The following is a 51,335-nucleotide window of genomic DNA, read 5'->3' as shown; positions in this document are numbered from 1 at the left end:
CGGGGGCCCCCCCCCCCCCCCCCCCCCCCCCCCCCCCCCCCCCCCCCACCCCCGCCACACCGCCCACCGCCCCACCCCGCATCCCCACACGCAGCCGCACTCACCCTCGTACCAGGGAACCCACACCTCTCACGAACCCCACACCCCCCAGGAATCCCTCGCCCCCCACCACGCCCACGACCCCCTCGGCCTCCAGGACACGGGCGCGCTCCACGAGACCGGCACGCCCGCACCCCAGACGCCCTCGGCGCCCCCCGTCCCGCGGCACGGGCACCCGGGCACCACCGGCGCCCTCGGCCCCACCGGCCCCGGCACGACCACCGGGCCCACCCCCCTGCCCGTCCGGGGTCCCCGAGGCGACCGGCCCACCCCCGCCGAGGCCGTACCGGGTATCCGCCCCGAGGACCGGCAGAGCGCCATCGAGCACACCGCGACCCCGCCGCTGCCCCGCAACGGCGCGGTCCGCGGCCGGGTCGGCAGACCGCAGTTGCCCAAGCGCCGCGCCCAGGAACACCTGGCACCCCAGCTGCGCGACGCCAGGGCCCCGCGCGCGGACGACGAACACGTCGGCCACGACCCCGGTCTGATGGCCGCCTTCCAGCGCGGCATCGGCCTCGCCCAGGCCGCCGAGGCCCGCGACCTGCCCCGGGACGGCGCGGCCGGGGCGAACCCCGGGCCCGGACCCACCGCGACCGCCGACCGAGCAGGCCGTGCCGACCAGGGCGGCTGACCGCGCCGGGCGCACCGAGGGCACCGGGCCCGCCGGCGGCACGAACCGCGCCGGTCGTCCCGGACGTGCCCGCGCCGACCAGGGTGACCGACCGCACCACCCCCGCCCCGTCTGCGTCCCCCGCAGACCTCGAGAACTTCGAGAACCCCCGTACTTCAAGGAGTCGATCCACCATGGCGAGCGATGCGCCGACCGGCCAGGTATCCGATCTCGACTGGCTGATGAGCGGCCTCGTGCAGCGGGTGCCGCACACCCACAGCGCCGTCCTGCTGTCCTGCGACGGCCTGGTGAAGTCGGTCCACGGCCTCGACCCGGACAGCGCCGACCACATGGCGGCGCTCGCCTCGGGGCTCTATTCGCTGGGGCGCAGCGCGGGCGTCCGGTTCGGGGACGGCGGGGACGTCCGGCAGGTGGTCGTGGAGCTGGACTCCACGCTGCTCTTCGTCTCCACGGCAGGGTCGGGCACCTGTCTCGCGGTGCTCGCCGGGCGGGACGCGGACGCGGCGGTGCTCGGGTACGAGATGGCGATGCTCGTGAAGAGCGTGCGCCCCTATCTGGTCACAGCGCCGCGGCAGCCCGCTGTCGAGCCCGCGTCGATGAGGCACTGAGCGTGGGGGCCCCGCACGACGGGCCATGGCTCGACGACGCCGCGGGGCGGCTCATCCGCCCCTACACGGTCAGCGGCGGGCGCACCAGACCGACGGCGCAGCTCGACCTGCTGTCTCAGGTGCGGACGACCGGAACCGTCCCGTCCGGCTATCTGGGCCCCGAGCACGCCCTGGCGCTCGGCCTGTGCGAGGCCCCCACGTCGGTCGCGGAGATCGCCGCCCAGCTGAAGCTGCCGGCGGTGGTGACCAAGGTCATCCTGTCCGACCTCGTCGACTGCGGGGCGATCACCACGAGAGCCCCGGACTTCTACCACAACCCCACTGACCGGTCCCTGTTGGAGGCAGTGCTCGATGGACTACGACGACAGCTCTGACGCCTTCCCGACCGCGCTGAAGATCTTGGTCGCGGGCGGGTTCGGGGTCGGCAAGACGACCTTCGTGGGCGCGGTCAGCGAGATCGCGCCCTTGAGTACCGAGGAGTTGCTCACGACGGTCAGCGAGGGCACCGACGACCTGGCGGGCGTGGAGCACAAGACCACGACGACCGTCGCCATGGACTTCGGGCGGATCACCCTCGACCCGGCGCACGTGCTCTACCTGTTCGGCACCCCCGGCCAGGAGCGCTTCTGGTTCATGTGGGACGAGTTGTCCGAGGGGGCGCTCGGCGCGGTCGTCCTCGCCGACACCCGCCGCCTGGAGGACTGCTTCGCCGCCGTCGACTTCTTCGAGCAGCGCGGCATGGGCTTCATCGTCGCCATCAACGAGTTCGACGGCGCCCACCGCTACGAGCCCGAGGAGGTGCGCGCCGCCATCGACCTCGACCCGCAGGTCCCGGTCGTGCGCTGCGACGCCCGCATCTCAAGCTCCGGCATCCAGACGCTTCTCACCCTCGTACGCCACCTGCTCGCCCACGCGCCCGCCGCGCCCACCTTCGGAGCCCGCACGACATGACCCCTGGAGCACGCCGATGACATACGAAGCGACCGGTCGGCTGCTGCTGACCCCGGTCGACAAGGAGGCACCGGCGCGCGTGCGGCGGCTGCGGGAGCTGGGCCTCGGGGAGCGGCCCGAGCCCGGCCTCGACGCGTTCGCCGACCGGCTCGCGCGGATCATGGACGCGCCCTACGCCATGGTCACCTTCATCCACGAGGAACAGCAGTTCTTCGCCGGGCTGCACCTGCCCGACGCCACCGAGCCGCCCCCCGACGCGGCCGAGCCCCCGGCCGCGTCCTTCGAGCGCCGGACGGGCCGCGAGCGCGGCTACTGCCCGCACGTCGTGGTGCGCGGCCGGGCCCTCGTCCTCGAGGACGTGGGCGACTATCCGCGATTCGCGGGCAACCCCGTCGTCGACGAGATCGGCATCAGGTCCTACCTGGGCGCGCCGCTCGCCGACCGGACGGGCCTCGTCCTCGGCACCGTGTGCGTCGCGGACGTGCGACCGCGGCCGTGGGGCCGCGCCGGGCTCGACACGATCAAGGCGATGGCGGCCGAGCTCGCCGAACGCGTCCGGCGGCGCGAGGACGACGGGGACACGGCCGCCCCCCTGTGACCGCCCGGAGCCCGCGGCCGCGCCGCGGAGCGCGAGGCCCACGGAGCACGAGACCTTCGGCGCACGACTTCGCAGAGCACGTCAGAGCACGAGCTCCTCGCCGTCGGGGAACGTGACCCGCACCGCGTCGCCGCGCACGACGCAGCCGATCGCCTCCTTCAGGGCCCACGGCCGGACGTCGTCCCGGGTCAGGACGACCAGCGTGACGTGGACGCTCGCACCGCCCGGGTGGGCGCCCGCCAGCAGGTACGGCGTGGCCGAGTGGGGCCCGTAGGCGTTGGCCTCGACCTCCCGGACCGCGTCGGCGGCCTCCGGCTCGGCGCCCCACCCGTGCAGCCCGACGACCGCACTCGTCAGCCCCGCCTCCGTACGGGCGAGCGCCCACCCCGGTCCCCGCTCGACCTGCGGCGGTGTCCCGTCCGCCACCGCGTACCCGCCCTCGCGGACCGCCGCGCCCGCGGGCGCCCGCACCCGGTGCGCGCGGATCTCCCACGGGCCGTACAGGGCGCTGGTGGTGAGGATCGGGTACGTGTCCTCGGTGCCCGGGAAGCAGGCGTCGTGGCGGGACGAGGCGACGCGGCCCGCGCAGGCCAGCGGGTGGATGCGGCGGCGGCGTGAGGCGGTGCCGTCCGGGGCGAGCAGCGCGAGGTGTCCGTCCACGGCGCGCTCCCAGGCGCGCGGGGCGGTCTCGGGGGCCGTCGCCGTGGAGTAGCCGAACTTGGCGTAGTGCGGGTCGTCCGTCGCCGGTCCTTCGGTGTCCTCGACGGGGTTGTGGTCGCTGCCGTGGTTGACCAGGCGGACGATGCCGTCGTGGCGGGTGCCGTGCAGCAGCCAGCCGGGCCGGGGCAGCGCCGTGTACCGGTCGGACTCCTCGACGGGCAGCGGGAGTTCACGGTCGGTCCACACCGGGTGGTCGGCGGGCAGGAGCAGGCCGAGGAAGCCCTTGCTCGCCCAGTACGGCGACGCCGGTCCCGAGTAGGCCTGCGTGGACGGCAGATGGGTGCCGTACCAGCCGAGCGGGAGCAGGCCCCGCTCGTCCGGGACGCCGCGCTCCACGAAGTGCCGGGCCGTGCCGGAGGCGAGACGGCGGGTCAGTCCCGGCGCCAGCGGCGAGCAGTCCGCGAGGGCGCCCATCCACACGGGCGCGGTCGCGGCGAAGCGGTAGGTGAGGGAGCGGCCCTGGTGCACGGGGGCGCCGTCGGCGCCGAAGAAGTCCGGGTAGGTGGCGAGGAACTGGGCGAGCCGTTCGCGGTAGACCGCGCCGCGGCCGCCGTCGTGGCCGGGGCCCGCCATGCGCGCCCACAGCAGGGGGTACAGGTGCAGGGCCCAGCCGATGTAGTAGTCGAAGTTGCGGCCGTCGCCGTCGCTGTACCAGCCGTCGCCGCGGTACCAGTCCTCGATGCGGTCGAGGCCGCCGTCGATGTCGGCCTGCCGGTGCGGGGCGCCGACGGAGGCGAGGAACTGCTCGGCCACGACCTGGAAGAGGCGCCAGTTGTTGTCCCAGGTGCGGGCGCCGACGAAGCCCGAGAGCCAGTCGACGACGCGCTCCCGCACCTCGGTGTCGAGCCGGTCCCAGAGCCACGGCCGGGTCTCGTGCAGGCCGACGGCGATGGACGCGGCCTCCACCATCTGCTGGGAGCAGTCGGTGAGTTCGGGCCAGGCCTCGCCGCTGTCGCGGTCCGTGCCCGCCGTCAGGCCCAGCGCGTAGCGCTCCACGAGCGCGGGGTCCGCGTCACCGGCCGCTCCCGCGATCCGGAAGGCGGCGAGCAGGAAGGACCGCGCGAACCCTTCGAGCCCGTCCGACACCACCCCCGACCAACTCCCGCGCCCCGGCAGGCGGTACTGCGCGAACCTCGGCGTGGCATACGGCACCAGGGCCTGGAGCTGCCGGTCGGCGAGCGCCTCCCAGTGCGCGCGGGTCCAGCCGGTGAGCGGGGAGCGGACCCGGTCGGCGGGCGGGAGCGCGAGGTGGGGCGGAGTCATGGGCGGGATCCTCGGGTCGAAGTGCGATACGCCGTGGACAGTAAGCGTGTACTGCGGCGAGGCTGTACGCCAGAGGCTGTGGGGGAAGAAGTGCAAGGGGGTGACTGTAAGTGGCGTGCTGGCTTGGTAGTAAGCGGTTTCTGGGCGATGCCTTCTGCGGGGCGTCCACACACCCCGAGAAGGCTCCTCACGGCCGGGAAAGGCTCCTCACGATCGAGAAAGGCACCCCATGACCGACCTCCGTCTCGGCGTCCTCGGCTACGGCCTGCGCGGCTCCCTCGCCCGCACCGCCCACCGCCCCGGCGCGGGCTCCCGCGTCACCGCGCTCGCCGACCACGACCCCGCCGCCCGCACCGCCGCCGCCCTCGCCTTCCCCGGCGCCCGCATCGCCGCCGACCACCGCAAGGTCACCGAGGACCCCGACGTCGACGCCCTGATGATCCTCACCCCCGACCACACCCACACCGCACTGGCCTGCGAGGTGCTGCGCGCGGGCAAGCCGGTGTGTGTGGAGAAACCCCTCGCCATCGACGTCGAGGGCTGCGACGCGATCCTGCGCGCCGCGTACGAGAGCGGAACCCGCCTGTACGTCGGGCACAACATGCGCCACATGCCGGTGGTCCGGCTGATGCGGGACATCGTGGCGCGCGGCGAGATCGGTACCGTCAAGACGGTGTGGGTGCGCCACTTCGTGGGCTACGGCGGCGACTGGTACTTCAAGGACTGGCACGCCGAACGGCGCTATACCACCGGCCTGTTGCTCCAGAAGGCCGCCCACGACATCGACGTCCTGCACTGGCTCGCGGGCGGCTTCACCCAGCGGGTGCAGGCCCTCGGCGACCTCATGGTCTACGGCGACAACCCGCACCGCCGCGCCACGGGCGAGCCCAAGGCCGACGACTGGTACACCGAGGACGGCCACTGGCCGCCGGACACCCAGCGCGCCCTCAACCCCGTGATCGACGTCGAGGACGTGTCGCTGGTCAACATGCGCCTGGACAACGGGGTCCTCGCCGCCTACCAGCAGTGCCACTTCACGCCCGACTACTGGCGCAACTACACGGTCATCGGCGACGCGGGCCGCCTGGAGAACTTCGGCGACGGCCCCGGCGGCGTGGTGAAGGTGTGGAACAGCGGGCGCTCGGCGCACCGGGAGCGGGGCGACGCCGAGTATCCGGTGCCGGACGCCGAGGACGCAGCGGGGCACGGGGGCGCGGACCCGCTGCTCGTCGACGAGTTCGTGCGGTTCGCGCGGGACGGCGGCGGCACCGACACCTCGCCGGTGGCCGCGCGGATGGCCGTCGCGGCGGGAGTGCGGGCCACCGAGTCGCTGCGGGACGGCGGCGCGCCGCGCACGGTGCCCGAGCTCGACCCGGAGCTGGTCGCGTACTTCGATCGGGGGCAGTCGCGCTAGCCCGTCCGGGCCCGGGAACGCGGGGCCCGCCTGCGGTCTGAAGGAAAGCTGCGGCCGCGCTTAAGAAATCCTCGATGGACCCGCGCCGCGAGGTACGGAAGATTGCTGTGCGTCGGTGTGCGACCGGTGCGGGTCACCGGTACGGGATGTGCACGAGCTGTACGGGCCGCCGGCACCCCCCAGACGTACGACAGGAGCCGACGCGTGAAAGCGCTGGTCAAGGAGAAGGCAGAGCCGGGTCTCCGGCTGATGGACGTCCCCGAGCCCGAGGTGGGCCCCGGCGACGTCCTGATCAAGGTGTTGCGCACCGGGATCTGCGGCACCGATCTGCACATCCGGGCCTGGGACGGCTGGGCACAGCAGAGCATCAAGGCGCCGCTGGTCGTCGGCCACGAGTTCGTCGGCGAGGTCGTCACCGCCGGCAGGGACGTCGCCGACATCAAGACCGGGGACCTGGTCAGCGGCGAGGGCCACCTGGTGTGCGGCAAGTGCCGCAACTGCCTGGCCGGGCGCCGCCACCTGTGCCGTGCGACGGTCGGCCTCGGCGTCGGCCGCGACGGGGCGTTCGCGGAATACGTCGCGCTGCCCGCCTCCAACGTGTGGGTGCACCGGGTGCAGGTCGACCTCGACGTCGCCGCGATCTTCGACCCGTTCGGCAACGCCGTGCACACGGCGCTGTCCTTCCCGCTCGTCGGCGAGGACGTGCTGATCACCGGCGCGGGCCCGATCGGCCTGATGGCCGCCGCCGTCGCCCGGCACGCCGGCGCCCGCCACGTCGTCATCACCGACGTCAGCGAGGAGCGCCTGCAGCTCGCCCGCAAGACCGGCGTCAGCCTCGCCCTCAACGTCGCCGAGTCGACGATCGCCGACGGCCAGCGCGAACTCGGCCTGCGCGAGGGCTTCGACATCGGCCTGGAGATGTCCGGCAACCCGCGCGCGATGCGCGACATGGTCGCCAACATGACCCACGGCGGCAAGATCGCCATGCTCGGCCTGCCCGCCGAGGAGTTCGCCGTCGACTGGTCCCGCATCGTCACGTCGATGATCACCATCAAGGGCATCTACGGCCGCGAGATGTTCGAGACCTGGTACGCCATGTCGGTGCTGCTCGAAGGCGGCCTCGACCTCGCGCCCGTGATCACCGGACGCTACGGGTACCGGGACTTCCAGGAGGCCTTCGACGACGCGGCGAGCGGCCGCGGCGGCAAGGTCATCCTCGACTGGACCGCCTGAGCCCCCGGGCCACGGCCCGCGCGCGGCTCCGCCCGCACGCTCGTCTCCGCACCCTCCGTCTCCGCACCCCTCGTCCCGCACTCCCGAAGGACTCCTGATGTTCGACTCCGTACGCGACGCCCTCGCCGCCGACCTCGAAGAGATCCGCGCCGCCGGTCTGCACAAGCCCGAGCGCGTCATCGGCACGCCCCAGTCCGCGACGGTCTCCGTGACTGCGGGCGGGCGCCCCGGCGACGTACTGAACTTCTGCGCCAACAACTACCTCGGCCTCGCCGACCACCCCGAGGTCGTCGCCGCCGCCCACGAGGCGCTCGACCGGTGGGGCTACGGCATGGCGTCCGTGCGCTTCATCTGCGGCACCCAGGAGGTGCACAAGGAACTGGAGGCCCGCCTGTCCTCCTTCCTCGGCCAGGAGGACACGATCCTCTACTCCTCCTGCTTCGACGCCAACGGCGGCGTCTTCGAGACCCTCCTCGGCCCCGAGGACGCCGTCATCTCCGACGCCCTCAACCACGCCTCCATCATCGACGGCATCCGGCTCTCCAAGGCCCGCCGCTTCCGGTACGCCAACCGCGACATGGCCGACCTGGAGAAGCAGCTCAAGGAGGCCACCGAGGGCGGCGCCCGGCGCAAGCTCGTCGTCACCGACGGCGTCTTCTCCATGGACGGCTACGTCGCGCCGCTCGCCGACATCTGCGACCTCGCCGAGCGCTACGACGCCATGGTCATGGTCGACGACTCGCACGCCGTCGGCTTCGTCGGCCCCGGCGGTCGGGGCACGCCCGAGCTGCACGGCGTCATGGACCGCGTCGACATCATCACCGGCACGCTCGGCAAGGCGCTCGGCGGTGCCTCCGGCGGGTACGTCGCCGCGCGCGCCGAGATCGTCGCCCTGCTGCGCCAGCGCTCGCGTCCCTACCTCTTCTCCAACACCCTCGCCCCGGTGATCGCGGCCGCCTCCCTCAAGGTGCTCGACCTCCTGGAGTCGGCCGGGGACCTGCGGGAGCGGCTCGCCGCCAACACCGCGCTGTTCCGGTCCCGGATGACCGAGGCCGGCTTCGACATCCTGCCCGGCGATCACGCCATCGCCCCTGTCATGATCGGCGACGCCGCCGTCGCCGGACGCATGGCCGAGCTGCTCCTGGAGCGCGGCGTGTACGTCATCGGCTTCTCCTACCCCGTCGTGCCCCAGGGGCAGGCCCGCATCCGGGTGCAGCTGTCGGCGGCGCACTCCGCGGAGGACGTGAACCGGGCTGTGGACGCGTTCGTCGCTGCGCGGGCGGAGCTGGACGCGGCGTAGTCCTCGCGGGGTGGGTGTCCCGGTGCCGTGGGACGGGGGCACCCTCGAATCGGCGCTCCGCGCCTCGTCCTCAATCGCCGGACGGGCTGAAACTTCGCCGGGGCGGGCCGGAGAGGTACCGCGGGGCTGAGGGTGCCGGGCTGTTGCTCAGCCTGTCCGAGGTTGGGCGGGTGGGTGGGAGAAAGCCCGTCCGGCGATTGAGGACGAGGCGCGGAGCGCCAATCAGGGGGGAGAGGGGCGCAGCCCCATGTGAACGCGCCGGTGGGACAATGACCGCATGATCGAAGCGCGTCGGCTGCACATCCTCCGCGCGGTGGCCGACCACCGCACCGTCACCGCAGCGGCCGCCGCCCTCTACCTCACCCCGTCCGCCGTATCACAGCAGCTCACAGCCCTGGAGCAGGAGACGGGCCACCGCCTGGTCGAGCGCTCCGCGCGGGGCGTACGCCTGACGCCCGCGGGTGAGATCCTGCTGGCCCACACGAACGCCGTGCTGGCCCAGCTGGAGCGCGCCGAGGCCGAGCTGGCCGCGTACGACGCGGGCAGCGCGGGCACGGTGACGCTGGCGTCGTTCGCCACCGGCATCGGCCTGGTCGTGGCCCCCGCCCTGACCCGCCTCGCCGAGACCGCCCCCGGCATCCGCGTCCGCGTCCAGGACGCCGAGGGCGACGCCAGCCTGCCGATGGTCCTGGACCGGCAGGTGGACGTCGCGGTGGCCGTGGAGTACCGGGGCGCGCCCGGCGCGGACGACTCACGGCTGACGCGGGTGCCCCTGTACGCGGAGCCGTTCGACGCGGTCCTGCCCGTGGGCCACCGCGCGGCGGACAACGAACGGGTACCGCTCGCCGATCTTGCCAAGGACCCGTGGATCGGCCCGTTCCCGGGCAACCCCTGCCACGACGTGGTGGTTCTGGCCTGCGAACAGGCCGGTTTCCAGCCGGTCCTGGAGCACACGTCGGACGACTTCCGCGCCGTCGTCGCCCTGGCCTCGGCGGGCGCGGGCGTCGCCCTCGTACCGAGGTCCGCGCTGCGCGGGATGGACATGGCGGGAGCCGTGGTCCGGCCGGTGGACGGGATCACGCCGACGCGGCGGGTGTTCGCGGCCGTGCGCCGCGGCGCGGAGACGCATCCGCTGATCGCCCCGGTGCTCGGCGCCCTGGGCGACGCCGCGGCGTAGGCCCCGGCGCCCCCACCCGGCCCGGCGGCAGCCCACCGCCCCCGGAATTCCGCGTTCGGAACTTCGCCACGACGTATTGACCCTGTGGTCGGCGAGTCATTAGCGTGGCGGACACCGTGTCAGAAAGCGCTTTCTGAAACGTGCGGAGCGCATGGTGTGCGTGCCGTGTGCGAGGTGCGTGAGGTGTTTTCGCGAGGCGGTTCCGGCAGCAACTCGAGGTAGCCCTGACGACTTTCGCCGACGTTCCGGGGAGTCCACCGTGAGTCAGCGCGTCCTGTCCCGTACTGCCCCGAAAGAACCGGCGGGTGTCGCCGAGCGCGCCCGGCACGGCCCGCGCCGCCGCGCCCTGGACGCGGCCGAGAAGACCTGGCGGCCGCTGGCCCTGCTGCTGGTGTGCTTCGGCGCCTGGTGGGTGATCGCCGCCGCGGGCTGGGTCGAGTCGTACCTCCTGCCCACCCCCGGCGCCACCCTCGACGTGATCGTCGACAAGCCCGGCTATCTGTGGGAGCACGGCTGGGTCACCACGTACGAGACCCTGCTCGGCTTCCTCATCGCCGTCGGCGTGGGCATCCTCAGCGCCGTGGTGATGGTGTACTCGTCGACCGTCGAGAAGACCCTGTACCCGATCCTGCTCTTCGCCCAGGTCGTGCCGAAGATCGCCATCGCGCCGCTGTTCGTCGTCTGGCTCGGCTTCGGAATCGGCCCGAAGGTCCTGATCGCCGTCCTCATCGCGTTCTTCCCCGTGGTGATCTCGATGGTGACCGGGCTCAAGGCCGTGGACCCGGAGATGCTCCAGCTCTCCGCCACCATGGGCGCCCGGCCCTGGCAGACCTTCCTGAAGATCCGCTTCCCGGCCTCGCTGCCGCATCTGTTCTCCGGCCTGAAGGTCGCCGTCACGCTGGCCGTGACGGGCGCCGTCGTGGGCGAGTTCGTCGGCGCGAACGAAGGCCTCGGCTACGTCATCCTGCAGGCCAACGGCAACCTCGACACCCCGATGCTGTTCGCCGGGCTGCTCGTGATGTCGCTCATCGGCGTCGTCCTCTTCGTCCTCGTGGAGATCGCCGAGAAGCTGCTCCTGCCCTGGCACGCGTCCCGCCGCGACACCGCCGCCACCATCACGCTCTGACGCGAGAAGGGCCGACCCATGCACGCGACGCGCAGAAACCGAATCCGCACCGGCCTCCTCCCGCTGCTCCTGGTCTCCGTCACCGCGACGGCCTGCGGCGGGGACGACAAGACCACCGTCAGCGACTCCGGCGAGAAGCTGGACAAGGTGACGCTCACCCTCAACTGGTATCCGTACGGCGAGCACGCGCCGTTCTACTACGGCAAGCAGCGCAAGATCTTCGAGAAGCACGGCATCGACCTGGAGATACGCGCCGGCCAGGGCTCCCAGAAGACGGTGCAGGCCACCGGCACAGGGCGTACCGACTTCGGCTGGGCCGACACCCCGGCCGTCCTCGCGGGCGTCGACCAGGGCATCAAGGTCAAGAGCCTCGGCGTCTACCTCCAGACGACGCCCGCCTCCGTGCAGTTCTTCGCCGCCGACGGCGCCGACAAGATCGACGCGCCCGCGGACCTCAAGGGCAAGACCGTCGCGGGCACCGCGGGCGACGCGCTCACCAAGACCTTCCCGATCTTCCTGGAGAAGAACGGCATGGACCTCGACGACGTCCAGGTCCAGAACACCGACCCGGCGGGCAAGATCGCCGCGGTGATCTCGGGCCGCACGGACGCCCTCCTCGGCTACGCCAGCGACCAGGGCCCGATCATGCGGAACAAGGCCAAGAAGGACGTCTCCTACCTGCGCTTCTCCGAGCACGGCCTGAACTTCTACTCCAACGGCCTGATCGCGGGGACCAAGACCCTGCGGCGCGGCGGCGACCTCGCGGGGCGCATGACCGCGGCGGTCAGCGAGTCCTGGGCCGCCGCCCGGAAGTCCCCGCAGCCCGCGGTCGCCGCGATGGAGGGCGCGTCCGGGCAACTGCCGCCCCGCGAAGTCCTGTCGGAGCAGTTCAGGACCACGCTCACGCTGCTCCATACGGACGCCACCCGCGGCAAGGCACCCGGCGTCAACACCGAGGCCGACTGGAAGCAGACGATCCGTGTCTTCGCGGACGCGGGCATGGTCAAGAGCCCGAAGCCGGTCGCCGAGTACTGGGACGAGGCCAACGGGGTGAAGGGATGAGACGGCCGACGAGGTCCGGGGACAGCGGGGGCAGGGGATGACGACCGTGAACGACACGGCACTGAACAAGAACGACACGGCACGGAACGACTCCGACGCGGTGCCCGGCCGGAGCGCCACCGCGCCCGCCGTCCGCCTCGACGGCGTGTCCGTCCGCTTCCGCACGAAGAGGAAGGACGTCACCGCGCTCGCCGACGTCTCCCTCGACGTGGCACGCGGCGAGTTCGTCGCCATCGTCGGCCCGTCCGGGTGCGGCAAGTCCACGCTCCTCAAGCTGGTCGCCGGGCTGCTCGCGCCGTCGGCGGGCACGGCGCTGCTCGGCGGCGAGCCGGTGCGCGGACCGCGCCGCGACATCGGCTACGTCTTCCAGCGCGCCGCCCTCCTCGACTGGCGCTCGGCCCGCCGCAACATCCTGCTCCAGGCCGAGATGCGCGGGCTCCCCGCGCCCGCGGCCCGCGCCCGGGCCGACGAGCTGATCCGCATGACCGGCCTCGACGGCTTCGAGGACGCCTACCCGCACGAGCTGTCGGGCGGCATGCAGCAGCGCGTCGCCCTGTGCCGCGCCCTCCTGCACGAGCCACCCGTCCTCCTCATGGACGAGCCCTTCGGCGCCCTCGACGCCCTCACCCGCGAGCAGATGAACGTCGAACTCCACCGCATCTGGCGCGAGACCGGCACAACGGTGCTCCTGGTGACCCACTCCATCCCCGAAGCCGTCTATCTGGCCGACCGCGTCGTGGTGATGAGCCCGCGCCCGGGCACGGTGACCGAGGTCATCGAGGTCGGACTGCCCAGGGAGCGGGCGTACGCGGCCACGCTCGCGTCGACCGGGTTCCGCGAGGCGACGGGGCGGATCCGGGAACTCCTCGGGGCGGCGGGGGCACACGACTGAGGGGTCCCGTCCGGAGCCAGTCGCGCGCTGTCTCGTATATGGGATAGCATCCCGAATATGGGAACCGATGGAGGGGTGGTGGCCGACCCGGCCGCCCCCGGCACTGACGTGGACGCCCGGCTCGCCACCCGCCTGTCGGGGCTGCGGGCCGAACACGGCTGGTCCCTCGACGAGTTGGCGGAGCGCAGCGACGTCAGCAGGTCGACGCTCTCGCGGGCCGAGCGCGGCGAGATCAGCCCGACGGCCGCGATCCTGAACCGGCTCTGCGGCGCCTACGGCCGCACCATGTCGCAGCTCCTCAGTGAGGTCGAGGCCGAGCCCGCGCAGCTCGTGCGCGCGGCCGAGCAGGCCGTGTGGGCGGACGAGGCGTCCGGTTTCGTACGGCGGTCCGTCTCGCCGCCGCACGCGGGCCTGCGCGGCGAAGTCGTCGAGGGCACGCTCGCCCCCGGCGCCGACCTGACGTACGACCGGCCGCCCGTCCCAGGGCTCGAACAGCACCTCTGGGTCCTCGACGGCGACCTCGAAGTGACGGTGGGCGGCGCGCCGCACGCGCTCGCCACCGGTGACTGCCTGCGGTTCCGGGTGTGGGGCGGCACCCGCTTCCGGTGCGGGGGCCAAGGCCCCGTGCGCTACGCGCTCCTGGTGGTGGCACCGTGACGACGATCCCGGACCTGGGCGCCGAGCGCCTGACGGCAGACCGACTCGCCGCACTGGCCGGAGAACTGGGCGACCTCCTGATCGACGCGGTGGACGACGGTGCGTCCATCGGATTCCTCGCCGGGCTCGACGGCGAGACCGCCGCGGCCTGGTGGCGCGACCGGGCGGCGGACGTGGCCGCCGGGTCCGCCGCGACCTGGGCCGTCCGCGAAGCCGGCCGCGTCACCGGCACCGTGAGCCTCGCCTTCGCCGACAAGCCCAACGCCCGCCACCGCGCCGAGCTGGTCAAACTCCTGGTGCACCGCGAGGCCCGCGGCCGCGGCCTCGGCCGGGCCCTGCTCGCCCTCGCCGAACGGGAGGCCGCACGGGCGGGTGTGACGCTGCTGCTCCTGGACACCGAGACGGACAGCCCCGCCGAGACCCTGTACGTCACGGCGGGCTGGACCCGCGTCGGCGTCGTGCCGGACCACGCGGCGGATCCGGCGGGGGTGCCGCGCCCCAGCACCTTCTTCTACAAAAGCCTGGTCCAGGGCCCGGACCAGGCCCTGGACCAGGTGCGGAAGACGTAGCCGCTCGCCACCCCGGCGGCCCCGCACCCCGGGCGCCTCAGTACCGCAACGCCGCCAGATACCGATAGCTGTTCCACGCCGTCGCGAACGGATCCGCGGGGTTGTCGTGCTCGACCAGCCACTGCCGCACCCCGCCCCCGCGCGCGTGGTCGAACATCGCCGCGAAGTCCAGCGTCCCCGAGCCCACGTCGGCGAAGTCGCCGTTCGGGGCCATGTCCTTGACGTGCAGCGCCGGGAAGCGGCCGGGGTGGCGCACGAAGCAACTCCCGGGATCCGCGCCGCCCTTGACGGCCCAGTACACGTCCAGCTCGAAGCCGACCAGGTCCGGGTCGGTCTCCGTGAGGAGGATCTCGTACAGGTTCACGCCGTCGACCACGGCGTGGTCCGAGCCGTGGTTGTGAAAGAGCAGACGGCCCAGGCCCGCGTCCCGCGCCGCCCTTCCGATCCGGTTGAACCCCCGTGCCGCCTCCCGGAATCCGGCGGGCGAGTGCAGCGCCCCCGGGAGGCTCGGCACGACGGGCCAGGCGGCGCCGAGCGTGTGCAGGTCCGCGAGGGCCTGGCCGAGGCCGGGGCCGCGCAGGACGTCGTACGCGACGTGTTCGAGGACCGCGTCCAGGCGGGCGGCGTCCAGCATGCGCCGGATGGCGGCCGCCGAGTGCCCGTGCCGGCCGCTGACGCCGACCGTCGCGTAGCCCATCGCCGCGAGCCGCTCCAGCGTGCCCGGGAAGTCCTGCGCGAGGGCGGTGCGCATCGTGTAGAGGTGCATGCCGATGCCGCCGCGCGGGATGCGGCGGCACGGGCGGCCCGGCCCGCCCGCCGCCCACGCGGGCGCGCCGCTCGCGAGGCCCGCTGCGAGCCCCAGCGACGTACCGAGGAAGGCACGCCTGCCCCGGTGTCCGTCCCCGCCGCTTGCTCTGGTCGTCGAGTCGTCCATGGCGGCCTCCTCACTTCACCGTGATCCGGACGGAGCCGGTCGTCGTGTCGCCCTTGTCGTCCGTGACGGTCAGCCGTGCCGTGTACGAGCCCGCGCGCGGGTAGGCGTGTTCCGCGGTCGGGCCTTCCGGAGCGCCCGGCTTGGAGTTGTCCCCGAAGTCCCAGTGGTACGAGGCGACTTCGCGTCCGGCGGGCAGCTGCGGCTTGCCGATGAGGCGGACGGTGAGCGGTGGGGCGCCGCTGTCCGGGGCGGCCGTGACCGTCACGCGGGCGTGCGGGTTCTTCTCCACGCCGGGGCCGTTGAAGTGCAGCCAGTCCACGGTGAACAGGTCCGGCTTGTCCTCGGCCCACTGCGGGTTGGTGAACACGGCGTAGAGCTTCGTCGTGCCGTCGTGGCGGGCGAGCTGTGTGGTGGGGGAGATGAAGTTGCTGTAGCTGCCGGTGTTCGGCACCGTCACCTTGCCGAGGAGCCTGCCCGTCGGCGAGCCCGCCCGGAACTCGACGTCGCCGCCGAGCCCGCCGGAGGCCGCGCCCACCGTCACCGAGTCCACGCCCTTCAGATGCACCGGGTCGAAGGCGACCCAGTCGCCGTCCTCGATCTCGATCAGCCGCTTCCCGCCGGACGCGTCAGGTCGGCTGCCCGTCTCCGCGCCGCCGTGCGCGCCCCCGGTGGCCGTGCGGTGCTCCGCCTCCCGCAGCGAGGTCCTGAGCGTCAGCGCGTCGGAGCCGGTGAGCGCGGGCACGCCCGGGGTGCCCTTGTCCGTGTACTGGGCGGTGATGCCGTAGTACAGGTTCTGGCCCGGGCCGTGGCTGTCGCCGGTGTCCGTGACGATCTCGCCCTTGCAGCCGGTGTGGTTGTCCAGCGGGTGCAGATGCGAGTCGTGGCCGAGCTGGGACTGCACCACGACCTTGGAGCAGTCGATCTTCCGGTCCTCGGGGTCGGTGACCTTCACCGTGAACGGGACGGTGTCGCCGAAGCTGAACATGCCGCCGTCCGGCGGCTGTTGGACCGTCACCGTCGGCCGGGTGTTGCCCACGGTGACCTCCCGCACGGCGAGCCCGGCCAGGTCGCCCGGCCCCGTGACCTTCAGACGCGCGGTGAACTGGCCCTTCTTCGTGTACGTGTGGGTCGGGTTCGCCGCCGTGGAGTCGGTGGTCCCGTCACCGTCGAAGTCCCAGGCGTACGTCACCGGCTTGCCGTCCGGCAGTCCCGAACCCGCGCTGGAGAACGCCACCTTCAGCGGCAAGGTGCCGTTGTCGGGCGTGGCGCTCACACGGGCGTCCGGCAGCCGCTTGTCCGCCACGTAGTCGATGCGGTAGATGCCGGAGCCTTCGTTGCTGCCGCCGCGCCCCGTGCCGCTGCCGAGCCCGAAGTCGATCACGTACAGGGCGCCGTCCGGACCGAAGTCGGCGTCGAAGGGTTGGTTCCACTTCATGTCCGGGAAGATCCCGTTGATCGAGTGCAGATCGCCCGCCTTGGCGGGCGGGAACCGCGGATCGGTGAACTCCTGGTCCTCCTCCTGGACCGAGAACGCCTTGAACCACTGCCGCGTCAGCTCGTACGTGAACCACTTGCCCTCGAAGTACTCGGGGAACTTCGTCCGGTACGGGTTGTCGGCGTCGTAGTCGTAGACGGGACCGCTCATCGGGCCGCCGCCCCCGGTGCCCAGCTCGGGGAAGCGCGCGGAGGCGGAGTAGGCGTACCAGACGTCGGCGGCCTTCGCGGCCGGCAGGTCCCGCAGGCCCGTGTTGTTCGGCGAGTCGTTGACGAGCTTGCCGCAGTCGAACTTCGCGCCGGGCTTCTGGGCCGCGAAGTCGTAGTCGTTGAAGGGGGTGTTGTCGCCCACGCAGTACGGCCAGCCGTAGTTCCCCGCCTTGGTGATCCGGTTGAACTCCACCGTGCCCTCCGGGCCCCGGTCGGGCACGGCCTGCCGCGCGTCCGGGCCGTAGTCGGCGACGAGGAGCGCGCCGCTCACCGGGTCCGTGGTGATCCGGAACGGGTTGCGCATGCCCATCGCGTAGACCTCGGGGCGCGTCTTGTCCGTGCCGGGCGCGAAGAGGTTGCCCTCCGGGATCCCGTACGTCCCGTCGTCCTTCGGCGTGATCCGCAGGACCTTGCCGCGCAGGTCGTTCGTGTTGCCCGAGGTGCCCTGCGCGTCCCAGGCGCGGCGGCCCTCGCGCTCGTCGACCGGCGTGAAGCCGTCCGACGCGAACGGGTCGGTGTTGTCGCCCGTCGCGACGTACAGGTCACCCTTCCTGTCGAAGGCGATCGAGCCCGCCATGTGCGAGTTCGCCCGCCCCTCGCCGCGCAGCGTCGGGATGGTCAGGAGCCGCTTCTCCGAGGCCGGGTCGACCTTGCCGCCCGCCTCCGTGAACCGCGACAGGTTGAGGCGTTTCTCGGCCTTGTCCGAGTGCAGCAGGTACAGCCAGTGGTTGGAGGCGAAGTCCGGGTCGAGGGCGAGCCCGAGCAGACCGTCGGACTGGCTCGTCATGTCCGGCGTGTACGCGAAGTCGAGGGCCGTCGTGACCTTCAGCGTCTCCTGGTCGATCACCTTCAGCCTGCCGGTGCGCTGGATGAAGAACACCCGCCGGTCCGGCGCCACCGCCAGCTCGAACGGGTCGGCGAGATCCTCGGTGACCAGCGGCGTCCGCTGGAACGCGCCCGTCTTCGTGGCCGTGCAGTCGCCCGCCTTCGCCCCGGCCGCCCACTCGATGCCGCCAAGCAGGTGCCGCAGGAACGCCTGCTCCGAGAACGCCGCGGACGCGTGCCCGCCCGCCGTGTACCAGGAGCGGCCGCCGTCGTAGTTCTGGCACCACGACCACGGGTGGTCCACGCCCTCGTCGAGGCCGTCGACCCCGTCACGCACCTTGATCTGCGCGAGCGTGTGCACCTTCCCGGTCGGATTGGCGCGCCAGTTGTACCACTCCTCCTCGCGCTCCCACAGCTGCGGAAGCCCCTTCGTGGACGGGTGCGCCTGGTCCAGGACCTTGATCCGGCCCTTCTGCACCGGCGGATGCTTGTCGAAGATCGCCCCGACGAGCCCCTCGTACCAGCCCCAGTCCCGCTCGCTCGCCGACGCCGCGTGCAGCCCCACCCAGCCGCCGCCCCCGCGCACGAACTTCTGCAGCGCCGCGCGCTGCGCCGCGTCGAGCAGGTCGCCCTTCTCCGGCGTGGAGTTGGTGTTGTTGAAGACGATGGCCTGGAACCGCCCCAGGCCCGCGTCGGTGAAGGCCCCCGCGTCGTCGGTGGCCTCCACCTCGAAGCCGTGCTCGGCGCCCAGCTTCTTGATCGCCTCGATGCCCGCGGGGATGGACTCGTGCGGGTAGTTGGTGACCTTGGAGAAGACCAGGACCCGGAAGGCCGCCGCGGCCTCCGCGCGCGGCGGCGCGGACAGGCCGAGCCCGACGAGCAGGGCGAACAGCGCGACGAGGACGGTGAACGGTCTGGACATGCGGGCACTTCGCGTGGAACTCATGGCGCTCCCTGGGCTTGGACGGCTGCCGGTAGCCGGGTGTGCGGTGAGTCGCGGTGGTGCGGCGGAGTGCGCGGGACGGTGGGCCGATCGCAGTGGAAAGCGCTTACTCCGCAAGGTTGTTCAGCGTAGGTTCTGCTTCCGGGGAGGGTCAATGGGTCGGCGGGGCCGTGGGCGGCGCGGGGGTTGGCGGTCGCCTCGCGGGGGAGGGTGTGCCGGGAGAGACGAGTCCCACCGCACAGCAGAGGAGTGCTCCGATGCCGGACCACGACCACGCCGAGCCGGTCACGTACACCGCGGGACTGTTGACCGCGCCGGACGGCGTGCCCGTCGCCACGTACACCTGGCTGCCCGCCGGGAGCAGGCCCCGCGCCGTCGTGCAGATCGCCCACGGCGCCGCCGAACACGGTCTGCGCTACGAACGGTTCGCCCGCCACCTGGTCGCGCACGGGTACGGAGCGGTCGCCTCCGACCACCGTGGCCACGGCGCCACCGCGCGGTCCACCGGCGGCTACGGCGTCACCGACACGGCCGACCCCGGCAGCGGCACCGACGCCTGGCGGGCGATCGTCGACGACCTCAAGGCCATCGGCGACCAGGTGCGCACCCTGCACCCCGACGTCCCCGTCGTCCTGCTCGGCCACAGCCTGGGCTCCCTGCTCGCCCGGGACTACGCCCAGGAGTACCCGGACACGCTCACGGGCCTGATCCTCTCCGGTACGTTCCGCTCGCTGCCCGGAGCGGAGACCGAGGCGGCCGCCGCGCGGCTCGGCGAGGAGATCGCCAAGGGCGGCCGCGCCGCCCGTTCGTCCTTCCTCGCCGAACTCTTCGCCTCCTTCAACGACCCCTACCCCCACCGCACCGGCTTCGAGTGGCTCTCGCGCGACGAGGCGGAGGTCGACGCCTACGCGGCCGACGAGGCCTGCGGCTTCGCCTTCTCGGCGGGCCTCACGCTGGACTGGGTGCACGCCGTCCGCAAGATCAACGACCCCCGGAACCTGGCCCGCGTCCCCGCCGACCTGCCCGTCCACATCGCCGTCGGCACCCAGGACCCCTGCAACCAGGGGATGACGCTCGTCTACGAACTCCTGGAGGACTTCCGGTACGCGGGCGTACGGGACCTGACCTGGAAGGGGTACGAGGGCGCGCGGCACGAGATCCTCAACGAGACGAACCGGGACGAGGTGCAGCGGGACCTCACGGCGTGGCTGGACGCGCGGATCCCGTAGGACGAGGTCGGCGGGCGATTGTCAGTCGGCTTGGCTACGGTTCTGGCCATGGTCAACGCCGATGATGTACGCCGTACCGCGCTCGCCCTGCCGGACACGACGGAGAAGCTCGCCTGGAGCATGCCGACGTTCCGCGTCGCCGGGAAGATGTTCGTCACGCTCCCCGAGGAGGAGACGTCCATCGCCGTGCGCTGCCCGAAGCTGGAGCGCGACGAGTTGGTGCTCGCCGAGCCGGACAAGTTCTGGATCGCCGACCACGAGGCGAGCTTCGCCTGGGTCCGGGTCCGGCTGAAGGCCATCGACCAGGAGGAGCTGTCCGACATCCTCGCGGACTCGTGGCGGCAGGCGGCGCCGCCCCGACTGCTGGAGAGCCACCCGGAGTTGGGAGTTCCGGCCGGGGAGTAGTGCGGGTGCCGGGCGCTTCGGCAGGGGGGATGACCTGGGCGGTCTTCGGGAGGCGGCGGGGGCGTGCGCCCGGACGGCGTGGGGGCGGCGTGCCAGCGGCGTTTTAATCCGGCTGAGTGTGGCCGGATCGCATGGCATGATCCGGCGTCGTGCCGTCGGCGGTCAGCGGGCACCATCGCTCAGCGGAGGGGCGGGTCGGGTATGTCAGGGGTGGCGTCGGGGGGTTCGGGGGAGTCGGACGAACCCGGGATACGCGGGGGGCCGGCGGGCGCACGGCCGGGTGCGCCCGGTGGGCTGTGGTCGCGGGACTTCGGGCTCTTCTTCGTGGCGCGGGCCATCGCCAAGCTCGGCGACACGATGCTGCCGGTCGCCCTCGCCGCCGGGATGCTGCAGCACGGGTACGGCGCCGGAGCCGTGGGCCTCGCGATGGCCGCGACCGCCGCCTGCTTCGCGAGCCTCGTCATCTTCGGCGGCGTCTTCGCCGACCGGTTCAGCACCCGGCTCCTGATGATCGGCGCCGACGCGGTGCGCCTCGTCACCCAGTCGCTCGCCGCCGTCTTCTTCCTCACCGGCCATGTGGTGCTGTGGGAGATCTGCCTGATCGGCGCGGTCAACGGCGCCGCGGCCGCGGTCTTCCAGCCCGGCGTCGCCAGCACCGTGCCCCGGCTCGCCACCGACGTGCAGAAGGCCAACGGCGTGATCAGGGTCGCCGAGTCCGGCGCGCAGCTCGCGGGCCCGGCCGTCGCGGGCGTCCTCGTCGGCCTGGCGTCGCCCGCCGCCGTCTTCGCCGCCCACGCCGGTACGTACGCCCTGAGCGCCCTGTGCCTGCTGCTCCTGCGGCTGCCGCCCGCCGTGCCCGGCAGCCGTGCGGCGAGTCTCGGCTTCAGGAAGGACCTGGCCGTCGGCTGGCGGGAGTTCCGCGCCCGGACGTGGCTCTGGAGTGTCATCGCCATCTGGTGCGTCCTGATGATCACCGTCACCGGGCCTGCCACGCCGCTGGTCGCCGTCACCGTCGTCGAGCAGCACGGGTCGGGTGCGTACGGCCTGGTCAACTCCGCCCTCGGCGCGGGCACCGTCATCGGCGGGGTGATCGCGCTGCGGCTTCGGCCCCGGCGGATGCTGCGCGCCGGGGCGTTCGCCCTCGTCGGCTTCGCCGCGTTCCCGGCGTCCGTCGGGGCGCAGGCCGGGGTGGGGTTGATGGTCGTGGGGGCCGTGGTCGCCGGGGCGGGGACGTCGTTCTGGGCGGTGATGTGGGCCACCAGTGTGCAGACCCAGGTGCCGCCGGACGTTCTCAACCGCATTCACGCCTACGACGTGGCGGGGTCGCTGGCGATGCTGCCGGTGGGGCAGGCGTTGGCGGGGCCTGCGGCGGCCGCGTTCGGGGCGGAGCGGGTGTTGCTCATGGGGGGTGTGATGGTGCTGGTGGTGTGTGGGGCGTTGTTGGCTGTGCCTGCGGTGCGGGGGTTGGTGCGGGTGGGGGGCCTTGCCGGGGGCTCCCCAACCCCGCCCCTTCCCGATCCTGGGGCTCCGCCCCAGACCCCGCTCCTCAATCGCCGGAGGGGCTATCACTAGCCCGTCCGGCGATTGAGGACGAGGCGCGGAGCGCCGATACGGGGTCCGGGGCGGAGCCCCGGTTTCGGGAAGGGGCGGGACTGGGGAAAGCCCCGCAGGGCCCCCGACCTCAGCCCACAAACCCCCCGATCCGCTCGCGCAGCGACCCCGCGTCCAGCCCGTGCGCCCGCACATGCTCCTCCACCCGCCCGTACCGCCGCAGCTCCCGCCGCCCCACCCCGAGCCCGAGCACCCGATGCGGCACCTCCACGAGCGCGTCGTTCACGGCGGCCGTGGACGTACCGGCGAGGTACGGCTCGACGACCACGACGTCAGCCGCCCCACCCCCCACGGCCCGGCGCAGCCCCTCCGCGTCGAACGGCCGCACCGTCGTCGCGTACAGCACCGTCACATCCATCCCCTCCGTGGCGGCGAGCACCTGGTCGAGGAGCGGGCCCACAGCGATCACCACGCCCCGCCGCCCCTCCCGCACGGTCAGGAACCGCGTGCCGTCCACCGGCATCGGCGCGGCGTTGGCCTGCACGGAAAGCCGTACGTACACCTTCTCGTCGCCCGCGGCGACCGCGTGTCGCAGCAGCGTCTCGGCCTCGTCGGGGTGGCCCGGCACATGCACGGTCCAGTCGTCCAGCGTGTCGAGGAGGGCGACGTCGCCGGGCGACATGTGCGTGAACCCGCCCTCGGGCCAGTCGAACGACGCCGCCGCGCTGACCAGGACGCCGCCGACGTCCTGGTGGCCGAAGTCCAGCTTGATCTGCTCGAAGGGCCGTTCCACCAGGAAGCTCGCGAAGGTGTGCACGACGGGCCGCAGCCCCGCGAGGGCGAGCCCGGCGCCGGTGCCGACGAGCAGCTGCTCCCGGATGCCGACATTGATCACCCGGTCCGGATGAGCCCGCATCGCGTCCTTGAAGCCGTCCACGCCGATCTCGGCGAGCACGACGGCGACGCGCGGGTCCTCGTCGAGCAGCCGCGTCATGACGGGGGCGAAACGGTCACGCATGGTGTCCATGGGGAACTGTCCTTCCGGAAGAGATGAGCTGAGGGAGACGCGCGGGGGAGGGAAGACGGGGCGGCAGGGCACGGGCGGCGGAACAGGGGCGGAGCCGCCCCCAGGGGCTCACGCCGACTTGGGCTCCACCCGGGCGATGACCGCGTGCGGCCGCCCCGCGTGCGGCGCCGTGAACGCCGCGTACAGCGCCTCGTGATCGCGGCCGTCGACGGTGACCGCGGACCACCCGGCGGCCTCGAAGCGGGCCGCGATGCCGCCGGGGCGGGCGTAGGACGCCGACGCGTTGTCGATCACGAGGGTGTGCAGCCGTTCGAGGCCGGCCGGGCCCGCGTAGGCGATGGCCTCGTGGTTGCTGCCCTCGTCCAGCTCGGCGTCCCCGACGAGCACCCACACGTGCGGGTCGGTCAGGCCCTGGGCCCGCAGGCCGAGGGTGGTGCCGACGGCGAGCGGCAGGCCGTGCCCGAGGGAGCCGCTGCCGATCTCGGCGCCCGGGACCAGGACGCGGTCCGGGTGGTGCCCGAGCGGGGAGTCGTACGCCCCGAAGCCCTCCAGCCAGTCGACGGGCAGGAAGCCCTTGGCCGCGAGCACCGCGTAGTAGGCCATCGGGCCGTGCCCCTTGGAGAGGAGGAACCGGTCACGGCCCGGATCGTCGGCCCGCTCGGGTGTGACCCTGAGCACGCGGTCGTAGAGCACCCACAGCGCGTCCAGGGTGGACGTGGCCGCGGGGCCGTGCTTCTCGTCACCCGTCATGAGGGCCATGAGGCGGGGCAGGTCCGCGTACGTGAACGTGTGTGCCGATGTCGTCGTCATGCCGACGAGCGTGCAACCTGAACTGGACTTGAGGTCAAGCGGGGAAAGGCGTGAGCGATCACAGTCCCGAGTGCGGTATTGTTTCGGTGCGCGTTCGGCCAGGGGAAACCCCAGGTCAGCGGGCAACGGGACGTGGCGCAGCTTGGTAGCGCACTTGACTGGGGGTCAAGGGGTCGCAGGTTCAAATCCTGTCGTCCCGACCATGTGTCTCACAGGTCGGAGGCCGTTCTCGCCGGAAGGCGAGGGCGGCCTTTTCCGTGCGCCCGCACCGGTGGCCTTGCTCACTCCAGCGCGCCGCGTTCACGACAAGCGATTAGGCTATGCCGGTTGTTTGGTCCAGGACCGGATTTTTGGTTCCAGGGCCGGACAACCCCAGGCAAACCGGGAGTGGCACGGCGAGCTCCCGGGGATCCGCGGCCTTCGACGATGGGACCCGATGGACGCCACGCGCGCGAACGCTGAGCTCAGCCTGCTCGAAGCGGAGATGAGCGAACAGTTCGAGGAGCCGGCCTTCTTCACCACGGAGAGCGCCGCCGCACCGCGCACCCTGGTCGACATCCTCGACGCGACCGTGCGGGCACACCCCGACGAACCCGCCCTCGACGACGGCACCCGCCAGCTGACGTACCGCACGCTGGCCGCCGAGGTGGAACACCTGCGGCGCGGGCTCGACGCCGCCGGAGTCGGCCGCGGCGACCGCGTCGGCGTCCGCGTGCCGAGCGGCACCAACGAGCTGTACGTCGCGATCCTCGCCGTCATCGCCGCGGGCGCCGCCTACGTCCCGGTCGACGCCGAGGACCCCGACGAGCGCGCCGACCTCGTCTTCGGCGAGGCCGGTGTGCGCACCGTCATCGGCGCCGGGCACGCCTTCACCGTCGACAAGCCCGCCGACGTCCCCGCCGGACGGCCCGGCCTCGACGACGACGCGTGGATCATCTTCACGTCCGGCTCGACCGGCAGGCCCAAGGGCGTCGCCGTCAGCAACCGCAGCGCCGCCGCGTTCGTGGACGCCGAGGCCGCCCTGTTCCTCCAGGAGGAGCCCATCGGGCCCGGCGACCGCGTCATGGCCGGTCTGTCCGTCGCCTTCGACGCATCCTGCGAGGAGATGTGGCTGGCCTGGCGCTACGGCGCCTGCCTCGTGCCCGTGCCGCGCGCGCAGGTGCGCAGCGGCGCCGACCTCGGGCCCTGGCTGGTCGAGCAGGAGATCACCGTGGTCTCCACCGTGCCGACGCTCGCCGCCCTGTGGGAGCCCGAGGCCCTGGGCGACGTACGGCTGCTGATCTTCGGCGGCGAGGCCTGCCCGCCCGAGCTGACCCAGCGCCTGGTCACCGAGGGCCGCGAGGTGTGGAACACCTACGGCCCGACGGAGGCCACGGTCGTGGCGTGCGCCGCGCTCATGACCGGCGACGAGCCGATCCGGATCGGGCTGCCCCTGAACGGCTGGGAGCTGGTCGTCGTCGACGAGGCGGACCGGCCCGTGCCGATGGGGGAGAGCGGTCAGCTCGTCATCGGCGGCGCGGGACTCGCCCGCTACCTCGACCCGGAGAAGGACGCCGAGAAGTACGCGCCCCTGGAGTCCATGGGCTGGCGGCGCGCCTACCGCAGCGGCGACCTCGTCAAGGCCGACCCCGAGGGCCTGATCTTCCTCGGCCGCACCGACGAGCAGATCAAGCTCGGCGGCCGCCGCATCGAACTCGGCGAGGTCGACGCCGCCCTCCAGGCCCTGCCCGGCGTCTCGGGCGCGGCCGCCGCCGTCCGCACCGCACGCGGCGGCAACCAACTGCTCGTCGGCTACCTCGTCCCCCAGGACGGCTTCGACCAGGCGGCCGCCGTCGAGAAGCTGCGCGCCGAACTGCCCGCCGCCCTGGTGCCGTTGCTCGCCCCCGTCGACGACCTGCCCACCCGCACCTCCGGCAAGGTCGACCGCAACGCCCTGCCCTGGCCGCTGCCCGACCTGGACACCGGCGGCAAGGCCGAGCAGCTGTACGGCACCGAGGCCTGGCTCGCCGAGCAGTGGAGCGAGACCCTCGGCATCCCCGTGACCAGCGCGTCCGACGACTTCTTCGCGATCGGCGGCGGCAGCCTCGCCGCCGCCCAGCTCACCACCCGGCTGCGCACCCGTTACCCGAGCGCCGCCGTCATCGACATCTACGAACGGCCCGTCCTGCGCAAGCTGGCCCGCCGCCTGGAGAAGTCCGCACAGGACGACGGCGCCGCCCGCGAGATCGCCCCCGTGCCCGTGCGTACCCAGGCCGCCCAGGTGGCCATGCTGCTCCCGCTGTTCACCCTCGTCGGCCTTCGCTGGACGGTCGCGCTCGCCGCCCTCGGCAACGTCCTGCACCACTTCGGCGCCTACCCGTGGGCCCCGTCCGCCTCCTGGTGGCTGATTGCCGCCGGAGTCCTCGTCCTCTACAGCCCGCCCGGCCGCCTCGTCGTCGCGGCGGGCGGCGCCCGGCTGCTGCTTCGCGGCGTGCAGCCCGGCAGCTACCCGCGCGGCGGCTCCGTGCACCTGCGCCTGTGGACCGCCGAGCGCCTCGCCGAGTACAGCGGCGCGACCTCCCTGACCGGCTCCTGGCTGGAGCGGTACGCCCGCGCGCTCGGCGCCAAGGTCGGCTCCGAGGTCGACCTGCACTCACTGCCGCCGGTCACCGGGCTGCTCAAGCTCGGCCGCGGCTGCGCCGTGGAGACCGAGGTGGACCTGTCCGGGCACTGGCTCGACGGCGACCGCCTCGAAATCGGCACGATCAAGGTCGGCGCGGGCGCCGTCGTCGGCACCCGCAGCATCCTGTTCCCGGGCGCCCGCGTCGGCAAGCGCGCCGAGGTCGCCCCGGGCTCCGCCGTGCGCGGCCAGATCCCGACCGGCCAGCGCTGGGCCGGATCGCCCGCGGGCAAGCTCGGCAAGGCCAAGCGCGACTGGCCCAAGGAGCGCCCGCCGCGCGCCGTGCACTGGCGCGCCATGTACGGCCTGACGGGCATCGCCCTGAGCCTGCTTCCGGTCGCGGCGGCGGTGCCCGCGCTGTTCGTCGCCCGCGCCTTCGTGCCCGCCGACGCCGCCCTCGGCGATGCCGTGCGCGGCGCGCTCCTCGCCCTCGCCCCCGCCACCCTGGCCTTCGGCCTTGCCTACGCCCTGCTGATCCTGACCGGCGTCCGCCTGCTCAGCCTCGGCCTGCACGCGGGCACCCGCCCCACCCACAGCCGCATCGGCTGGCAGGCGTGGACCGTCACCCAGCTCATGGACCTGTCCCGGCAGACCCTCTTCCCGCTGTACGCCGGGCTCGTCACCCCCGTCTGGATGCGGCTGCTCGGCATGCGCATCGGACACGGCGCCGAGGTGTCCACCGTGCTCGCCCTGCCCAGCCTGACCACGGTCGGCGAGGGCGCGTTCCTCGCCGACGACACCCTCACCGCCCCGTACGAACTCGGCGGCGGCTGGGTGCGCATCGGCCGCGCCGAGATCGGCCGCCGTGCCTTCCTCGGCAACTCCGGCATGACCGCGCCCGGCCGCTCCGTGCCCGACGACGGCCTGGTCGGCGTCCTGTCCGCCACCCCGAAGAAGGCCAAGAAGGGCAGCTCCTACCTGGGCCTGCCGCCGGTCAAGCTGCCCCGCGCGGCGGCCGGGTCCGACGAAGGGCGCACCTACGCGCCACCCGCCCGGCTCAAGCTGGCGCGGGCGCTCGTCGAGGCGTGCCGGATCGTCCCGGTGTTCTGCTCGGCGGCCCTGGTGATCTTCGTGGTCGCGCTGCTCGCCCTGGCCGCCGACCACGGGCTCTGGCTCGCCGCGCTGCTCTCCGGGGCCGTCCTGCTCGCCGCCGGGGCGCTCGGCTGCCTCGCCTCGATCGCGGCCAAGTGGCTCCTCGCCGGCAGGCACCGCACCGGCGAGCACCCGCTGTGGTGCGGCTTCGTGTGGCGCAACGAACTCGCGGACACCTTCGTCGAGATGGTCGCCGTGCCCTGGCTCGGCGGCGCCGTCCCCGGCACGCCGGTCATGAACCTGTGGCTGCGCGGGCTCGGCGCGCGGGTCGGCCGGGGCGTGTGGTGCGAGAGCTACTGGCTGCCGGAGACCGATCTCGTGACCCTGGAGTCCGCCGCCACGGTGAACCGGGGCAGTGTCCTGCAGACGCACCTCTTCCATGATCGGATCCTGCGGACGGATACTGTGGTCCTCCGCGCGGGCGCCACCCTGGGTCCGGGCGGGATCGTGCTGCCCGGCAGCGAGATCGGAGCCCGCTCGACCCTGGGCCCCGCGTCCCTCGTGATGGCCGGGGAGTCGGTACCGGCGGACACCCGCTGGCTGGGCAACCCGATCGAGGCCTGGCGCCCCTGAGGCGGCGGGCCGCGTCGCGCCGGCGCCGCGCGCGTCACGTCGTACGAGCACAGGGCAGGGAGCGGACCAGCGTTGAGCGGGCAGCAGAAGACGGCACCGGACCCCTACTTCCCGGGCAACGGTGACTCCCGCTACCGGGTGCACCGCTACGAGCTCGAGCTCGACTACCGGCCCGCACCCAACCGGCTCGCGGGCGCGGCCCGGCTCAGCGCCATAGCGGGCCGGGCGCAGCTGACCGAGTTCCAGCTGAACCTCGGCGACTTCCGCATCGGCCGCGTCCGCGTCGACGGCCGCGCCGCGCACTACACGCACCGCGGCGGCAAGCTGCGGGTGCGCCCGGCGAAGGCCCTGCCCGCCGGGTCCGCGTTCACCGTCGACGTGCACTACTCGGGCAACCCCAGGCCGGTCAACAGCCCCTGGGGCGGGCTCGGCTGGGAGGAGCTGACCGACGGCGCGCTTGTCGCGAGCCAGCCCGTCGGGGCGCCGTCCTGGTACCCGTGCAACGACCGGCCCGCCGACAAGGCCGCGTACCAGATCTCGATCACCACCCCCTCCGCCTACCAGGTGGTGATCGGCGGCCGTCTGCTCACCCGCACCACCAAGGCCTCCACCACCACCTGGCTCTACGAACAGCCCGCGCCCACCCCCAGCTATCTGGTCGGCCTGTCCATCGGCAAGTACCAGACGGTGCTCCTCGGCGACCCCGGGCTCAGCGGGGTGCCGCAGACCGGGCACTTCCCCGCGCACCTCCTCGCCGAGTTCTCCCGCGACTTCGCGCGCCAGCCGCAGATGATGGCGCTCTTCGAGGAGCTGTTCGGGCCCTACCCCTTCGCCGAGTACGCCGTCGTCGTCGCCGACGAGGAACTCGACGTGCCCGTCGAGGCGCAGGGGCTCTCGCTGTTCGGCGTCAACCACGTCGACGGCGCCCGGGGCGCGGAGCGGCTTGTGGCGCACGAACTGGCCCACCAGTGGTTCGGCAACAGCGTCACCATCGCCGACTGGCGGCACATCTGGCTCAACGAGGGCCTCGCCAAGTACGCGGAGTGGCTCTGGTCGGAGCGCTCGGGCGGACGCGACGCCCAGGAACTCGCCGCCGTCGCCCACCGGTTGCTCGCCTCGCAGCCGCAGGACCTCAAGCTGGCCGACCCCGGCCGCAAGCTGATGTTCGACGACCGGCTCTACGAACGCGGCGGCCTCGTCGTGCACGCCGTGCGCCGCGCCCTCGGCGACGACGCGTTCTTCCGGATGCTGCGCGCGTGGGCCACGGTCCACCGGCACGGCGTGGTCAGCACACAGACGTTCACCGCCCACGTCGAGCGGTACGCGCACGGCCCGGTGGACGAGCTGTTCGAGGCCTGGCTGTACGGGACGCGGCTGCCCGCGCTGCCCACCGCCGTCGCCTGAGCGGCGCCTTGCGGCCGCCGTGACGTGATGCGTACGGCCCCGGCACGGGCGCGGCGATGAAAGCAGCGCTCTTTCGCCCGGCCCGATGGGATTTGTCGGCGGAATTCAGGACTGTGGCCGGGCCGAATTGGCCAGAGTATGGAAATCGGCCCCGTGGCGCCTGGGCGCCCTGGCCGGAGTGGGGTGCCGCGGCCTAGGATCGCCGACGCGAACCCGAACCGGTGGCACACGTTCCGGGCGTTGTCCCCGCATGGCCCGAGAGGTGTCGCCCCCGCACGACCGGAGAATTTCGGGAGAAATTCAAGAGGGAGTGGAAATGATGACGGGGGAACAATTGAGCGTTGCTTCTCCGCCGTGGGCGCCGTCGTCGGCGATCGACGAGATCCGGTATCTGCACACCCTCGGCCCCACCGGAACCAACCTGGAGACCGCCGCCCACCTGTGGCTGCGGCGGCACGGACGCGCCGACGACGGACAGGTCGTCCTGCACACCTCCCTCGAACAGGCCATGGAGAGGGTGCCGAGGACCGGCGAACACGCCCTGCTCGCCTGCGCCGTCTACCCCGAGCTGCACACCCTCGTCTTCGGCAACCTGGGCACCTGCCGCATGGTCGACTGCTTCCTGTGGCCCACCCACGAGATGGTGCTCGCCGCCCCGCCCGGAGCGCGCGCCGAGCCCCGCACCGTGGCCACCCACCCCGCCCCGGCCGGGCTCGTGCCCGACCGCGGCGCGCGGCGCCTGGTGACCAGCAACGCCCAGGCCGCCATCGACTGCGCCGCAGGCCGCGCCGACGCCTGCGTCACCACCGTCGTCGCCGCGCGCGCCCACGGCCTGCGCGTCGTCCGCAGCTTCGGCGAGGTGCCGATGGTCTTCACCGTCCACCACGTGCGGGAACCCGCCCGCCGCCTACGGGAACCCGCCCACCGCATACGGGAGTCCGGCCGATGACCGGCACCCGTGCCGCGCACCGCCTCCGGGACGACCTGCTCGACGAGGCCACCCGCCTCGGCCACGGCCTGCTGCCCCGCATCGACGACTTCCGCACCCGCCAGCGCGACGACGGCACCGTCCCCGCCCCGGCCCCCGACGACCGCCGCCGGCTGCTCGCCGTCAAGGACGAGGCCGTGCGCTGGTTCGCCGGACACGGCCGCACGGCCCAGGCCGACGCGCTCGCCGCCGACATCGACGACTGGCTGGCCGCGGGCCTCGACACACCACCGCACTTCGCCCGCAGCCGCGACGCCCTCACCGCCCCCGCCGACGGCGACTGGGCGGCGTTCCTCGCCCCCGTGCAGACCACCAACAGCGCCCCGCCGGTCGGCCGGCGCCTGGAGTTCTTCCTCGTCCGCCGCAAGGAACCCGACGCCCTTTCCGAACTCGCCGTCCCCTATCCACACCCCAAGAACAACTGCCAGGCCACCGTCCTGCTCGCGGGCAGCGCGGGGTTCGCCCAGGGCAACTGCATCGTCTTCTTCCCCGAGAATGTCGCGGCCCACGACAGAGTCACCGAACAGAATTACGCGATCTTCTTCTTCAACAAATTCCGCCGGATTCACGAGACGTTCGCCCTGCCGTCCGCACAGTCCGTTCTCACCGCCGAATCCGTGCCCACGGACTCGGCCGGACTCGACCCCGAAGTGTGCTACCAGGCCCGCGCCTTGTGGGGATATCTCCACGACTGCTTCCACCACCAGGGCCGGTGGCCCCTCGACCGGCACGTGAAGCTCAAGATGAACTGGTTCATCGGCCTCCTCGAAGAGCTGAAGGTCGACGCGAAGACCGTGCTCGCCTGCCACACGGACCCCGCCGTCCCCTACGCCGACGAGCAGATCGCCATGGTCCTGCTCGAGCGCGTGTTCCGGTACCCGCTCGACGCGCACGCCGTCCGCAACTTCGACGCGGGCACCGGCGTGTTCCTCTACTCCTGGCTCCGCTCCCGCCGCGCGCTCACCGCCGACCGCGGCGGGCGGCTGCGCCTCGACCTCGACCGTGCCCTCGCCGGACTGCGGGAACTGGTCGACGCGGTCGAGGGCATGGAAGCGTCCGTCGGCACCCCGGCGGAGTACCGCGCGGCGGCCAAGGAACTCGTACGCACCCAGCTGCCCGAGGGCGCGGACGGCGACCGCTACGCCTTCACCGGCGACCAGCGGACGCTGCTGCGGGCACGGGAGCACCTGATGTCCTTGCCGCCGCTGCGGTTCGCACCGGCGGAGATGTGAGCGGGGCGCGGCGGGCCGTATCCGGACGAACGAACACGACGAGAGGGCGAGCAGCCATGGGAAGCCGTGAGCGGGCCACGCTGGACCGGGCCACGATGGAAGCCGCGGTGCGGCAGTACTTCGAGGCGTGCAACAAGGTCGACCGCGACCTGTTCGCCCGGTGCGTGTCCGAGCGGGTCGTGCACTACCTGGCCCACGGGATGTCGGGACCCGTCCCCGGCATCGACCCCATCGTGGAGCGCTGGGGCGCCGACGTGCGGGCCAACGACTCCCACTGGGCCGTCGACGCCGTGTACGCCGACGAGCACAGCCGCACCGCCGTCTGCGAGTGGACCGCCTTCAAGCCGCGCCTGGGCAAGGTGCTGCGCGGCGCGGAGGTCTACCGCTTCGACGACGCCGGGCTCATCGACGAGGTCCGCATCTACTACGCGTCCCGCCGCGACGACACCGTCGCCGCCAACGAACTCGAAGGCTTCCCCTACGCCGAGCGGGGCTTCGCCACATGACCCGCGCCGCCCCCGCGCCGTCCCTCGACGACCGGGACGGCGTCATCTGGTGCGACGGCGCGTTCGTGCCCTGGCGCGAGGCCCGGCTGCACGTCCTCAGCCACGGACTGCACTACGGCGGCAGCGTCTTCGAGGGCGAACGGGTCTACGGCGGCCGCGTCTTCAAGCTCCACGAGCACACCGCCCGGCTCGCCGCGTCGGCCCGCACCATGGGCTTCGAACTGCCCTGGTCCGTCCCGGACCTCGCCGCCGCCACGGCCGAGGCCGTCGCCGTCGCGGGCCTCACCGACGGCTATGTACGCCCCGTCGCCTGGCGCGGCAGCGACACCCTGCGCCTGGTCGCGCCGGACAACCGCGTGCACGTCGCCATCGCCGCCTGGCCCTGGCCGCGGATCTTCACCGAAGGCCCCCGCGGCATCCGCCTGCACACCTCGCGCTGGCGCCGCCCCGCCCCCGACACCGCGCCCGTCAGCGCCAAGACCGCCGCCCTCTACGCCATCGGCGCCCTCGCCGGACAGGAGGCCGAGGCGGCGGGCCACGACGACGCGCTGCTCCTCGACCACCGCGGCCGCCTCGCCGAGGCCACCGGCGCCAACCTGTTCCTGGTGATCGCGGGGGAGCTGCACACCCCGCCCCCGGAGTGCGTCCTCGACGGCATCACCCGCCGCACCGTCATCGACATCGCCCGCGACCGGGGACTCCCGGTCGTCGAACGCCACCTGGCCCCCGCCGAACTCGCTCGCGCCGGCGAGGTGTTCCTCACCGGCACGGCGTACGAGGTCCAGCCCGTCACCGCCGTCGACTCCCTGCGGTTCCCCCTCGGCCCGGTCGGGGCGGCCCTCGCGGCGGCGTACGGACGGATCGTGCGGGGCGAGGAGGGGTGCCCGGCGCCGCCCGGCCGCCCCGCCCGCGCGGTGAGCGAGCGTGGATGACGGAGAGTGGGCGCGGATGACGGAGGGTGGGCGCGGATGACGGACCACGGGTCCGGGCCCGCCCGGCCGGTTCCGGCGGGCGGGCGGCGCGCGGCCTGGGCCACGGGGGCCAGGGCCGCCGTGCCGTTCACCGTCGCGATCTTCGCCTTCGGGATCTCCTTCGGCGTCCTCGCCAAGGGCGCGGGCTTCGGCGCGCTCGCCGCGACCTCCATGTCGGGCCTGGTGTTCGTCGGCTCGTCGCAGTTCGCCGCCGTGTCGGTGATCGTCAACGGCGGCGGCTGGGCCGCGGCGGCCGTCGCCGGGACCCTGCTGAACCTGCGCTATCTGGTGATGGGCTTCGCCATCCTGCCCGCCCTGCGCGGCGGCCGGGTCCGCCGCGCGGTCGAGTCCCAGCTCGTCATCGAGGAGTCCTGGGCCATCGCCAGCGACGCCGACGGCCGCTTCGACCGGGTGCGGCTGCTGTCCTCCGGGGTGGTGCTGTGGCTCGGCTGGGTCCTCGGCACCCTGCTCGGCGCGATCGGCCCGTTCAAGGCCGTGGACATCCTCACCTACGGCCTGGACGCCGTCTCGCCCGTCCTGTTCTTCCTGCTGCTCGCACCGCACCTCGGCACCGGGTCCAAACGGACGGCGGCGGCCACCGCGGCGGCCTGCGCCGCGGTCCTCACCGCCGTCGCCGTGCCCGACACCGCCATCGCCGTGGCCTGCGTCATCGCCGTCGTGTGGACGTGGCGGTCCCGATGAGCCGGGTGGACGTGGCGGTCCCGGCGACCTGGCCCCGCACCCCTGTCCGCCCCGAGCGGCCGAGCCCCGGCCGCGTGCCCAGGAGGGCGCGATGAGCAGCGACCCGTGGATCGTCGTCGGCGCCCTGGTGGCGACCACCTTCCTCATCAAGGGCGCGGGCTCCCTCGTCATGGGCGACCGCGAACTGCCCGCCTGGTTCCCGCGGTTCGTCGAGTACCTGACGCCCGCGCTGCTCGCCGTCCTCGTCGTCACCCAGCTCGTGGGCGCTGCGGGCGCGCACGGCATGACCTTCGACGCCCGCCTCGCCGGCTTCGCCGGAGCCCTGGTGGCCTGGCGGCTCAAGGCCCCCGTACCGCTGGTGATCCTGGTGGCCGCCGCCGTCACGGCGGGGGTACGGGCGCTGAGCTGAGCCCGGGGTCCGCGCGCCGCACGGCGGCCTCCACCTCCAGGGCGCGGGCAAGACCCGGCTGGTGGCTGGCGGACCGGTACAGCCGCAGGGACCGCTCGACGGCACGCGCCGCCCGGGCGGGCTGACCGAGCGCCAGATGCACCAGGGCCAGCTCGGCCCGCGCCTCGGCCTCGGCGAGGCGCAGCCCGGACTGCCGGGCCGTGGCGAGGGCACGGCGGATGCACGCGAGCGCCTCGCCGTGGTCGCCCAGGTGCCGGTGCACGGCCGCGAGCCCCACAAGCGCCCCGGCCTCGGCCCGTCGGCAGCCCGCCGCGCGCGCCGCCTCCAGGGCGCGGCCGTGGTGGTCGAGGGCGCCGGGCGCGTCGTCGAGACGCAGCAGCACCGTGCCGATCGTGCTGAGGGCCTCCGGCTCCACGAGTCGCCGGTGCGTGCGGTGGGTGACGCCGAGCGCGTCGACGGCGTACTTGAGCGCGAGCCGCGGATCCCCGGCGTCCCTGCACACCACCGCGAGGGCGTTGAGCGCGCCCTCCGCCGCGTAGGTGAACAGGAGCCTGCCGTCCGCGGCGAGCGCCCGGGTGAGGAGTCGCTGCGCCTCGTCCGCAGCGCCGAGCGCGTGCTCGACGGCGCCGAGCCCCCACAGGGACAGCATCACCGTGTGCTGGTCCCGCGAGGCCTCGGCGCGCGCACGGGCCGTGCCGAAGTGCCGGTGGGCGACGGTGAGCCGGCCCTGGTCGAGGCGGACGAAGCCGAGCATGCACAGCGCCCACGCCTCACCCGCGGGCTGTCCGCTGCCCGCGTACAGGGCAAGAGCCCGCTCGGCCTCGCGGGCGGCCTGGTCGAGGGCGCCGCGTTCGCGGTGCGAGGCGGCGAGCCCGAGCACCGCTCCGGCGGTCTCCACGGGCTGCCCGGTCCGCGCGAACAGGCTCTCGGCGTGCGCGCTGTGCCACAGCGCCTCGTCGTGCCGGGCCAGCTCCCACAGCACGTAGCACATGCTCCAGTGCATCACCGCCCGCGCGTGGTCGTCCTGCGCGGCCTCGGCGGCCCCGAGCCCGGCGTGCGCGGCCCGCAGCCAGTCCGTGCGGCGCCCGTGCTCCATGAGGTGCCCGTGCAGGGCGAGCGCCGACTTCCAGGCGAAGGAGCGCGGCCCGTACCGGACGGCGTGCCGGGTGCAGGCGAGCAGCGCGGCCCGCTCGTCGTCGAGCCACGCGAGGGCCTCGGTGGCGCCCCTGAAGACCAGTGGCGCCGTGGGGGAGCCGTCGGCCTCCGGCGGGTCGGCCGCGTACCAGGAGTAGAAGGTGCCGTACAGCAGGTGGGCGGCCTGTTCGGCGGTGGCCAGGTACCAGGTGAGCAGGCGGCCGACGGCGCGCTCGCGGGCGGTGGGGCTGTCCTGCTCCCGGGCCCGCTCCCGGGCGAACAGGCCGACGAGGGCGTGCAGATGGAAGTGGCCCGGCTGGTGGCTCTCGAGGAGGCTGCGGGCGACCAGCTGGTCCAGGAGCCGGGCGGTGGCGGGCAGGTCGGTCCCGGCGAGGGCGGCGGCGGCCGGGGCGGAGATCCCGGGTCCCGGGGCGAGCGCGAGCAGCCGCAGGAGCTCCTGCTCGGCGGCGGACAGCGACCGGTACGACAGGGCGAGCACACCGCGTACGCCCGTGTGCTCCTCCTGGTCCAGGGTCAGCTCGCGCAGCCGGTCGCCGCCGCGCAGCCGCCGTACGACCTCCTCGATGGGCGGATGCCGGTCGCCGATGAGGTGGGCCGCGACGATCCTGACGGCCAGCGGCAGCAGCCCGCACAACTGGACGGCCTCGGCGGCGGCCTCCGGCTCGTGCCGCACCCGGTCCGCGCCGATGACGCGGGCGAGCAGCGCGAGGGCCTCCTCCTCGCCGAAGACGTCGAGGCTGACCCGGTGCGCGTCGTGGAAGGCGGTCAGGCCCCGCAGGTCGTTGCGGCTGGTGACGACGACGAAGCAGGTCGGCGAGCCGGGAAGGAGCGGGCGCACCTGCGCGAGCCCGGCCGCGTCGTCGAGCAGGATCAGCATGCGCCGGCCCGCGAGCAGCGAGCGGTACAGGGCCGCCTTCTCGTCGGTGCTCTCCGGCAGATGCCCGGTGTCGACGCCCAGCGCCCGCAGGAGCTGCCCGAGCGCCTCGTCGGCCGTCGTCAGCCCCTCCTGGGCGTGGCCGCGCAGGTTCGCGTACAGCTGTCCGTCGGGGAAGCGGTCGGCGACCCGGTGCATCCAGTGCAGCGCGAGGGTGGTCTTGCCGACGCCCGCCATGCCGGACACGGAGGAGATCACCAGCGTCTGCCCCGGGCCCGCCTCGTGCCGGGCGAGGAGGGTGTCGAGCTGGCGCAGATAGTCCGAGCGGCCGGTGAAACTGGCGACGTCGGGCGGGAGTTGGCGGGGCACCGGCCGGACAGGGGGCGCGGCCGGGGCGCCGGGGGCGGGGTCGCCGGACAGGACGCGCTGGTGGAGTTCCTTGAGGGGGCGGCCGGGCTCGATGCCCACTTCCGCGTCGAGGAGCTGGTAGAAGTCGCGGTACGAGGCGAGGGCCTCCGCCTGTCTGCCGGAGCGGTGCAGCGCCAGCATCAACTGGCAGCGCAGCCGCTCGCGCAGCGGGAACTCGGCGACGAGCGTGGTCAGTTCGGCCACCGACTGCTCGTAGTGGCCCAGCTCGATCAGCGCGTCGAGGCGGTCCTCGCGGGCCACGAGCCGCAGCTCCTGGAGGCGTTCGGCCTCGGCGAGCGCGAAGCTGCGGTCGCTGACGCCCTCCAGGGCGGGGCCGGTCCACAGCGACAGGGCCTCGTCGAGCAGCGCGACGACAGCGTCCGCGTCGCCGTCGGCGGCGGCCTTGCGGGCCCGGTCGGTGAGGTGGACGAAGCGCAAAGCGTCGACCTGCTCGTCGGACACCTGGAGGGTGTAGCTGGTGTTGCTGCGGGCCCCCGCGCTGACCAGGACCTCGAACCCGGAGGTGGCGCGGCGGCCCGGCTCCAGGATGCGGCGCAGATGCAGGACGTGGGTGCGCAGGGCGCTCACCGCGCCGTCCGGTGCCTCACCCTCCCACAGGAGTTCGGCGAGCCGGGAGGTGCTGACGGGGTGGCCGCGGGCGAGGGCGAGGGCCGCGAGGAGTGCGCGCTGCTGCGGCCCGAGACCGACCTGACGGCCCCGGACCTCCACGCTCACCGGGCCAAGGAGGCGGATCCGCACCGACTCCTTCGGTGCCTGCTCCACCTCGGGTCCGGGGGTGCGGCTCACGCCATTGCCCCTCTTCCCTCGGCTTCCCTCTGCCGCGCGGTCCGTCCGGCGGACCGGCCGTGGACCCGCGGGGCGGACCGGTCGTGGTCCGCCCCGCGGCACGCCCGGTCTCCCGCCGGACCCGACGCTCAGGCGGGTCCGGCGACGAACCGCCGGATGACGCCCTCGGACACCGAGAACTCCCACGCGGTGTCGATGTCGCCCCAGATGTCGTTGTGGAAGCGGGCCGTGACCGACAGACCGTCGGGCGACTCCCGCACCACCTCCATCCGGGCGTGGGACGAGAACAGCTCACGTTCCACCCACGCGTCGAGGTCGCGTTCGGTTCCCACGTCGATCACGGTGGCGTCCGTCGCGAGCACGGTCCACAGCGCCGCGGGGTCCTGGGCGTTGACCGCGTCCACGAAGGCGCTCACCACCGGATGGGACGGCATGCGGTCACGGGGGGTCATCTGGCGTGCCTCTCTCGCGGGTCGGTCAGGCGCCGGTCGCGGCGCGGTGCAGTGCGTAGGTGTCCTCGAACAGGTGGTAGCGCGTGACCTGGCCGCCGACCACCGTGAGATGGGCGGCGAAGGGCGTGGTCAGCGGGGCGCCGGTGGCCTTGACGGTGTCGCGCAGGTGGCCGAGGATCACGCCCTGCTCGCCGTCGACGACGATGTGCGTGACGGTGAACTCCTCGGGCTGCAGATAGGCGTGCAGGGTGGTGAAGAACTCCTGGACCCCCGCGCGCCCGGTCCGGTTCCCCGACCACGGGACCTCCGGCGAACCCGGCGCGACCCACTCCGCCGACTCGGAGAACAGCCGCACCGCGCCGTCCAGGTCCCGCTCCGCGAGCCGGGCCAGATAGGCGTCGATCACTTCCCTGGTCGCCCGGTCGGATCCCGCGGGGGACTGCGTGGACATCTCACCAACTCCTCGTCGCGCTCCGGCTCTTGGGCGTGGAGGTCCAGTGTGGTGCGCCTGGGGCGGCGAGCGTAAGTCACACGCCTCATTCCCGCCACGGGTTGGCGCTCCGGCACGGTCGGCCGGGGGCGGCGCGGTCTGACCGGAAACCGCCTCCTGGGCCCGGCGACGACACGCGGTGCCAAGAGTCGCGATAGTGATGCCTCGAAAGCTTGCGCATGGCGCCATAGTGGTGCGACGATGGCGCCGTGGAACTTACGCGGTACGTCAACAACCTGCGCCAGGAGCTGTCGGCCGCAGTGGAGGCGGGCGACGAGGAGACGCGAGAACTCGCCGAACGTCTCGTCGCGCCGCTGGCTTCCGCTGTCCGTCTGACGCTTCTTGACGCGCTGTCGGCCGCCGCGGACGAGATCACCCGCGACCTGGCCCCCGGTTCGGTCGAGATACGTCTGCGGGGTCTCGACCCGACGTTCGTCGTGACGGCGCCCCCGCCGGACCAGCCGTTCGAGGACGAGGTCGACCACGACTTCGACCACCCGCACAGCAGGGTGGCGCCATCACTGGTGTCACTGGCGCCAGTGACGATGAACGGGGAGGAAGGTGCGACCTCCCGCATCAACTTCCGACCGCCCGAGCACCTCAAGACCCGGATCGAGGAGGCCGCGGGACGCGAGCGGCTGTCGGTCAACGCATGGCTGGTTCGAGCGGTATCGGCGATGCTGGAGTTCGATGAGCAGCGCGGCCGCCGCGCGGAGCGGCGCGTGCCGCGCGGTGCACAGGGAAGCTCCCAGCGCTACACGGGCTGGGTGAACTAGCCCGCGGGCCGGGTGAACCGGCCGCATCGCGGCCACAGGCTTCGGGCCGGCGTGCTGCCGCATGTCGGTACCGATCCCGCGGCCCTGGAGACCGACCTCCCCCGGCGGTCTCCAGGGCCGCACCCTTACGGCACGCACGCCGGGCCTCGGGTGCGCGAGGCGCGTCGACCCGGTGCGCCGGATGGACGCCCTTTCCCGTGTCGCGCCGCAATTCCGGGCGTGCCGCGTCCCGTGGAATGCGCGATGTCCGGGATGACTCGTAGTCAATTGCGCCAATTCGCTCATGGGGTCGGGGAATCGGGTTCGCCGTAGTCGCCATGTAGCGGTCACGCGACGGTCAGGTGGTAATCACACGGCAGTCATGCGGCCGCCGGGAATATGCCGGACGAATCCTGAATACAGGTCAATCCGGTGCGGTCGTCAGACCAAGTGCAGTCGTTGCCGATGGTTTCGGGGGAGTGGCGCGGGACAGCAAGGCATATGCCGCGGAACCGGTCGGTGCGTGAGTCGCTGATAGGTGTACGCGGCGGAAACGAGCGTCATGTGGTGATACCAGCCAGGAAAGGAACGGCCCTCGAAGTCGAGGAGTCCGAAGTGGCGTTCCATGCCCGTGACCGCTGTGGTGCACCAGGTCCGATGGGTGGCGAGTGAGGCAACGTTGTCGAGGCGTTCATGTGTCAGGCTGGTCAGCCACATGGAGCCCGGACGACTTTCCGGTAGCACATCCGTGAATAGACGATAGGGATATTCAGGGGTCGCGCCCGGCCTGGCCCCGGGCAGGCGCACGAGCACCGACCGGACGCGGGTGTGCTGCCGGTGGCCGTCCGGCGCGGTGACGAGGACGGAGTCGGCGTTCCCCGAGGAGACATGGCTCCGCGCGCTCACCGGCTCCGGGGTGCCGGGTGTGCGGTCACCGACGGGCAGGACCTTCAGGTGCTGGGGCACGGCGACCACGAAGTCGCGCGCCCGCTGGCTGAGTCCGCGCAGGAAGAGCGCCGCGTCGGGGTCGTCGCTCATGTCGGCGACGACTGGCGCGGGCGTGGGCGCGGTGCGGGCCTCCAGGGTGTCGACCAGGTCCAGGGCCTGGGCCCACAGCGGGCGGTGACAGACGTCGTCGGGTATGCGTGCGCGTCGGCGCAGCTGGGCGTCCTCGGTCCAGGGCGCCGGAAGCAGCAGTCGCCAGTCGACCGGGACGTGCAGGGCGCCGATGCCCAGGAAGGCGCCGAGCCCCAGCTGGCAGTTGAGGGTGCGGCCGGAGTCCGGGTCGAAGTGGCGGTGCACGCCCACGGACCGGTCGCCGCGCTTGGGCAGGACCGCGCGGCCGATCGCCCAGGTGGAGACGCGGCCGTGACTCTCGGCCCAGCGGGTGAGTTCCTCCATGACCGGGTCCCAGTCCCAGGGGCTCAGGCTCACGAACTGGCGCAGGGACTGCACGGCGGTGGGGGACCCGGAGACGGCTTCGGCGAGGCGGCGCACGGACTTCTTCCCGGGAGTGATGAGAAGACCCGCCACATAGGCACCCGCCCATCTGCGCTGATCGGCACGGCGCAGATGCTGGAAGACCTGGTCGGTGAAGTCGCCGAAAGGAGACGCCAAGTGGGTTTCGGGCGCCTCGCCGCCCGGAGCCGACGTTGGCAATGCGCAGGGCACAAGCATGCTGCGATCCCTCCCGGACGTCCCTGAGCGGCAGCTGCGGAGCGTCGAGTCTAGGATCCGAGAGCGCGTCGCACCATCTTGCTGCGGGTGTGACTGATGTGGCAACCACGGCAGCAAATCGGGTTCGCGCACCACATCAGCGAGGGCGCAAGCAGTGGAATCCACCTCTCCGTTTCGGGTTCCAGTTCGGCACCAACTGCTGGGCCGCTTCTGCGGAGGGGATCTGGAATTCCAACTTCCGGGCATTCGTGTCCTGGAGTACACCATTCCGAGGGGTGTTCCGCCGTGGCCCCCAGAGCGCCCCCGGGGGGTGCCCGTCGGGCCCGGCTCTCTCCTCCGCTCGCACCGCGACTCTCCGCGCGCACCTCCATGCTCGTCCCGGTGGGTCTGACTCCGCATAGCCGCAGACCGACGTGCCGGGCGAGGCGCTCTTCGGCCACATCCGCGGGAGCGTGGCCGATACTTGTGTGAAGAGTCTGTATGGAAAATGCTAGAGTGTGCTAGCAGCCCTGGGATTCCCCTAATAGGCGCCAATGGTGACGGACCATCACCGTTTGCCCCGAATCCGGCTCGCCAACTCAGCGAAGGCCCCCGTCTTCTGTATGTCCCCCTTCTCGTCTGCAACCGTTTCACTCCGCGTTGCAGTTGGCTCGATTCATGCTGTCCATGGCGGAAGTTGATCGGTAAAGCCCCCGCTGTCCGAGTCCTGAGGGAGATGCACCACGCCAGGACAGGCATAAGGGAGGTGCACCACGCCAGGACAGGCATAGCGGCGCTGGGCTATCTTGTTCGAACTTCGAAAAGTCGCGACGAGCGACTGCCTCTTCCTTGAATCTCCAACAGGTGTCGGGTTCTACTCGGGTAGGCCTTTGGAAGAGACCGCTGCGAAACCGGGTCATCGGTACCGATGGAGGACACGTCGGCCGTCCCGAGGACGCGGAGGTCGTGGTCGAGGCGAACGGGGCGAGTAGTTGAACGGGGCGAGTAGTTGATGTACGAATCCACACACATGCCGACTGAATGCCTTCTGCGCAGTCCTCAAGGATGCGCCGAACGGCCGGACCTGCCTGTGCTCAGTGCCGGCGGCCCCCTCGAGCGGTGAGGGCGGCCCGTCGGCGTACACGCACGTGCCGCGCCGACGGATCCAGCGATGAGTTGACGGAACTCTGACGACCCGATTCGGCGAGCGGCTTGGGGAGAGCCCTCATCCGGCCGATCGGCTGTGATTGATTGGCCAGCCTGTGCCTCGCGATGCGCGAAGGCTTCCGACCCGGTTCCGGGTCAGGACACGGCTGCCATACCCGCACGGCATTTCCAGTTCGAACGCGGACCGTTGTGTCCGCGTTCGTTCGATGTTCTTTCACATGGAGGCATGATGACGAACCAGGTCAGCGACCTCGAGGACTCGAAGGTTGTGCTCTTCCGCCGAAACGCGAGCGCGGTGCCGCGGCAGCGAAGAACAGCAGTGGACGAGCGTCGTGGCCAGGTGCTGACGACGAAGGTGGGCCTGCAGATGCCGGCCGGTCTCACCTTCGAGGACTGGGAGCGGGCAGGCCGCCAGCTCTCCGGAATCGTCAACTCTTCTTCCTGGTGGCTCGGGGACTGGCTCGTATACGGCAAGGACCACTACACCGACCGCTACCAGCGCGGCATTCGCGCCGCCGGGCTCCAGTACCAGACCCTGCGCAACTACGCATGGGTGTCACGGCGCTTCGACTTCAGCCGACGGCGCGCGGCGCTCAGCTTTCAGCACCACGCGGAGCTGGCTTCGCTGCCGATCGACGAGCAGGAGCTGTGGCTCGACCGGGCCGAGCAGATGCAGTGGACGACCAAGCAACTGCGCAGCGCCATCCGCGTCGCCCGTGAGGACGAGGCGCGCGACGGTACCCAGACGCCCGAGACGATGCGGAGGCTCGCCGTTCCCGGCAGCAGGCTCCAGTGGTGGCACAAGGCCGCGGAGCAGTCCGGCATCGACTTCGAGCAGTGGGTGCTCGCGACGCTGGACAACGCGGCCGAGCGCGCACTCGTCGAGGACGAGGCGGCACAGCAGCGGGAGCAGGCCGGAATCAGCGCCTGAGGCACCGGGCGCCCGTGCCTGACATGGTGAACCACCGCCGAGATCAGGGCAGTTGACCTCGACGGGACACATATACGACACAGGGCCCGCACTCCTGAGAGGGAGTGCGGGCCCTGCGTGTCGGGACGTGTCGGTGCGGATGAGCCGAGCCGCTGCCGCGGACGGAACGGCCGGCCCCGAAGTCCCGTGAGCGAGAAGGGTGCGTGGGGCCCGTCGAACGGTCCGTGGCAGCGGAACGGCCGTGCGGAGATCCTTGGCCGGTGGAGCGGCCGCGGCGGGCTGCCGGAGCGCGGAAGGGCTACGGCAGCTTGCTCATGAGCTTGGCCGTCGCCTGGTGGCGGGTGCACTCGCGGCCGCCGAAGGAGTCCCGCACGCGGTCCTGGACCTCGTCCGGCTGCTCCTGGCTGAGCTTGAACATGCCCTCGGCGCCCGTGACCTTGATGCGGAACGCGCCGACGGCGGGCACGATCTTACGGAAGTAGTCGAGCGATTCCGACATGTCCCAGCCGTCGCCGAAGGCGCCCTCGTAGGTGCGCACGGTGGACTTCACCACCTCCAGGGTGTTCTCGATGCCCTCGATCTTCTCGACGACACCGTGGACATGCACCGAGGTGAAGTTCCACGTCGGCGCGGCCGGCGTCACCTGATAGACCGTCGGTGACACATAGCCGTGCGGTCCCGTGAACGTCAGGAGATTCACGCTGCCCGACTCGAGCGCCTTCCAGTGCGGGTTCGCCCGGTTCATATGTCCGAGCAGTCGGCCGCCCGAGAGGTCGTCCGACCATTCGCCGGTCCACTCCGGATCCTGAATCACCGGAAGATGCGTGGCGAACGGTCCCGCTTCGGGACTGCCGTTGCTCACGAAGAGCGCCAGCGGATTGCCGCGGATCAGATCCAGCATCCACGAACTGTCCGGCTGGCGGTACTGACTGGGAACGAACATCCGGAGTTCACCCTTTCGCTAGTCTCACTCACGGTGCGGTGTCAAGTCGCCGACGCTACCAGCGTTTTGAGAGGCGCTACCAAAATTGCGGACGAGCCGACTTGGCTGTCCTGTCGGCAGGACAACGTTGCCCGGCAGACGGTGCGGCCGGGGCCTCTTGAAAGGTCAGTCCGGCACCTCTAAGTTGGCGTGGCGGTGTTCTCCAGCGCAATACTCAATGCGTGTCTCCCGGACCACCGGTCGAGATGTTCGAGACCATCAGCCGCACGTCAGACGAGAGTTGGCAGCATTTCCGACCGCAGCCTTTCCGACCAAGGTCTTCTCGGATAACCGCAATGCCGTCGTCACAGCTGCGGAAGTCCCTGTCGAAGCTACATCAGCGGGAGAATATCTATGGGTACGCGTGAAAACGAGATATATGACATCGTTGGGATCGGGTTCGGCCCGTCCAACCTGTCCCTCGCCATCGCCCTGGAGGAACACGAGTCAAATTCCTCGGAGCAGCCGATCACAGCTGCGTTCTTCGAGCGGCAGGCCGCTTTCGGGTGGCACCGCAACATGCTGCTCCCGCAGGCGACGATGCAGATTTCGTTCCTGAAGGACCTCGCGACCTTCCGCAATCCGCTGTCGCGCTACAGCTTCGTGTCCTACCTGCACGACTCGAACCGCCTGGTCCAGTTCGTGAACAACCAGGACTTCTTCCCGACCCGTCAGGAGTTCCACCAGTACCTGGAGTGGGCGGAGGCGGGCTTCCGCGACCGCGTCTCGTACAACTCCGAGGTCACCGAGGTCCGTCTGGCGGCGGAGTCCGCCGCGGACGAGCAGATCCTCGAGGTCGTCGTCCGTGACACCGTCGCCGGCACCACGCGCGTGGTGAAGGCCCGCAACATCACCGTCTCCACCGGCCTGGTGCCGCGCATGCCCGACGGCATGGAGCGCGACGAGCGGGTGTGGCACAGCTCGGAGTTCCTGGCGAAGTACGGACAGATGAAGCCCGAGGAGCTGAAGAGCGTCGCGGTCGTCGGCGCCGGCCAGAGCGCCGCCGAGATCACCAAGTACCTGCACGACATGCTCCCGCAGGCGCAGGTCTCGGCGATCCTGCCCAGCTACGGCTACTCCGTCGCGGACGACACGCCTTTCGCCAACCAGGTCTTCGACCCGACCGCCGTGGACCACTACTACTTCGGCACCGAGAAGACGCGGGACGCGTTCTGGCGGTACCACAAGAACACCAACTACTCCGTCGTCGACGACGACGTGATCCGCGAGCTGTTCCGCCGCTCTTACGAGGAGGAGGTCGCGGGCGCGCAGCGGCTGCGCTTCCTGAACCTCACCCGGGTCAAGGAAGTGAAGCGCTCCGGCAATGACACCCGGGTCGTCCTGCACTCGCTCCTGGACGGCGAGACCGAGCAGGAGATGGACGTCGACGCGCTCGTCTTCGCGACCGGCTACGCCACGATGGACGCCACCTCCCTGCTCGGCGACCTCGACGGCTTCTGCCTGCGCGACGAGGAGGGGCGCCACCGGGTGGAGCGCGACTACCGCGTCGTCACCACCGGCGACCTGTCCTGTGGCATCTACCTCCAGGGCGGCACCGAGCACACGCACGGTCTGACGTCGTCCCTGCTGTCGAACATCGCCGTACGCAGCGGTGAGATCGCCGACTCGATCGTCGAGCGACGCGGTGTCGGCGAGAAGGTCTGAGCCACCCCTGTTCCGGACGGCCCGTCGGCCCCCACCGGCGGGCCGTTCGCGTGCGCGCGCCCGACGGGGCCCGTGCGCGCGTGAAGGGCGGGCCCCGGTGCTTCCCAGCACCGGGGCCCGCCCTTGCACGGCTTCTCGGCGTCGCTCAGGAGCGCGCCCGCCGCAGGGGCCTTATGCGGCCTGGTCGGCGGCCATCGCGTCACGCAGGCTCTTGGGCCGCAGGTCGGTCCAGTTCTGCTCCACATAGTCCAGGCACTCCTGGCGGCCGGCCTCGCCGAAGACCACCCGCCAGCCGGCGGGGACCTCGGTGAACGACGGCCACAGGGAGTGCTGCTCTTCGTCGTTCACCAAGACGTAGAACTGGCCATCCGCGTCGTCGAACGGGTTGCTGCTCATGTCCACTCCATTTCAAGCCGTACACGATGCTTCCAGGCGGAAGCCGTTCGTTTCAGGTGCCGACGGACAAAGTCCACCAGCCTCGTCATTGTCGCCGCGGGCAGGCCCAGCGTCCAGACCCGGCTGCTCGCCGACGAATTGTCGGTATGGATCGGGGGGTACTGCGGCGGTCCCGGGAAGTATTCATGCGGCCGGACCAGAGTTCCGTGACAAATGCCGAGCCTTCCACAGGCCGGGCACGACCGTGAAGTGCGCTCCCGTACCTACTCTGTTGGTTATCCGGCGGTCCGAACGGGACATACCTATGGTTCCCGGCACGGTCGGTGCCGGTGACCCGCTGTCCCGTGGACAGGACAGCCCGGTGCTGAAAGCCTGATCTGCCTGTAGTTTGTTGCGGACTGTCGGGCGGCCGTGCCCGGCAGTTGCGGCGACACATCGCTGAACTGCTGGATCAGCGATGTGGGGCGTTCAATGGAAAAGGGCGCCAGGGGAGTTGTGGATTCACGGCACCCAGTCGCCAGAAGCGAGGAACGGGGCGGCGCGAATCATGTCATTGTCGGTGGTCCCCCTCGGCCTTCCCGGGAAACTGGGAACTTCCACTATAGGAGTAATTGCGCCATGAGCGTCACGGCAGCACAAGGCTTTCTGGCCGCAGGCGTCGCGGCCGGAATAAAGAGCAGTGGTAATCCGGATGTGGCCCTGGTCGTGAACAACGGCCCGCGTCGTTCGGCGGCGGGTGTCTTCACCTCGAATCGGGTGAAGGCCGCCCCCGTGGTGTGGAGTGAGCAGGTCCTGAGGCTGGGCGCGGTGAGCGCCGTCATCCTCAACTCCGGCGGCGCCAACGCCTGCACGGGCCCGGCGGGCTTCCAGGACACCCGGGCGACCGCCGAGAAGGTCGCGGCGAGCCTGGAGGGGCACCGCGCGGGCGAGGTCGCGGTGGCCTCCACCGGCCTCATCGGCGTCCGCCTCCCGATGGGCAAGCTCCTGCCGGGTGTGGAGAGCGCGGTCGCCGCACTCTCGGCGGACGGCGGCGAGGAGGCCGCTGTCGCCATCAAGACGACGGACAGCGTGCACAAGACCGCCGTCGTCGAGGGCTCGGGCTGGACGGTCGGCGGCATGGCCAAGGGCGCGGGCATGCTCGCCCCCGGCCTCGCCACGATGCTCGTCGTCCTCACCACCGACGCCGACCTCGAGAGCGATGTCCTGGACAAGGCGCTGCGCGCGGCGACCCGCTTGACCTTCGACCGCGTCGACTCCGACGGCTGCATGTCCACCAACGACACCGTCCTCCTGCTGGCCTCCGGCGCCGCCGGAGTGACTCCGGAGTACGCGGAGTTCGCCGAGGCCGTCCGGCAGGTCTGTGACGACCTGGCCCGTCAGCTCATCGGCGACGCCGAGGGCGCGTCGAAAGACATCCGCATCGACGTCGTGAACGCGGCCACCGAGGACGACGCCGTGGAGGCCGGGCGTTCCATCGCCCGCAACAACCTCCTCAAGTGCGCCATCCACGGCGAGGACCCCAACTGGGGCCGGGTGCTCTCCGCGATCGGCACCACGTCCGCGACCTTCGAGCCGGACCGCCTGAACGTCGCCATCAACGGTGTCTGGGTCTGCAAGGACGGCTCGATCGGCGCCGACCGCACGGCGGTCGACATGTCCGGCCGCGAGGTCGTCATCACCGCGGACCTGGCGGCGGGCGCCCAGTCCGCCACGCTGTGGGCCAACGACCTCACCGCCGAGTACGTCCACGAGAACAGCGCGTACTCGTCATGAGGATCAGCACGCAGGAGCACCCCGCACTGGTCAAGGCGCAGTCCGTGATGGACGCGCTGCCGTGGCTCAACCGCCACCAGGGCAAGATCTGCGTCATCAAGTTCGGTGGCAACGCCATGATCGACGACGAGTTGAAGGCGGCCTTCGCCCACGACGTCGTCTTCCTGCGGCACGCCGGGCTCAAGCCGGTCGTCGTCCACGGCGGCGGCCCGCAGATCAGCGCCGCCCTGAAACTCCACGACATCGACAGCGAGTTCAAGGCCGGCCTCAGGGTCACCTCGCCCGAGGCCATGAACGTGGTCCGGATGGTGCTCGCAGGCCACGTCCAGCGCGAGCTCGTCGGCCTCATCAACCAGCACGGCCCGCTCGCCGTCGGCCTCACCGGCGAGGACGCGGACACCATCACCGCGATCAAGCACTGGCCCGAGAACGAGGGCGGCGAGAAGGTCGACATCGGCCGCGTCGGCGAGATCGCCGGGGTGGACCCCGGTGCCGTCGAGGCGCTCCTCGCGGACGGCCGCATCCCGGTCATCTCGCCGGTGGCCCGCAGCGTCGACGACGACTACGTCTACAACGTGAACGCCGACACCGCGGCCGCGGCGATCGCCGCCTCCCTCGACGCCCACACGCTGGTCTTCCTCACCGACGTCGAGGGCCTGTACGCGGACTGGCCGCACAGCGAGGACGTCATCAGCAGGCTCAGCGCCAGCGAACTGGAGAAGATCCTCCCTGAGCTGGCCGACGGCATGGTCCCCAAGATGGCAGGCTGCCTGCACGCGGTCCGCAACGGCGTGGGCAGCGCGCGCGTGATCGACGGGCGGGTCCAGCACTCGGTGCTGCTCGAGATGTTCACGCGCGAGGAGATCGGCACGCTGGTCATGCCGGACATCGAAGAGGGTCTGCGATGAGCGGGGCCGTCGAGGAGAGGGCGCGATGAGCGTGCCCGGCACGGAGGGGATGGGATGAACGAGCCAACGAGGGACACCGGCGACACCGGCGTCATGGGCGATGCCGTGGGGGAGCGCGGCAACAGCAAGCTCACCGAGCGCTGGCAGGCGTCGCTGATGGACAACTACGGCACGCCGAGGGTGCCGTTGGTGCGCGGCGAGGGCGCCGCGTTCTGGGACGCCGACGGAAGGAAGTACCTCGACTTCCTCGGCGGCATCGCCGTCAACTCCCTCGGTACCGCGCACCCCGCCGTCGTCCGTGCCGTCAGCGAGCAGGTCGGCAGGCTCGGCCATGTCTCGAACCTGTTCATCGCCGAGCCGCCGGTGCGCCTCGCCGAGCGTCTGCTCCGGCTGACCGGCCGCTCCGGCCGGGTCTTCTTCTCCAATTCCGGCGCGGAGGCGAACGAGGCGGCCTTCAAGATCGGCCGCCTGACAGGACGCCGCCGCATGGTCGCCACCGAGGGCGGCTTCCACGGCCGCACCATGGGCTCCCTCGCCCTCACCGGCCAGCCCCCGAAGCGCGCCGCGTTCGAGCCGCTGCCCGGTGATGTGACGCATGTGCCGTTCGGTGACGCGGACGCGCTGCGCGCGGCCGTCGACGAGGACACCGCGCTCGTCGTCATCGAGCCGATCCAGGGCGAGAACGGCGTGGTCGTACCGCCGCCCGGCTATCTGGCCGCGGCCCGCGAGATCACCCGGGCCACCGGGGCGCTGCTCGTCCTCGACGAGGTGCAGACCGGCATCGGTCGCACCGGCCACTGGTTCGAGCACCAGGCGCACGGCGTCGAGCCGGACGTCCTCACCCTCGCCAAGGGCCTCGGCGGCGGCATGCCCATCGGCGCGACGCTCGCGTTCGGCCCGGCCGCCGAGCTGATGGTGCCCGGCGCACACGGCACCACCTTCGGCGGCAACCCCGTCTCCTGCGCCGCCGCGCTCGCGGTGCTCGACACCATCCACGGCGACGGGCTCCTGGACCACGTCAAGCGGCAGGGCGAGACGCTGCGGCGAGGCATCGAGGCGCTCGGGCACCCGCTGGTGGACCGGGTCCGCGGCGCCGGTCTGCTGCTCGGCGTCGTCCTCACCGAGCCGTGCGCCGCGCGTGTGCAGCAGGCCGCCCAGGACGCGGGACTCCTGGTGAACGCCGCCCTGCCGGACACCATCCGGCTCGCCCCGCCGCTGATCATCGGCGAGGACGAGGTGACGACGTTCCTGCGCGTGCTGCCCGACGTCCTGGACCGGGTGCGGCGCGCGGGCGAGGTCTGACACCACCTCCCCGGCGCCGACCGAGCAGGCCGTCCACCCACCGGTGGGCGGCCTTCTGGCCTTTGCGTGCCACGGCGCTGGCGACGTCCCTGCCGACGTCCCTGTCGAAGTCGGTCGGAGCCCTCTCGATATCTTCTGGTGCCGCCGCGTCGCCATGCTGCGCCACTCGTGTGCCACACCGGCTTGCAATGGCGCCATTGACGTGATGCCATAGTGGCGTCATGGATCTCCTGCCCTACGTCGACCACCTCCGCCGGGAGCTGTCCGTCGCAGCCGACGCGGACGGCGATGAGGCGTGGGCAAGGGCCGAGCGTCCCACCGCGCAGCTCGAACCGGCGACCCGGCTCACACTCCTGCGGGTGGTCGAGGTCGGCCCGAGCGACGTACTGAGCCGGACCGACCTGGGCGCCGCCGAACCGACCCGCGTCGCGTACGGCCAGGACAGGCTGCTCATCCGGGCCCCGCGCCGGCGCGGCCTCTTCGGCCCCGGCGCCTTCGTCGACGTGACGGTCGAACCGTCCGAACTGCCGGAAGGGAACGCCGAGATACACGCCGTCACCAGCGGCGGCGGCATCGTCATACGCCACGGCTGATCACGGCGCCTGACGGCAGCACGAGGGCGCGGTGGCCGACACCGTGCCCCCGCCGTGTTTCCTGACCCCTCGCCGCCGGCCCTCGGCAGAGCCGCGGCGTCGACGCATCATCTTCCCCCTCCCACCCCGACCGCGTGGTCCCCGTCCAGCGGAGCGTGCCCCCGCACGCCCTGAACAAGGTGAAATATCGTGACTTACCAGTCTCTGCGCCCCATGCCGCTCACCCTCCTCGCCGACCAATGGGGCGCGCCCCCGGCCCACTTCTGGCTCCGCGGCACCCGCCCGGAGCAGCCCGTGGCCCTCGACGAGCGGACCGGGATCTGGAACGTGTACGGCTACCCGGAGATCGTCGAGGTCTTCTCCGACCCCGTCACCTACTCGTCCGACACCTTCCGCCAACTGGCCCCCGACGTCCCGGACTACGACAAGAGCGGCCTGCTCACCCAGATGGACCCGCCCGTTCACCGAAAGCTTCGGCAACTGGTCAGCCGAGCCTTCACGCCGAGGCTGGTCGCGGGCCTCGCACCCCGGATCGGCGCCCTGACCCATGAGCTGCTCGACCGGGCCGACGACCGGGGCGCGCTGGAACTCGTCGACGACCTCGCCCATCCGCTGCCGGTGATCGTCATCGCCGAACTCCTGGGCGTCCCTGCCTCCGACCGCCCGCTGTTCCGGCAGTGGAGCGAGGAGAGCTTCCCGCGCGAGCAAAGGCCGACGACGGCCGATGCGGCGGGAGAGGGTGGGGGTGGCGGGGGAG

At 72.2% G+C, this 51,335-nt stretch carries 44 protein-coding genes and 1 tRNA gene (1 of these 45 cut by a window edge); 34 read left to right on the top strand and 11 right to left on the bottom strand.

Annotation, left to right across the window (positions count from 1 at the left end):
* The first annotated feature begins 487 nt into the window (after nucleotides 1-487).
* The 5 genes from OO63_RS47600 (at nucleotide 488) to OO63_RS26505 (ending at nucleotide 2,887) form a co-directional block, all read left to right on the top strand.
* Nucleotides 488-730, top strand: a complete 243-nt coding sequence (locus OO63_RS47600) for a hypothetical protein (RefSeq protein WP_157854054.1) — start codon at nucleotides 488-490, stop codon at nucleotides 728-730.
* A gap of 173 nt (nucleotides 731-903) precedes the next feature.
* Nucleotides 904-1,338, top strand: coding sequence for a roadblock/LC7 domain-containing protein (locus tag OO63_RS26520; RefSeq protein WP_030357202.1), 435 nt, complete (start codon nucleotides 904-906; stop codon nucleotides 1,336-1,338).
* 2 nt (nucleotides 1,339-1,340) lie between these two features.
* Nucleotides 1,341-1,712, top strand: a complete 372-nt coding sequence (locus OO63_RS26515) for a DUF742 domain-containing protein (RefSeq protein ID WP_030357052.1) — start codon at nucleotides 1,341-1,343, stop codon at nucleotides 1,710-1,712.
* A complete protein-coding gene (locus OO63_RS26510; protein WP_030357053.1) occupies nucleotides 1,690-2,289 on the top strand; it encodes a GTP-binding protein in 600 nt (199 codons plus the stop codon). Before OO63_RS26515 ends, OO63_RS26510 begins: the two co-directional genes overlap by 23 nt.
* A 16-nt stretch (nucleotides 2,290-2,305) precedes the next feature.
* Nucleotides 2,306-2,887 (top strand): GAF domain-containing protein, encoded by a 582-nt coding sequence (locus tag OO63_RS26505; protein WP_030357054.1) that lies wholly within the window; start codon nucleotides 2,306-2,308, stop codon nucleotides 2,885-2,887.
* An 81-nt stretch (nucleotides 2,888-2,968) separates the two neighbouring features.
* Here the strand turns inward: OO63_RS26505 and OO63_RS26500 are convergent, their stop codons facing one another.
* Nucleotides 2,969-4,870 carry a DUF2264 domain-containing protein gene (locus tag OO63_RS26500; RefSeq protein WP_030357055.1) on the bottom strand — a complete coding sequence of 634 codons (1,902 nt, stop codon included), beginning with the start codon at nucleotides 4,868-4,870 and terminating at the stop codon, nucleotides 2,969-2,971.
* Nucleotides 4,871-5,099: 229 nt separating this feature from the next.
* Between OO63_RS26500 and OO63_RS26495 the strand changes: the two genes are divergently transcribed.
* From OO63_RS26495 to OO63_RS26455, 9 genes are all read left to right on the top strand, one after another.
* The gene (locus tag OO63_RS26495) at nucleotides 5,100-6,284 is read left to right on the top strand and encodes a Gfo/Idh/MocA family protein (protein WP_030357056.1); all 1,185 of its coding nucleotides are present in this window, start codon (nucleotides 5,100-5,102) and stop codon (nucleotides 6,282-6,284) included.
* Nucleotides 6,285-6,488: 204 nt separating this feature from the next.
* On the top strand, nucleotides 6,489-7,517 hold the full coding sequence (gene tdh / locus OO63_RS26490) for an L-threonine 3-dehydrogenase (protein WP_030357057.1): 1,029 nt from the start codon (nucleotides 6,489-6,491) through the stop codon (nucleotides 7,515-7,517).
* A gap of 97 nt (nucleotides 7,518-7,614) precedes the next feature.
* Entirely contained in the window at nucleotides 7,615-8,817 is a 1,203-nt protein-coding gene (locus OO63_RS26485; RefSeq protein ID WP_030357058.1) for a glycine C-acetyltransferase, read from the top strand.
* Between the two features lie 277 nt (nucleotides 8,818-9,094).
* Complete coding sequence (locus OO63_RS26480; protein ID WP_030357059.1) at nucleotides 9,095-9,994, top strand: LysR family transcriptional regulator; 900 nt, start codon at nucleotides 9,095-9,097, stop codon at nucleotides 9,992-9,994.
* Nucleotides 9,995-10,253: 259 nt separating this feature from the next.
* Entirely contained in the window at nucleotides 10,254-11,120 is an 867-nt protein-coding gene (locus OO63_RS26475) for an ABC transporter permease (protein WP_030357060.1), read from the top strand.
* Nucleotides 11,121-11,138: 18 nt separating this feature from the next.
* The gene (locus OO63_RS26470) at nucleotides 11,139-12,182 is read left to right on the top strand and encodes an ABC transporter substrate-binding protein (RefSeq protein ID WP_030357061.1); all 1,044 of its coding nucleotides are present in this window, start codon (nucleotides 11,139-11,141) and stop codon (nucleotides 12,180-12,182) included.
* Nucleotides 12,183-12,219: 37 nt separating this feature from the next.
* A complete protein-coding gene (locus OO63_RS26465; RefSeq protein ID WP_030357062.1) occupies nucleotides 12,220-13,074 on the top strand; it encodes an ABC transporter ATP-binding protein in 855 nt (284 codons plus the stop codon).
* 57 nt (nucleotides 13,075-13,131) lie between these two features.
* Nucleotides 13,132-13,731, top strand: a complete 600-nt coding sequence (locus OO63_RS26460; RefSeq protein WP_033264468.1) for a helix-turn-helix domain-containing protein — start codon at nucleotides 13,132-13,134, stop codon at nucleotides 13,729-13,731.
* On the top strand, nucleotides 13,728-14,300 hold the full coding sequence (locus OO63_RS26455; protein ID WP_051811216.1) for a GNAT family N-acetyltransferase: 573 nt from the start codon (nucleotides 13,728-13,730) through the stop codon (nucleotides 14,298-14,300). The genes OO63_RS26460 and OO63_RS26455 overlap by 4 nt, the downstream gene beginning before the upstream one ends.
* Before the next feature lie 37 nt (nucleotides 14,301-14,337).
* Here OO63_RS26455 and OO63_RS26450 read toward each other — a convergent pair whose 3' ends face one another.
* Together OO63_RS26450 and OO63_RS26445 are read right to left on the bottom strand one after the other, a co-directional pair.
* A complete protein-coding gene (locus OO63_RS26450) occupies nucleotides 14,338-15,234 on the bottom strand; it encodes a sugar phosphate isomerase/epimerase family protein (protein WP_078619370.1) in 897 nt (298 codons plus the stop codon).
* A 10-nt stretch (nucleotides 15,235-15,244) separates the two neighbouring features.
* Nucleotides 15,245-18,709 (bottom strand): ThuA domain-containing protein, encoded by a 3,465-nt coding sequence (locus OO63_RS26445; protein ID WP_030357066.1) that lies wholly within the window; start codon nucleotides 18,707-18,709, stop codon nucleotides 15,245-15,247.
* 254 nt (nucleotides 18,710-18,963) lie between these two features.
* Between OO63_RS26445 and OO63_RS26440 the strand changes: the two genes are divergently transcribed.
* The 3 genes from OO63_RS26440 (at nucleotide 18,964) to OO63_RS26430 (ending at nucleotide 21,912) form a co-directional block, all read left to right on the top strand.
* A complete protein-coding gene (locus tag OO63_RS26440; RefSeq protein WP_051811215.1) occupies nucleotides 18,964-19,935 on the top strand; it encodes an alpha/beta fold hydrolase in 972 nt (323 codons plus the stop codon).
* Nucleotides 19,936-19,983: 48 nt separating this feature from the next.
* On the top strand, nucleotides 19,984-20,340 hold the full coding sequence (locus tag OO63_RS26435; protein WP_030357068.1) for an MmcQ/YjbR family DNA-binding protein: 357 nt from the start codon (nucleotides 19,984-19,986) through the stop codon (nucleotides 20,338-20,340).
* Nucleotides 20,341-20,541: 201 nt separating this feature from the next.
* Nucleotides 20,542-21,912, top strand: a complete 1,371-nt coding sequence (locus OO63_RS26430; protein ID WP_078619369.1) for an MFS transporter — start codon at nucleotides 20,542-20,544, stop codon at nucleotides 21,910-21,912.
* Nucleotides 21,913-22,021: 109 nt separating this feature from the next.
* Here OO63_RS26430 and OO63_RS26425 read toward each other — a convergent pair whose 3' ends face one another.
* Together OO63_RS26425 and OO63_RS26420 are read right to left on the bottom strand one after the other, a co-directional pair.
* Nucleotides 22,022-22,918 (bottom strand): transketolase family protein, encoded by an 897-nt coding sequence (locus tag OO63_RS26425; protein WP_030357070.1) that lies wholly within the window; start codon nucleotides 22,916-22,918, stop codon nucleotides 22,022-22,024.
* A 108-nt stretch (nucleotides 22,919-23,026) separates the two neighbouring features.
* Nucleotides 23,027-23,728 carry a thiamine pyrophosphate-dependent enzyme gene (locus OO63_RS26420; protein ID WP_030357071.1) on the bottom strand — a complete coding sequence of 234 codons (702 nt, stop codon included), beginning with the start codon at nucleotides 23,726-23,728 and terminating at the stop codon, nucleotides 23,027-23,029.
* A 126-nt stretch (nucleotides 23,729-23,854) separates the two neighbouring features.
* Between OO63_RS26420 and OO63_RS26415 the strand changes: the two genes are divergently transcribed.
* From OO63_RS26415 to OO63_RS26375, 9 genes are all read left to right on the top strand, one after another.
* Nucleotides 23,855-23,931, top strand: a tRNA-Pro gene (locus tag OO63_RS26415).
* A gap of 233 nt (nucleotides 23,932-24,164) precedes the next feature.
* Nucleotides 24,165-28,052 (top strand): Pls/PosA family non-ribosomal peptide synthetase, encoded by a 3,888-nt coding sequence (locus tag OO63_RS26410; protein ID WP_030357072.1) that lies wholly within the window; start codon nucleotides 24,165-24,167, stop codon nucleotides 28,050-28,052.
* 72 nt (nucleotides 28,053-28,124) lie between these two features.
* Nucleotides 28,125-29,456, top strand: a complete 1,332-nt coding sequence (locus OO63_RS26405) for a M1 family metallopeptidase (RefSeq protein WP_030357073.1) — start codon at nucleotides 28,125-28,127, stop codon at nucleotides 29,454-29,456.
* A 316-nt stretch (nucleotides 29,457-29,772) separates the two neighbouring features.
* Nucleotides 29,773-30,405 (top strand): type 2 periplasmic-binding domain-containing protein, encoded by a 633-nt coding sequence (locus OO63_RS26400; protein WP_234311061.1) that lies wholly within the window; start codon nucleotides 29,773-29,775, stop codon nucleotides 30,403-30,405.
* A complete protein-coding gene (locus tag OO63_RS26395) occupies nucleotides 30,402-31,676 on the top strand; it encodes a DUF6421 family protein (RefSeq protein ID WP_030357075.1) in 1,275 nt (424 codons plus the stop codon). The genes OO63_RS26400 and OO63_RS26395 overlap by 4 nt, the downstream gene beginning before the upstream one ends.
* Before the next feature lie 56 nt (nucleotides 31,677-31,732).
* A complete protein-coding gene (locus tag OO63_RS26390) occupies nucleotides 31,733-32,182 on the top strand; it encodes a nuclear transport factor 2 family protein (RefSeq protein ID WP_051811214.1) in 450 nt (149 codons plus the stop codon).
* Nucleotides 32,179-33,114, top strand: a complete 936-nt coding sequence (locus OO63_RS26385; RefSeq protein ID WP_051811213.1) for a branched-chain amino acid transaminase — start codon at nucleotides 32,179-32,181, stop codon at nucleotides 33,112-33,114. Before OO63_RS26390 ends, OO63_RS26385 begins: the two co-directional genes overlap by 4 nt.
* Before the next feature lie 36 nt (nucleotides 33,115-33,150).
* On the top strand, nucleotides 33,151-33,855 hold the full coding sequence (locus tag OO63_RS26380) for an AzlC family ABC transporter permease (protein WP_051811212.1): 705 nt from the start codon (nucleotides 33,151-33,153) through the stop codon (nucleotides 33,853-33,855).
* Nucleotides 33,856-33,946: 91 nt separating this feature from the next.
* Nucleotides 33,947-34,264 carry an AzlD domain-containing protein gene (locus OO63_RS26375; protein ID WP_030357079.1) on the top strand — a complete coding sequence of 106 codons (318 nt, stop codon included), beginning with the start codon at nucleotides 33,947-33,949 and terminating at the stop codon, nucleotides 34,262-34,264.
* On the opposite strand, the gene OO63_RS42470 is transcribed toward OO63_RS26375, so the two are convergent.
* The 3 genes from OO63_RS42470 to OO63_RS26360 all read right to left on the bottom strand — a co-directional run bounded on the left by OO63_RS42470 (nucleotide 34,236) and on the right by OO63_RS26360 (nucleotide 38,411).
* On the bottom strand, nucleotides 34,236-37,508 hold the full coding sequence (locus tag OO63_RS42470; protein ID WP_051811211.1) for an AfsR/SARP family transcriptional regulator: 3,273 nt from the start codon (nucleotides 37,506-37,508) through the stop codon (nucleotides 34,236-34,238). The two genes, OO63_RS26375 and OO63_RS42470, sit on opposite strands and share 29 nt — an antisense overlap.
* A gap of 128 nt (nucleotides 37,509-37,636) precedes the next feature.
* Entirely contained in the window at nucleotides 37,637-37,960 is a 324-nt protein-coding gene (locus tag OO63_RS26365; RefSeq protein ID WP_030357081.1) for a hypothetical protein, read from the bottom strand.
* Between the two features lie 25 nt (nucleotides 37,961-37,985).
* On the bottom strand, nucleotides 37,986-38,411 hold the full coding sequence (locus tag OO63_RS26360; RefSeq protein WP_031192579.1) for a nuclear transport factor 2 family protein: 426 nt from the start codon (nucleotides 38,409-38,411) through the stop codon (nucleotides 37,986-37,988).
* A gap of 248 nt (nucleotides 38,412-38,659) precedes the next feature.
* Between OO63_RS26360 and OO63_RS26355 the strand changes: the two genes are divergently transcribed.
* Complete coding sequence (locus tag OO63_RS26355) at nucleotides 38,660-39,226, top strand: hypothetical protein (RefSeq protein WP_030357083.1); 567 nt, start codon at nucleotides 38,660-38,662, stop codon at nucleotides 39,224-39,226.
* Between the two features lie 420 nt (nucleotides 39,227-39,646).
* Here the strand turns inward: OO63_RS26355 and OO63_RS26350 are convergent, their stop codons facing one another.
* Nucleotides 39,647-40,882, bottom strand: coding sequence for an IS701 family transposase (locus tag OO63_RS26350; RefSeq protein WP_051811210.1), 1,236 nt, complete (start codon nucleotides 40,880-40,882; stop codon nucleotides 39,647-39,649).
* Between the two features lie 1,372 nt (nucleotides 40,883-42,254).
* Between OO63_RS26350 and OO63_RS26345 the strand changes: the two genes are divergently transcribed.
* Complete coding sequence (locus OO63_RS26345; protein WP_030357085.1) at nucleotides 42,255-42,959, top strand: LmbU family transcriptional regulator; 705 nt, start codon at nucleotides 42,255-42,257, stop codon at nucleotides 42,957-42,959.
* 298 nt (nucleotides 42,960-43,257) lie between these two features.
* Here OO63_RS26345 and OO63_RS26340 read toward each other — a convergent pair whose 3' ends face one another.
* Nucleotides 43,258-43,902 (bottom strand): FMN-binding negative transcriptional regulator, encoded by a 645-nt coding sequence (locus tag OO63_RS26340; RefSeq protein ID WP_030357086.1) that lies wholly within the window; start codon nucleotides 43,900-43,902, stop codon nucleotides 43,258-43,260.
* Between the two features lie 393 nt (nucleotides 43,903-44,295).
* Here OO63_RS26340 and OO63_RS26335 point away from each other — a divergent pair, with 393 nt between their 5' ends.
* The gene (locus tag OO63_RS26335; protein WP_030357087.1) at nucleotides 44,296-45,606 is read left to right on the top strand and encodes a lysine N(6)-hydroxylase/L-ornithine N(5)-oxygenase family protein; all 1,311 of its coding nucleotides are present in this window, start codon (nucleotides 44,296-44,298) and stop codon (nucleotides 45,604-45,606) included.
* A 171-nt stretch (nucleotides 45,607-45,777) separates the two neighbouring features.
* Here OO63_RS26335 and OO63_RS26330 read toward each other — a convergent pair whose 3' ends face one another.
* Nucleotides 45,778-46,002, bottom strand: a complete 225-nt coding sequence (locus OO63_RS26330; protein ID WP_030357088.1) for an MbtH family protein — start codon at nucleotides 46,000-46,002, stop codon at nucleotides 45,778-45,780.
* A gap of 618 nt (nucleotides 46,003-46,620) precedes the next feature.
* Here OO63_RS26330 and argJ point away from each other — a divergent pair.
* The 5 genes from argJ to OO63_RS26305 form a co-directional block, all read left to right on the top strand.
* Nucleotides 46,621-47,775 carry a bifunctional glutamate N-acetyltransferase/amino-acid acetyltransferase ArgJ gene (argJ, locus tag OO63_RS26325; protein ID WP_030357089.1) on the top strand — a complete coding sequence of 385 codons (1,155 nt, stop codon included), beginning with the start codon at nucleotides 46,621-46,623 and terminating at the stop codon, nucleotides 47,773-47,775.
* Nucleotides 47,772-48,683, top strand: a complete 912-nt coding sequence (gene argB / locus OO63_RS26320; RefSeq protein WP_030357090.1) for an acetylglutamate kinase — start codon at nucleotides 47,772-47,774, stop codon at nucleotides 48,681-48,683. Before argJ ends, argB begins: the two co-directional genes overlap by 4 nt.
* Before the next feature lie 93 nt (nucleotides 48,684-48,776).
* Nucleotides 48,777-49,985, top strand: a complete 1,209-nt coding sequence (locus OO63_RS26315) for an acetylornithine transaminase (protein ID WP_030357091.1) — start codon at nucleotides 48,777-48,779, stop codon at nucleotides 49,983-49,985.
* A gap of 221 nt (nucleotides 49,986-50,206) precedes the next feature.
* The gene (locus tag OO63_RS43860; protein WP_030357092.1) at nucleotides 50,207-50,578 is read left to right on the top strand and encodes a hypothetical protein; all 372 of its coding nucleotides are present in this window, start codon (nucleotides 50,207-50,209) and stop codon (nucleotides 50,576-50,578) included.
* Nucleotides 50,579-50,767: 189 nt separating this feature from the next.
* Nucleotides 50,768-51,335: the 5' portion of a cytochrome P450 gene (locus OO63_RS26305; RefSeq protein ID WP_234311063.1), read on the top strand. Its footprint extends 704 nt past the window's final position; 568 of the gene's 1,272 nt are visible here — the first part of the coding sequence; its start codon is at nucleotides 50,768-50,770; its stop codon lies beyond the right edge, outside the window.

Origin of the sequence: Streptomyces alboflavus (assembly GCF_000716675.1) — a bacterium.
In the GTDB taxonomy this organism is placed as follows: Bacteria; Actinomycetota; Actinomycetes; order Streptomycetales; family Streptomycetaceae; genus Streptomyces; species Streptomyces alboflavus.
This window is presented reverse-complemented; position numbering and strand designations above follow the sequence as displayed.

Bases quoted from the DNA above. Each gene is read 5' to 3' on its own strand.
- OO63_RS26465 (WP_030357062.1), top strand. From the start codon at position 12,220: ATGACGACCGTGAACGACACGGCACTGAACAAGAACGACACGGCACGG.
- OO63_RS26480 (WP_030357059.1), top strand. From the start codon at position 9,095: ATGATCGAAGCGCGTCGGCTGCACATCCTCCGCGCGGTGGCCGACCAC.
- OO63_RS26425 (WP_030357070.1), bottom strand. From the start codon at position 22,918: ATGGACACCATGCGTGACCGTTTCGCCCCCGTCATGACGCGGCTGCTC.
- argB (WP_030357090.1), top strand. From the start codon at position 47,772: ATGAGGATCAGCACGCAGGAGCACCCCGCACTGGTCAAGGCGCAGTCC.
- OO63_RS26510 (WP_030357053.1), top strand. From the start codon at position 1,690: ATGGACTACGACGACAGCTCTGACGCCTTCCCGACCGCGCTGAAGATC.
- OO63_RS26450 (WP_078619370.1), bottom strand. From the start codon at position 15,234: ATGGACGACTCGACGACCAGAGCAAGCGGCGGGGACGGACACCGGGGC.
- OO63_RS43860 (WP_030357092.1), top strand. From the start codon at position 50,207: ATGGATCTCCTGCCCTACGTCGACCACCTCCGCCGGGAGCTGTCCGTC.
- argJ (WP_030357089.1), top strand. From the start codon at position 46,621: ATGAGCGTCACGGCAGCACAAGGCTTTCTGGCCGCAGGCGTCGCGGCC.
- OO63_RS26410 (WP_030357072.1), top strand. From the start codon at position 24,165: ATGGACGCCACGCGCGCGAACGCTGAGCTCAGCCTGCTCGAAGCGGAG.
- OO63_RS26430 (WP_078619369.1), top strand. From the start codon at position 20,542: ATGTCAGGGGTGGCGTCGGGGGGTTCGGGGGAGTCGGACGAACCCGGG.
- OO63_RS26365 (WP_030357081.1), bottom strand. From the start codon at position 37,960: ATGACCCCCCGTGACCGCATGCCGTCCCATCCGGTGGTGAGCGCCTTC.
- OO63_RS26435 (WP_030357068.1), top strand. From the start codon at position 19,984: ATGGTCAACGCCGATGATGTACGCCGTACCGCGCTCGCCCTGCCGGAC.
- OO63_RS26400 (WP_234311061.1), top strand. From the start codon at position 29,773: ATGATGACGGGGGAACAATTGAGCGTTGCTTCTCCGCCGTGGGCGCCG.
- OO63_RS26360 (WP_031192579.1), bottom strand. From the start codon at position 38,411: ATGTCCACGCAGTCCCCCGCGGGATCCGACCGGGCGACCAGGGAAGTG.
- OO63_RS26495 (WP_030357056.1), top strand. From the start codon at position 5,100: ATGACCGACCTCCGTCTCGGCGTCCTCGGCTACGGCCTGCGCGGCTCC.
- OO63_RS26345 (WP_030357085.1), top strand. From the start codon at position 42,255: ATGATGACGAACCAGGTCAGCGACCTCGAGGACTCGAAGGTTGTGCTC.
- OO63_RS26375 (WP_030357079.1), top strand. From the start codon at position 33,947: ATGAGCAGCGACCCGTGGATCGTCGTCGGCGCCCTGGTGGCGACCACC.
- OO63_RS26380 (WP_051811212.1), top strand. From the start codon at position 33,151: ATGACGGACCACGGGTCCGGGCCCGCCCGGCCGGTTCCGGCGGGCGGG.
- OO63_RS26485 (WP_030357058.1), top strand. From the start codon at position 7,615: ATGTTCGACTCCGTACGCGACGCCCTCGCCGCCGACCTCGAAGAGATC.
- OO63_RS26500 (WP_030357055.1), bottom strand. From the start codon at position 4,870: ATGACTCCGCCCCACCTCGCGCTCCCGCCCGCCGACCGGGTCCGCTCC.
- OO63_RS26420 (WP_030357071.1), bottom strand. From the start codon at position 23,728: ATGACGACGACATCGGCACACACGTTCACGTACGCGGACCTGCCCCGC.
- OO63_RS26520 (WP_030357202.1), top strand. From the start codon at position 904: ATGGCGAGCGATGCGCCGACCGGCCAGGTATCCGATCTCGACTGGCTG.
- OO63_RS26470 (WP_030357061.1), top strand. From the start codon at position 11,139: ATGCACGCGACGCGCAGAAACCGAATCCGCACCGGCCTCCTCCCGCTG.
- OO63_RS26505 (WP_030357054.1), top strand. From the start codon at position 2,306: ATGACATACGAAGCGACCGGTCGGCTGCTGCTGACCCCGGTCGACAAG.
- OO63_RS26315 (WP_030357091.1), top strand. From the start codon at position 48,777: ATGGGCGATGCCGTGGGGGAGCGCGGCAACAGCAAGCTCACCGAGCGC.
- OO63_RS26335 (WP_030357087.1), top strand. From the start codon at position 44,296: ATGGGTACGCGTGAAAACGAGATATATGACATCGTTGGGATCGGGTTC.
- OO63_RS26390 (WP_051811214.1), top strand. From the start codon at position 31,733: ATGGGAAGCCGTGAGCGGGCCACGCTGGACCGGGCCACGATGGAAGCC.
- OO63_RS26340 (WP_030357086.1), bottom strand. From the start codon at position 43,902: ATGTTCGTTCCCAGTCAGTACCGCCAGCCGGACAGTTCGTGGATGCTG.
- OO63_RS26440 (WP_051811215.1), top strand. From the start codon at position 18,964: ATGCCGGACCACGACCACGCCGAGCCGGTCACGTACACCGCGGGACTG.
- OO63_RS26350 (WP_051811210.1), bottom strand. From the start codon at position 40,882: ATGCTTGTGCCCTGCGCATTGCCAACGTCGGCTCCGGGCGGCGAGGCG.
- OO63_RS26385 (WP_051811213.1), top strand. From the start codon at position 32,179: ATGACCCGCGCCGCCCCCGCGCCGTCCCTCGACGACCGGGACGGCGTC.
- OO63_RS26445 (WP_030357066.1), bottom strand. From the start codon at position 18,709: ATGAGTTCCACGCGAAGTGCCCGCATGTCCAGACCGTTCACCGTCCTC.
- OO63_RS26395 (WP_030357075.1), top strand. From the start codon at position 30,402: ATGACCGGCACCCGTGCCGCGCACCGCCTCCGGGACGACCTGCTCGAC.
- OO63_RS26460 (WP_033264468.1), top strand. From the start codon at position 13,132: ATGGGAACCGATGGAGGGGTGGTGGCCGACCCGGCCGCCCCCGGCACT.
- OO63_RS26330 (WP_030357088.1), bottom strand. From the start codon at position 46,002: ATGAGCAGCAACCCGTTCGACGACGCGGATGGCCAGTTCTACGTCTTG.